The 50,795-nt window shown below is 60.5% G+C and carries 44 protein-coding genes and 1 pseudogene (1 of these 45 only partly in view); 13 read left to right on the forward strand and 32 right to left on the reverse strand.

Features of this window, described 5'->3' with window-relative positions; translation table 11 throughout:
- On the reverse strand, positions 1 to 249 hold the 5' portion of the coding sequence (traA, locus tag ACSF9G_RS22880; RefSeq protein ID WP_185910479.1) for a Ti-type conjugative transfer relaxase TraA. Its footprint begins 3,054 nt before the window's first position; 249 of the gene's 3,303 nt are visible here — the first part of the coding sequence; its start codon is at positions 247 to 249; its stop codon lies beyond the left edge, outside the window.
- A 247-nt stretch (positions 250 to 496) separates the two neighbouring features.
- Here traA and ACSF9G_RS22885 point away from each other — a divergent pair, with 247 nt between their 5' ends.
- From ACSF9G_RS22885 to ACSF9G_RS22900, 4 genes are all read left to right on the forward strand, one after another.
- On the forward strand, positions 497 to 745 hold the full coding sequence (locus tag ACSF9G_RS22885; RefSeq protein ID WP_154386583.1) for a TraC family protein: 249 nt from the start codon (positions 497 to 499) through the stop codon (positions 743 to 745).
- Entirely contained in the window at positions 738 to 1,028 is a 291-nt protein-coding gene (gene traD, locus ACSF9G_RS22890) for a conjugal transfer protein TraD (RefSeq protein WP_154386584.1), read from the forward strand. The genes ACSF9G_RS22885 and traD overlap by 8 nt, the downstream gene beginning before the upstream one ends.
- On the forward strand, positions 949 to 2,880 hold the full coding sequence (traG, locus tag ACSF9G_RS22895; RefSeq protein ID WP_154386585.1) for a Ti-type conjugative transfer system protein TraG: 1,932 nt from the start codon (positions 949 to 951) through the stop codon (positions 2,878 to 2,880). The genes traD and traG overlap by 80 nt, the downstream gene beginning before the upstream one ends.
- 493 nt (positions 2,881 to 3,373) lie before the next feature.
- Positions 3,374 to 5,404, forward strand: coding sequence for a DEAD/DEAH box helicase (locus tag ACSF9G_RS22900; protein WP_154386586.1), 2,031 nt, complete (start codon positions 3,374 to 3,376; stop codon positions 5,402 to 5,404).
- A 571-nt stretch (positions 5,405 to 5,975) separates the two neighbouring features.
- Here ACSF9G_RS22900 and ACSF9G_RS22905 read toward each other — a convergent pair.
- From ACSF9G_RS22905 to ACSF9G_RS22930, 6 genes are all read right to left on the reverse strand, one after another.
- Positions 5,976 to 6,839 (reverse strand): exonuclease domain-containing protein, encoded by an 864-nt coding sequence (locus ACSF9G_RS22905; RefSeq protein WP_154386587.1) that lies wholly within the window; start codon positions 6,837 to 6,839, stop codon positions 5,976 to 5,978.
- A gap of 277 nt (positions 6,840 to 7,116) precedes the next feature.
- Positions 7,117 to 8,502: a Fic family protein gene (locus tag ACSF9G_RS22910; protein WP_154386588.1), complete on the reverse strand. Its 1,386-nt coding sequence runs from the start codon at positions 8,500 to 8,502 to the stop codon at positions 7,117 to 7,119.
- Positions 8,502 to 8,792 (reverse strand): hypothetical protein, encoded by a 291-nt coding sequence (locus ACSF9G_RS22915; RefSeq protein WP_154386589.1) that lies wholly within the window; start codon positions 8,790 to 8,792, stop codon positions 8,502 to 8,504. Before ACSF9G_RS22915 ends, ACSF9G_RS22910 begins: the two co-directional genes overlap by 1 nt.
- A gap of 158 nt (positions 8,793 to 8,950) precedes the next feature.
- A complete protein-coding gene (locus tag ACSF9G_RS22920; RefSeq protein ID WP_185910478.1) occupies positions 8,951 to 9,145 on the reverse strand; it encodes a hypothetical protein in 195 nt (64 codons plus the stop codon).
- An 81-nt stretch (positions 9,146 to 9,226) separates the two neighbouring features.
- Complete coding sequence (locus ACSF9G_RS22925) at positions 9,227 to 9,538, reverse strand: DUF736 domain-containing protein (RefSeq protein WP_154386590.1); 312 nt, start codon at positions 9,536 to 9,538, stop codon at positions 9,227 to 9,229.
- Between the two features lie 419 nt (positions 9,539 to 9,957).
- Positions 9,958 to 10,881: an ArdC family protein gene (locus ACSF9G_RS22930; protein WP_154386610.1), complete on the reverse strand. Its 924-nt coding sequence runs from the start codon at positions 10,879 to 10,881 to the stop codon at positions 9,958 to 9,960.
- Positions 10,882 to 11,268: 387 nt separating this feature from the next.
- Here ACSF9G_RS22930 and ACSF9G_RS22935 point away from each other — a divergent pair, with 387 nt between their 5' ends.
- Positions 11,269 to 11,592, forward strand: a complete 324-nt coding sequence (locus ACSF9G_RS22935) for a WGR domain-containing protein (protein ID WP_154386591.1) — start codon at positions 11,269 to 11,271, stop codon at positions 11,590 to 11,592.
- A gap of 77 nt (positions 11,593 to 11,669) precedes the next feature.
- On the opposite strand, the gene ACSF9G_RS22940 is transcribed toward ACSF9G_RS22935, so the two are convergent.
- The 5 genes from ACSF9G_RS22940 to ACSF9G_RS22960 form a co-directional block, all read right to left on the reverse strand.
- The gene (locus tag ACSF9G_RS22940; RefSeq protein ID WP_154386592.1) at positions 11,670 to 12,257 is read right to left on the reverse strand and encodes a hypothetical protein; all 588 of its coding nucleotides are present in this window, start codon (positions 12,255 to 12,257) and stop codon (positions 11,670 to 11,672) included.
- A 452-nt stretch (positions 12,258 to 12,709) separates the two neighbouring features.
- Entirely contained in the window at positions 12,710 to 13,096 is a 387-nt protein-coding gene (locus tag ACSF9G_RS22945; protein ID WP_185910477.1) for a hypothetical protein, read from the reverse strand.
- Positions 13,093 to 13,725 carry a DUF7007 domain-containing protein gene (locus ACSF9G_RS22950; protein WP_154386593.1) on the reverse strand — a complete coding sequence of 211 codons (633 nt, stop codon included), beginning with the start codon at positions 13,723 to 13,725 and terminating at the stop codon, positions 13,093 to 13,095. The genes ACSF9G_RS22945 and ACSF9G_RS22950 overlap by 4 nt, the downstream gene beginning before the upstream one ends.
- Positions 13,722 to 14,195 carry a UCP036055 family protein gene (locus tag ACSF9G_RS22955; RefSeq protein WP_154386594.1) on the reverse strand — a complete coding sequence of 158 codons (474 nt, stop codon included), beginning with the start codon at positions 14,193 to 14,195 and terminating at the stop codon, positions 13,722 to 13,724. The genes ACSF9G_RS22950 and ACSF9G_RS22955 overlap by 4 nt, the downstream gene beginning before the upstream one ends.
- A gap of 93 nt (positions 14,196 to 14,288) precedes the next feature.
- On the reverse strand, positions 14,289 to 16,010 hold the full coding sequence (locus ACSF9G_RS22960; RefSeq protein ID WP_154386595.1) for a ParB N-terminal domain-containing protein: 1,722 nt from the start codon (positions 16,008 to 16,010) through the stop codon (positions 14,289 to 14,291).
- A 192-nt stretch (positions 16,011 to 16,202) separates the two neighbouring features.
- Between ACSF9G_RS22960 and ACSF9G_RS22965 the strand changes: the two genes are divergently transcribed.
- The 4 genes from ACSF9G_RS22965 to ACSF9G_RS22980 all read left to right on the forward strand — a co-directional run bounded on the left by ACSF9G_RS22965 (position 16,203) and on the right by ACSF9G_RS22980 (position 20,609).
- Complete coding sequence (locus tag ACSF9G_RS22965; RefSeq protein WP_192320719.1) at positions 16,203 to 17,090, forward strand: HEPN family nuclease; 888 nt, start codon at positions 16,203 to 16,205, stop codon at positions 17,088 to 17,090.
- Between the two features lie 340 nt (positions 17,091 to 17,430).
- Entirely contained in the window at positions 17,431 to 19,038 is a 1,608-nt protein-coding gene (locus tag ACSF9G_RS22970; RefSeq protein WP_154386598.1) for a DUF2130 domain-containing protein, read from the forward strand.
- Positions 19,031 to 19,984: a ParB/RepB/Spo0J family partition protein gene (locus tag ACSF9G_RS22975; RefSeq protein WP_185910476.1), complete on the forward strand. Its 954-nt coding sequence runs from the start codon at positions 19,031 to 19,033 to the stop codon at positions 19,982 to 19,984. The genes ACSF9G_RS22970 and ACSF9G_RS22975 overlap by 8 nt, the downstream gene beginning before the upstream one ends.
- A 49-nt stretch (positions 19,985 to 20,033) precedes the next feature.
- A complete protein-coding gene (locus ACSF9G_RS22980; protein WP_154386600.1) occupies positions 20,034 to 20,609 on the forward strand; it encodes a hypothetical protein in 576 nt (191 codons plus the stop codon).
- 27 nt (positions 20,610 to 20,636) lie between these two features.
- On the opposite strand, the gene ACSF9G_RS22985 is transcribed toward ACSF9G_RS22980, so the two are convergent.
- From ACSF9G_RS22985 to ACSF9G_RS23005, 5 genes are all read right to left on the reverse strand, one after another.
- Positions 20,637 to 25,769, reverse strand: coding sequence for a helicase-like domain-containing protein (locus ACSF9G_RS22985; protein ID WP_185910475.1), 5,133 nt, complete (start codon positions 25,767 to 25,769; stop codon positions 20,637 to 20,639).
- An 85-nt stretch (positions 25,770 to 25,854) separates the two neighbouring features.
- Positions 25,855 to 26,253, reverse strand: a complete 399-nt coding sequence (locus ACSF9G_RS22990) for a DUF3085 domain-containing protein (protein WP_154386601.1) — start codon at positions 26,251 to 26,253, stop codon at positions 25,855 to 25,857.
- Between the two features lie 12 nt (positions 26,254 to 26,265).
- On the reverse strand, positions 26,266 to 26,868 hold the full coding sequence (locus ACSF9G_RS22995) for a DUF1419 domain-containing protein (protein WP_185910483.1): 603 nt from the start codon (positions 26,866 to 26,868) through the stop codon (positions 26,266 to 26,268).
- Positions 26,869 to 26,983: 115 nt separating this feature from the next.
- Positions 26,984 to 27,976 carry a DUF3991 and toprim domain-containing protein gene (locus tag ACSF9G_RS23000; RefSeq protein WP_154386603.1) on the reverse strand — a complete coding sequence of 331 codons (993 nt, stop codon included), beginning with the start codon at positions 27,974 to 27,976 and terminating at the stop codon, positions 26,984 to 26,986.
- A gap of 283 nt (positions 27,977 to 28,259) precedes the next feature.
- On the reverse strand, positions 28,260 to 28,445 hold the full coding sequence (locus tag ACSF9G_RS23005; protein ID WP_093037073.1) for a hypothetical protein: 186 nt from the start codon (positions 28,443 to 28,445) through the stop codon (positions 28,260 to 28,262).
- A gap of 751 nt (positions 28,446 to 29,196) precedes the next feature.
- Between ACSF9G_RS23005 and ACSF9G_RS23010 the strand changes: the two genes are divergently transcribed.
- Positions 29,197 to 29,772 (forward strand): SOS response-associated peptidase family protein, encoded by a 576-nt coding sequence (locus ACSF9G_RS23010; RefSeq protein ID WP_093037070.1) that lies wholly within the window; start codon positions 29,197 to 29,199, stop codon positions 29,770 to 29,772.
- Positions 29,773 to 29,843: 71 nt separating this feature from the next.
- Here ACSF9G_RS23010 and panC read toward each other — a convergent pair whose 3' ends face one another.
- The 4 genes from panC to ACSF9G_RS23030 form a co-directional block, all read right to left on the reverse strand.
- Positions 29,844 to 30,710: a pantoate--beta-alanine ligase gene (panC, locus tag ACSF9G_RS23015; protein WP_093037067.1), complete on the reverse strand. Its 867-nt coding sequence runs from the start codon at positions 30,708 to 30,710 to the stop codon at positions 29,844 to 29,846.
- The gene (gene panB, locus ACSF9G_RS23020; RefSeq protein WP_093037064.1) at positions 30,707 to 31,552 is read right to left on the reverse strand and encodes a 3-methyl-2-oxobutanoate hydroxymethyltransferase; all 846 of its coding nucleotides are present in this window, start codon (positions 31,550 to 31,552) and stop codon (positions 30,707 to 30,709) included. Before panB ends, panC begins: the two co-directional genes overlap by 4 nt.
- 441 nt (positions 31,553 to 31,993) lie before the next feature.
- Positions 31,994 to 32,254, reverse strand: coding sequence for an acyl-CoA thioesterase (locus tag ACSF9G_RS23025; RefSeq protein ID WP_334155710.1), 261 nt, complete (start codon positions 32,252 to 32,254; stop codon positions 31,994 to 31,996).
- A gap of 109 nt (positions 32,255 to 32,363) precedes the next feature.
- Positions 32,364 to 33,524 (reverse strand): iron-containing alcohol dehydrogenase, encoded by a 1,161-nt coding sequence (locus tag ACSF9G_RS23030; RefSeq protein WP_093037061.1) that lies wholly within the window; start codon positions 33,522 to 33,524, stop codon positions 32,364 to 32,366.
- 50 nt (positions 33,525 to 33,574) lie between these two features.
- Between ACSF9G_RS23030 and ACSF9G_RS23035 the strand changes: the two are divergent.
- Positions 33,575 to 33,709: pseudogene (locus ACSF9G_RS23035) on the forward strand (NrtR DNA-binding winged helix domain-containing protein); the annotation flags it as partial.
- A 332-nt stretch (positions 33,710 to 34,041) separates the two neighbouring features.
- Here the strand turns inward: ACSF9G_RS23035 and ACSF9G_RS23040 are convergent.
- The 11 genes from ACSF9G_RS23040 to ACSF9G_RS23090 all read right to left on the reverse strand — a co-directional run bounded on the left by ACSF9G_RS23040 (position 34,042) and on the right by ACSF9G_RS23090 (position 48,836).
- Positions 34,042 to 35,478, reverse strand: coding sequence for an aldehyde dehydrogenase family protein (locus tag ACSF9G_RS23040; RefSeq protein WP_093037055.1), 1,437 nt, complete (start codon positions 35,476 to 35,478; stop codon positions 34,042 to 34,044).
- A gap of 125 nt (positions 35,479 to 35,603) precedes the next feature.
- Positions 35,604 to 37,118 (reverse strand): class I adenylate-forming enzyme family protein, encoded by a 1,515-nt coding sequence (locus tag ACSF9G_RS23045; protein WP_093037052.1) that lies wholly within the window; start codon positions 37,116 to 37,118, stop codon positions 35,604 to 35,606.
- A gap of 269 nt (positions 37,119 to 37,387) precedes the next feature.
- Positions 37,388 to 38,077, reverse strand: coding sequence for a glutathione S-transferase N-terminal domain-containing protein (locus ACSF9G_RS23050; RefSeq protein WP_093037049.1), 690 nt, complete (start codon positions 38,075 to 38,077; stop codon positions 37,388 to 37,390).
- A gap of 13 nt (positions 38,078 to 38,090) precedes the next feature.
- Complete coding sequence (locus ACSF9G_RS23055; RefSeq protein WP_093037046.1) at positions 38,091 to 39,743, reverse strand: FAD-binding oxidoreductase; 1,653 nt, start codon at positions 39,741 to 39,743, stop codon at positions 38,091 to 38,093.
- 270 nt (positions 39,744 to 40,013) lie between these two features.
- A complete protein-coding gene (locus ACSF9G_RS23060; RefSeq protein ID WP_139274565.1) occupies positions 40,014 to 40,280 on the reverse strand; it encodes a hypothetical protein in 267 nt (88 codons plus the stop codon).
- Between the two features lie 797 nt (positions 40,281 to 41,077).
- Positions 41,078 to 42,460, reverse strand: coding sequence for a glutathione-disulfide reductase (gorA, locus tag ACSF9G_RS23065; protein WP_093037043.1), 1,383 nt, complete (start codon positions 42,458 to 42,460; stop codon positions 41,078 to 41,080).
- A gap of 88 nt (positions 42,461 to 42,548) precedes the next feature.
- Positions 42,549 to 44,198 carry a GMC family oxidoreductase gene (locus ACSF9G_RS23070; protein ID WP_093037040.1) on the reverse strand — a complete coding sequence of 550 codons (1,650 nt, stop codon included), beginning with the start codon at positions 44,196 to 44,198 and terminating at the stop codon, positions 42,549 to 42,551.
- A 75-nt stretch (positions 44,199 to 44,273) separates the two neighbouring features.
- On the reverse strand, positions 44,274 to 45,224 hold the full coding sequence (locus tag ACSF9G_RS23075) for a carbohydrate ABC transporter permease (protein ID WP_093037037.1): 951 nt from the start codon (positions 45,222 to 45,224) through the stop codon (positions 44,274 to 44,276).
- Between the two features lie 3 nt (positions 45,225 to 45,227).
- Positions 45,228 to 46,100 (reverse strand): carbohydrate ABC transporter permease, encoded by an 873-nt coding sequence (locus ACSF9G_RS23080; protein ID WP_093037034.1) that lies wholly within the window; start codon positions 46,098 to 46,100, stop codon positions 45,228 to 45,230.
- A 58-nt stretch (positions 46,101 to 46,158) separates the two neighbouring features.
- Positions 46,159 to 47,508 (reverse strand): ABC transporter substrate-binding protein, encoded by a 1,350-nt coding sequence (locus tag ACSF9G_RS23085; RefSeq protein ID WP_154386605.1) that lies wholly within the window; start codon positions 47,506 to 47,508, stop codon positions 46,159 to 46,161.
- Between the two features lie 209 nt (positions 47,509 to 47,717).
- Positions 47,718 to 48,836 carry an ABC transporter ATP-binding protein gene (locus tag ACSF9G_RS23090; protein ID WP_093037028.1) on the reverse strand — a complete coding sequence of 373 codons (1,119 nt, stop codon included), beginning with the start codon at positions 48,834 to 48,836 and terminating at the stop codon, positions 47,718 to 47,720.
- Between the two features lie 242 nt (positions 48,837 to 49,078).
- Between ACSF9G_RS23090 and ACSF9G_RS23095 the strand changes: the two genes are divergently transcribed.
- Both ACSF9G_RS23095 and ACSF9G_RS23100 read left to right on the forward strand, forming a co-directional pair.
- Positions 49,079 to 50,296 carry a CaiB/BaiF CoA transferase family protein gene (locus ACSF9G_RS23095; protein ID WP_093037338.1) on the forward strand — a complete coding sequence of 406 codons (1,218 nt, stop codon included), beginning with the start codon at positions 49,079 to 49,081 and terminating at the stop codon, positions 50,294 to 50,296.
- A 250-nt stretch (positions 50,297 to 50,546) separates the two neighbouring features.
- Positions 50,547 to 50,795 (forward strand): hypothetical protein (locus ACSF9G_RS23100; protein WP_436644421.1); only part of this gene is annotated, 249 nt, incomplete at its 3' end.

Here is a 50,795-nt window from a genome sequence, read left to right on the forward strand (position 1 = left end):
CACCTTATTCCAGAAGGCTTCGGACGCGCCGGCAACCGAGCGATCGGCAATAAGCGCCCTTGCCCAGTCCGGCGCATCGCCCGGCAACACAAACTCTTCATGGACCATTCCGGGCTTGCGCGAGAAGTCTGCCACCCTGCCCTCGCGCTCGTTCTCCATGCGGGCGCAATGGCGATACGCAGCCGCCGCAACAGCACTGCGGCCTTCGCCGCGGCTGATCAATTGGGGTGTGAAGTGCGTGATCGCCACAGGGCAGGTGCTCTCTCGATCCGAACGCGAATGCTGTTCGGTCGAGCGCGGCCCATCCAGGGCCGGACGCGGGAACGTTGCTAGCAACGTATTACTGCGCCCTTGGACCGTTCTTCCGAACGGCGGGATTCTTCCCGCAATGCATAGGCTTCGCCTACCTGTGGTTTTTCGCAGGGTGCGCTGCGCGCACGTCAAATGCGATTCTCCGCATCGCAATGACCATCTACGAAACCGGAGAACCCCGCCGATGAGACGACCCTCTTCCCGTATCCGCGAGGAAATCGAACGCCTACAGGAGCAGCTGAAGCTTGCCGAAACCAAGGAGGCCGAACGCATCGGCCGGCTCGCGCTGAAGGCCGGATTAGGCGAAGTGAACGCATCCGACACAGAGCTGGTCACAGGCTTCGAAGAGATGGCAAAGCGATTTCAAGCGGGGACGAAACAGAAGACCTCCGGGCCGGCTGCTCGCTCTCAAACGGGCGCTCCTGATGCATGAGCGCCGCTACCGGGCGTCACAAACGGAAGCCCGGAAGAAGGATGCGCGCGAGAAGATCCAGCTCGGCGGTCTCGTCGTGAAGGCGGGACTTCGCAGTGCGGATCGCGCCGTCATTCTCGGCGCCCTCATCGATGCGGCTGCGCGGCTCAGCGACGCAACCGAGCGCGCTCGATTGGCCGCAATCGGAAAGGCGATATTCGATAATGACAGCGAAGAAACTGATGCTGCTGACCGCACCGGCGATGATGATGTTGGGAGCCGTTCTGGGGCTCCAGGGGATTGAGTCCTGGCTCGCCGCTTTCGGCACTTCGCCGGAAAGCTACCAGACCCTCGGGCGCGGCGGCCTTGTCGTCCCCTACGCCGCCGCGGCCGCGATCGGCGTCATTTTCCTCTTTGCCGCCAAGGGCTCACTTGCCATTCAGTCGGCCGGCCTCGGCGTCCTGATCGGCGGGGTTGCCGCCGCCGCGTTCGCCGCCATTTCGGAGACGCTACGCCTGTCCGATTTCGCCAGCCAGGTGCCGCAAGGAACGCTGTTTTCCTTACTTGACCTTTACACTATCGGCGGCGCGGCGACGGCCTTCGTCGCCGGCATGTTCGGATTGCGGGTTGCGCTGCGCGGCAATGCCGTCTTTGGCGCGACGGGTCCGAAACGGCTCTCCGGCCGTCGCGCCATCCATGGCGATAGCCATTGGATGGACAGCGCCACAATCGCAGGACTCTTTCCCGAAAGCGGTGGCATCGTCATCGGTGAGCGCTATCGCGTCGACGAGGATTCCGTCGCCGGCGTCAACTTCGATCCGCGCCGCAAGGAGACGTGGGGCAAGGGCGGAAAATCACCGCTCGTCTGCTTCGACTGCGGATTTGGCTCGACGCACGGCATCGTCTTTGCTGGTTCCGGCGGTTACAAGACCACCTCCGTGGTCGTGCCGACGGCGCTCAAGTTCAAGGGCTCGATGATCATCCTCGATCCCTCGACCGAGATTGCGCCGATGGTCGCCGCCCATCGCGAAGCGCATGGTCAGGACGTGCTCATTCTCGATCCGAAACGACCCGACATCGGGTTCAACGTGCTCGACTGGATCGGCCGCTTCGGCAATGCGCCGGAGGAAGACATTGCCTCCGTGGCGGCGTGGCTGATGTCGGAAAAACCACGCGTCACCTCCGGCGCCGACGATTTCTTCCGCGTCTCGGCCGAACAGCTCATCACCGGCGTCATCGCCGACGTGATGCTGTCCGATCCGGACGATACCAAGCGCGAACGATCGCTGCGCATCGTCCGCGCGCGACTGGCCGAGCCGGAAGAAACGCTCAAGGAAAAGCTCGCCGATCTTTATCAAAGCTCGACCTCCCGGTTCGTCAAAGAGGTCATCGCCCCCTTCATCAACATGACGCCGCAAACCTTCTCCGGCGTCTATGCGACCGCCGCCAAGGAGACGCACTGGCTCTCCTACGACAGCTACGCGGCCATCGTGTCGGGCAACACTTTCAGGACGGACGACATCGCCAATGGGCGCACGACGGTGTTCATCAATGTCGATCTGTCTACCTTGGAAAATCACCCCGGTATGGCTCGCGTCGTCATCGGAGCGTTCCTCAAGGCGATCTACAATCGCAATGGCGATCTCGAAGAGCGCGCCCTGTTCCTGCTCGATGAGGCCGCCCGCCTCGGCTACATGCGCATCGTCGAAACCGCCCGCGACGCCGGCCGCAAATATGGCATCACACTCCTGATGCTGTTCCAGTCGCTCGGGCAGATGCGGGAGGCCTTTGGTGGGCGCGACGCGACCAGCAAATGGTTCGAGTCCGCTTCCTGGGTGTCGTTCTCGGCGATCAATGATCCGGAAACGGCGAAGTACATTTCCGAGCGCTGCGGGATGACCACGGTAGAGGTGAACCACGTCAGCCGCACCTCGCGCGACATGGGTTCGTCCCGCACCCGCTCCCAACAGCTCTCGCAACGCCCGCTGATCCTGCCGCATGAAGTCACCCAGATGCGCGCCGATGAGCAGATCATCCTCACCGGCGGTAATCCGCCGCTACGTTGCGGTCGCGCCATCTACTTCCGCCGTCCGGAAATGGCGGCGCTCGTCGGCAAGAGCAATTTCCAACCGAAGACGGGAGCAGCTGGATCCTGAAACGGCAGCCGTCCCGCCCCCGTTTACCACAAGCTCGGGGGCTTCTCTTCGGCGCAATGTGGGAAGCGCGTTCAGCCCCCTCGCCTGCTCCGCTTCGCTTCGCCCCGCCTTGGGCGGGGTGGAAAACAGGGACGGCACGGGACTCTGTGCCTTGGCCGCATGACGGGCGGCTGTTCACGCAACTATTCTCGCTGACGAAGGGGGATCATCATTCAAGCATCACGACAAAAACCGACGTGGCTGGGTCCCGGCAAGGACTCGGATTTCGGCATTCGGACAGTTGCTGACCTTTGTCGAACGGCCAGCAACGTGACCCATGATCCAATGCCACTCATCCGGGGGCTCGAAACCAGGCGTTGGGCACAAGTGGCGCTCCTGCCCAGGCTAAAACCCACTGTGGCGCCTTCAAATGCGGGCGACAACTACCACCGCCGATTTCCTTTGCAATTCTATCTGTCGTTTGCTATCGCTAGATATCAGATTGTGAGGATGTATGACGGATACTGACGGTTGGCTCTCTCTTGAAGAGACCGCGATCTACTTAGGAATGGGCAAGACCGCGCTGTATGCGATGGCGCGCGAGAACCGCATCCCGGCGCGGAAGATCGGCAAGAAATGGATCTTCGAAAAGAGCGGGCTCGACCAGTGGGTACGCACCGCCCGCCCCCTGCAGTCGTTCTTCCTGGACGCTGAATTCGTCATCGACGGGAACGACCACCTCCGCGACCCACAGCGCGAAGGCTATCTGCGCACTTATGAATTCTTCCGGGCGGGAAAGAATAAGGCGATCCTCCAGGTTCCGGTCGGATGCGGCAAGACCGGCCTGGCTTCTCTCCTGCCGTTTGGACTCTCCGAGGGCAGGGTCATTGTTATCGCGCCCAACCTCACCATCAAGGACGGGCTTTACGAAGCGATGGACATCACAAACCGGCAGAAATGCTTCTGGCGGAAAGCGGGTGTGCTCAGCGCTGACCAGATGTTGTCTGGTCCGTTGGCATGTACGCTGGATAGCGGCAACATCTCGATAGCAACAAAGTCCCATATCGTCATCACGAACGTCCATCAGCTCGCGACCAACGTCGATAAGTGGCTGACCCAGTTTCCCGATGACTTTTTCGACATGATCATAGTTGATGAGGCGCACCACAGCGCGGCCGCTAGCTGGCAGAAAGTCATCGAGCGTTTTCCAAACGCCAAGGTCATCCTGCTTACGGCGACCCCATTCCGGGGCGATCGCCAGGAACTCGATGGCGAATTGGTGTTCCGGTATCCATTCCGCAACGCCACCCTGAAAGGCTATATCAAGCGCCTCAAGGCAAGTTACGTCGCTCCGTCGACCATTGAGCTCGGATTTTCCGACGCCGGCGGGCGAACGTACACCTTGGACGAGGTGCTGAAGCTCAAGGAGGAAGAATGGTTCAGCCGCGGCGTGGCGCTTGCTAGGCTGTGCAACAAGCACATCGTCGATAGCAGTTTGCAGAAGCTCGATGAGCTTAGACAAAGCGGGACGCAGCACCAGCTCATCGCAGTCGCGTGCTCCATCAATCATGCGCGGGAAATCCGTTCGCTGTATCAGGAGCGCGGCTTCAACGCCGACGTTATCCATAGCAAGCAGACGGAGGATGAGCAGGCGGCCATTCTTGCGGCACTGCGCAACGGCTCACTCGATTGTATCATCCAGGTGCAGATGCTTGGCGAGGGGTTCGACCATCCCAAATTGAGCGTTGCAGCGATCTTCCGCCCGTTCCGGTCATTGGCGCCCTACATCCAGTTTGTCGGGCGCATAATGCGGGTCGTTGTGCAGAACGATCCGGGTCATCCAGACAATGTCGGCCATATCGTCACCCATCTGGGCATGAACCTCGACGCACGCCTGAAGGAATTCAAGGAGTTCGAGAACGACGACCAGGCGTTCTGGGACAAGGTCATTGGCGGCGACGAACCGGAGGTACCGCAAGGGGTGCTCGACGGTAGCGCGCGGCTTCGTGCGGGCGACCAGGTCGTCGTCCACGGTGAGGTCGTCGATTCCTTGTGGGAAGAAGATTTCACGTCGGTCGAGGACACGCAGATCGTCGCGGACCTACGGGAACGTTTGAAGCTCCTCGGCCTCGACGACAGCAAGGCTGAGGAAATGGTTCGGCTCGCGCAGCAGTCTCCAATGCGAAAGAGGTCGGCCACGGCACCTTTCATGGTCCAGCCACAGCGTGAGTGGGAAGAGGCCAGGAAGCGCATGCAGGAGCAGGCTAAACGCCTCGCAAACGTGTTGCTGAATCATGTTGAGCTTAAACAGACCGGCAATGAGATGGTCTACAAATACAAATCCTTGAAGCTCACCGGCAGGAACAACTACATCTGTGCGCTGATGATGGTGAACAAGGAAATGCAAAAACGCCTGGGCAAAGAGAGGCAGCAGGCGACAACAGAAGAATTCCGTTCTGTCCTCGATAACCTGGACGACCTGCTGCAAGTGCTTGTCAGGCGCGTTCGCAAAGCGAAGGCGGAGTATGACAAAATCGAATCCTAGAGGGCCAACGCCTTCGCTGATTGGAGGCACGAACGGCCGCCCCAAGCGGACTCCCGTCAAACGCCTCAGCAAATGCTATCGCTGCCACGACGACCTCGTCATGGGAACAACCTGCATCGAGATTCCAAAGCTTGGGCAGGCCTATTCGACTGAACGGCGTGTGTGCGATGCGTGCTTCCAACTCATTCTGCGCAAGACAGACGATGACCTTGCCGAGATCAGGAAACTCTCATCCGTAGACGCTTCGGGCTAAATGGAGTCAACCGTTGCCGCGGTATTCCCGCCGACGCCGGTCATACTGACACGCTGCGTATGATCAATCGTGTGAAGCAGGCACAGGCCGGCAGATTCTAAGCGCCGACCAAAGGGGGCGGATATCAGTCGGAACCTGAAGGTCAACACCGAACCGGTCAAAGGTCAGCTTCTGGGCCATTAAACCGCCGAGCTCGTACGCTAAATTTTAGCACCAGCGTGACGCTGCACGGCCGCTCGGGGTGGCGTGCGGTCATTGAACCCCGTCGTCCTCTTCCTCGCCCACGCCGATTCAAGACTTGCGGAAGGCGTGTGCCGTTCAATCTGCAATGAGCGCGCGGAAATCGGATTCAGACATGGCCCGAATAGGAATGCCTTGGCCCGCCAATTCCTCGGCCCTTCTCCACTTGCCGGAACGTTCCCCACGCGCGAAACGATCATCACCCACGACGACCAACGTCGTTTTCTTGGTAACGCTATTTTCCACCTCGCAGCCTGCATAGGCGGCCAAATTGGCCTGTTCTTCCTGCCGCAAATCGAAGCCCCCTGTGAGGACGACAACCTCGCCATACAGCGGTCCATCAATGTTGCCGTCCCGACGTAGGTCGGTTTTTGCGCTTGAATTGCCTAAGATTGGTCTTCGGACCCGTTCTGCCCATCCGGCTACATCTAGTGAGCACTCTAGGCTCGCTCGAATGACAATTTCCGCCACAGCCCGCGCATCTTCGCCAGCGTCATGGTGCAGAAATTCAATGCCTAGATCGGCCGCGACATTCTTCAATCCGTACCCCGTCTTCCCGTACTTTTCCGGCCATGCTCGTCGCACGACTTGCGCACTATCAAGCCAAGTAGTCTCTGCGAAGCTGTGCCCGCACGCGTCGCAAGCGCGACCGACCGCGAAACGGTCATAGGGTGTATGACTAAAGACCGCCCCACACATCAGATGCGCAATCGATCGAGCGATCTCAGAAAACGGCGGAGCTCGATCAATGTCCTCTTCGGTGATCGACAAATTGGCTTGTTGCCACCACCCGAACCGATGATGTGTATTTACGGTCTGCGTAAAAGTCTCGACGATGCGCCCTTCGCGAACAATCACGAAGCCCATTTGGCAGATACTTTCTGGAAAGCTGCTATCCGCTGTTTCTACGTCTAGTGCGACAAAATCTAACCCCACCATCATCTTCGTCCTCCCGCCCTCTGGTGAGGTTTAGCTTAGAGTCCGGCGTCATGGAACGGAATTCCGGTAATCCTCCGCTGTCTTGGTCCGCAAACGGTCGACTTCAGCTGCAGCGCAAAGGTTGGGTTGTGGAGAAACGGCGCATGGCGCTGCCTGCTCGTTCAGATCGAGAAAACGTACGACAGATGTCCCCCACAAGGGGAGGTCCAAAGAGGGCTGAACGACCGCGCTCGGCGGGCCGGCCGGCACAGCTGAATGCCACGTTCCAGACGGCATGGGATTATCGGGTGGGGCCGTGCCTATCGAGAGACCGTAATTGTGCCCTGGTGCACTCCTGAGCCTGGGCTCGGTCGAGCGCCTTCAGTACGCCTGTCGCTTCCTCGAGCCGTTTCTCGTCGACGCCGTGCCTGGTGGCAAGTGGACCGAGATTCTTGCCCGAGCGCAATGCGGCCAGATCATCGCCGAAACGGCGCTCGAATGCGCTCGTGGTCTGCCGCAGCTCGACCTTGAGCTCGGGCGACAGCGCATCACCCCTATCAATCGCGCTCAGGAGCTCGCCGCTTGGCCGCCGGACCTCCACGCTGGCCCGCCGCACCTCATCATGACGCTGCTGCTGCATCGTCTGCCGGATTCCGTACACGATCTTGAGGTAACTCTCGGCGATCCCGCGAAGCGTGCGCTTTGCAGCGATCGCTTGCCGGTGTGCCTCCCGCTCCTGCCGGCTCGCAAGAATAGCGTCCCTTCCGGCAAGCGGCCCGAAACGCTCCGGAGCATCCCGCAACTCCGAAATCACCTGCCGATTGCCGATCTCGCCCTCAAGAGCGGCATTCCGGATAATTTCCACCACCGGCCCGTGGTCGGCAAATACCGCCTTTGCCGTGGTGATAAGGCGTTTCATAGCCTCGGTGGCGCTTTCGGAAGCGGCAATCCGTTCTTGCAGCTCGGCCTTGAGAACTTCCGGGGCAAGGGTACGGCCGGGAAGCAGTACAGCCCGCTCCGACTGTCCAATGTCAGTGCGGCTTTGGTTCCCCATGCGCGCCTGGCTCTGCTCGCGCGCATGTTCGCGTTGGCGCGCGTCGGTCAGGATGCGTGTCAGATAATGAGTTTCGCCATGGGTGCCGACCACCAGCGCATGGCGGACATATTCAGCATTGGTACGGATCAACTCACGGTCGAGCGCGAACCCCTTGGCCGCCGCAAACTGGTGCATGAAGGTCATGGTCGTGCGCGTATTGCCTTCCCGGAACGGATGGACCTTCCAGAGGTCGACAACCATGCCTGCAAATGAGGCCATGTCCTCCGGCCGCGACAGGTCCATGAGACCCGACCAGTCGCGGGCATTGAGTTGCTTCAGGCAGTGTTCGGCCTGGAGACGCGCCAGATGGAACGGCGCGTACTCGACACTGCCGCCGCCCAGTTTCTCCTCGGCCTTGACCATATCGATGCGGCGGATTTCGCCGGCGAACGGATACACCGGCGCGAAGACGCGCCGGTGTATTTCCAGCAGGTGCGCGAGGTCGAATTCGCCCTTGACCGGATTGTCGTAGAGACCCTTCAACGTCTTCAGGGTCTCCCGACGCTCCTTGCTGTCGAGTTTGGCCTGATCCCTGATGTTGAAATGATTGATGAGGACTGTTGTGCCCGGGTAAAGATAGGGGTCACTCATCAAGCGGCACGGGCACGCCTCGCTTCGACATAGGCTTCGCCCAGCTGATCGCAATCCGCTTCGCTCAACCGCCCGGCCTCTTCACACAGGACGAGGAACTGTTCGAACAGGTTCGGCTCATCTCGCGACACGGCCATTGCCGAAAGCGCGGCCTTGTGGCCGTCGGTCAGCATCGCTGCGACGATGGGCTCAAGCGGCTTCGGGTCGAGGGTCTTGATGACCTGTTTGGCAAGCCGCAACGCGTGTGCTCGATCCGCGACAACGGGGCTTTCCATTAGCGTTGCGGTCATGTTTCAGGCTCCTGTAACTTGCTCTTTTGTATAGCCGAAATTCGGCTCGAAAGCCAGTCTCGGCAGTCCTTTCGCCGCTAAGGCTGGCCATTCCATTTGACCGTGGCGTCAAGCAGAAGGCCCCGCTCCGGGGCGGCGAGGGCGTGCAGTGGCGCCGGTCACAGCACCTCTCCGTCGATGCCGAGGGCCTTCAGACGGGCATGGTCCTCGAGCGGCACGACCTCGTAGTCGTCGGACATGAAGCCGTATTCGCCGTTCCAGACGTCGCCGAGTTCGGCCCATGTTCCGTCCGGCCAGACGGCGATGTCCTGAGGATGAAGGGCCTTCGCTTCGGCGCGGTTGGTAGTCGTCATGTATGGTTCCTTTCGGTTGTGGCTGCTCGTCGGTGGAAGGCTGAAGGCCCCGCCTTGCGGCGGAGCCCTCTGGCGGGAGCCTCAGTCCCGGTTCGGTCGGGACCAGATCAGCTGAAGGCCTTCCTCGCTTTCCACCTCAACCAGGGTGGCATAGATCGGAGCGGGGAAGCTCGGATCGTCCAGCTTGACCGAAAGGTAGTCGCGGCCCTCGTTGGAGGTCTTCTGCCAGGCGGCGCCCAGTTCGACGTTGGCTGCCGCGAAGATGCGAAAGTGCGGACCTTTGTCGGAAGGGTTCTCGACGCGGACCAGCTTGGCCTTGACGTTGAGGTTGAGGGTCTTGATGACGCCGTTGAAGCCGGTGCCGGTGGAGGTGAAGGTGCCGATGGTAGCCATTTGTCTCATTCCTTTGATTTCTCGGGCCGCGACCGCCGCGACCTCGATGGCGGTCGACAGACCGGAGGCGATCGACCGGCACCCAACGGGCCGGAACGTCAGTGGAGGGCGGCAGGATGAGACTTTCTTGATCCGCGCGGAATGGCGGCGAAGCCGTCAGGGGAAGAAAGTCGAGACCAGCCGTTGCGGGGATGAGAGCGAGACCGAGCGCAGCGAGATCGGCCTTCGGTCAGACCAGCCACATCGAGGACGCAGTTGGGCGTGCCCGTAGCAGAAACAACCGGAATGAAGACGGACGTCCCTACATCGGCATCACCTTGCGGATCCCCGCGCGGCGAGAGGTGCCATCCCCATCCCGACCTCCCGTCATTGACCGGCCAGCGGCAGAGTTCCCGCACGGCAACGGTCGGGCCCTGGCATCAGGCCGCCTCCGCAATCCTGGCCGCCGGCTGAAGATCGTGCAGGTAGGTCGCTGCGCGTTGAGCGTGCGCGGCGGCCGAGAAAATGAAGCGCTTCTCGTTGGAGAGCACCTCGAGCCAGGACGCGAGGTAACTGGCGTGGTCAGGCCGCGGCTCGAGCTCCGGTACGATGCCGAGATCGGCGCAGAGGAAAACCGCCCCCAGTTCGGCGATCAGCTCCTCGCGACTGCGTTCGCTACGATCCTTGTGGTAGCGGCTGAGATCGCGGTTGACCCGGTGGGCCGGAGCTGTCCAGTGGATGGTCTCGTGCGCCCTGACGGCAACGAAGGATTCCGCGTCGCGGAAGCTCTCGAAGACTGGGAGCTGGATGTGGTCGGACGAGGGCGCGTAGAATGCCTTGGCGCCGCCATAGACGACCCTGGCGCCGGTCGCGTCAAAAAACGCATCAGCGTGGGCGATGCGCGTGACGGGATCGGTCACCGGCGGCGGCGCACCGTAATAGTGGTCCGGCAATCCCTCGATCTGGTCGACGTTGAAGACCGAATAGGCCTTAAGGAACGGGATACCGCGCTCGACCTCATCGCCGCGCTCGTCGGTTTCGGTCTTGGTGAATTGGCTGGCATAGACGACGGTCGAGCCGCTCTCGCCCTTGCGGACATGCCCGCCAAGCTCGATCGCTTGCTTGAACGTCATCCAGATGGGCGAAGCGAAGCCGCGTGCGACCGCCTCCGACCAGAGCAGGATGATGTTGATGCCCTGGTAGGGCGTTCCATTATGCCGCAGCGGTCGCGTGATGCGGCCGGCGGTGTTGGCTTCGCTCCAGGGTCTTACCCATGGGCGGACGCCTTTCTCGAGATCCGCGACGATGCGGTCGGTGATCTTCGCGTAGATGTCGACGCGGGGTTTGCTGTCTTTCCTGTTCATCATTCGAACCTCCATTCGAGGCCGCGCCGATCGCGGCCGTCACGAGGTCCGCCCGCGAGAGGACCGCAGGTCCGCGAACCCGGAGGATGAATCGGAAGAATGAGAGAGGTCGCAGCCGGGCCGGAACGGCAGTGGAGGACGGCTTCGCCGTTTCGCGGAACGAGGACCGGAGCAGGACCACCAATCGTGACGGCCGCGATTGCGCCGGCCGCGCCATGCGTCTTCCTGCTTCCCTCCGTCTCCCGGTCCCGCGCAAGCCGGACGCGGGTAAGGCCGCCCTATACCTGCTGAAGTTCCCGCCACCTATCACGGGAATAAATCGATCCCTTCCCAGTGATTCAAACCTGTCATTGGACGACGGATTCCGGCTGCGCGATTCTGCTCAGCATGATCGCGCAGCCATACCATCTCTATGTCGAACGCACAGACCCGGACCGGAGGATGGCGCGGTTCTACGCGCTGTCGATCGAGGAGACCCTGTTCGGCCAGACCCGCCTCGTTCGCCGGTGGGGCCGGATCGGAACACGAGGCCGAACGGTCCAGCATTCGTTCGACAACGAGCTAGATGCGGTCAGCCTATTCCTCGACCTGTTGCGAGCTAAGAGGATGCGAGGCTATCAGCCGAGGCGGGATTCTGTCGAACGGGCCCACACTTCCGGCCGCCATGCCTCGATAAGTCCCTCAACCTCGAGACGATACTCCTCGGGATAGATGGCGTTCGAACGGCGGGCGATCCCAAGGGTGGGAGCCCCCGAGGATGGGCGGAGCCGAAGCTCCGCCCGCGGCCCCTATCCGAGAGCGGCCATCTGCAGGTCGGCGGCCTGCCGGCTGACGGCCTGGCCGGGATTTTCGGCCTGACGCTCGTAGGGCTTCCAGCTCTCGCCGACGATGTGCTCGTAGGCTGCGACCACGCCCTCGGCGGCCATGCGCAGAGCGTGGGCCTGGATACCCATGTCGGCGGCGAACTCACGCTTGCGCTGGGCGGCGCTGTCGAACCCGACCGGGCCGTCGCGATCCTCATCGCGCATGTCGTTGGCGAGCCGGGCGGTCGCGTCCTTGGCCTCGGTGACAGCCTTGGAATAGAACTGCCCCGCCCCGTAGGCAGACCCGACATGGGAACCGACGATCCGCTGGAGATGGATCTGCATGGCCTTCTCGGAAAGGCCGTCGGAGAGGGTGTCGGCGCTTTCGATCAGGGTGCGCTCGTGGAAGTCCCGGATACCGTCGCTGTCGAGGACAGCGAGCCCGAAGCTCTCGGAGATGAGTGCGGCCTGGTTGGCATCCGGGCAGCACAGGCGCACCATTTCGAGGGTGGTGCCCTTGCGGAGTTGGACGACGCGAGCCTTGGTCTTGGTGGAGCGGGTTGAACTGGACATGAAGCAATCCTTTCTAGCGATGCCCTTCGGGCGATCCGGCCCCGTGCCGGTCTTCCCTGCGGGTGCGGTCAAAGAGAACCGGCGGAAACTGGACGCTTCAGGGTCCGGGGCCTGCCAGGCGAGCAAGGTTGGCTTGCGGACAAGCGGGGCTAACAGCCCTGCGCGGAACGCGGGCCAGCCTTGTCGAGACCGGCGGGCTCCGGCCGCATCGCGGCGCAAAGCGGCCTTGAAGGGGTCAGCCGCCGGTTCAGACCGCAGCAAACCCGCCGGGAAGACCGGCACGGGGTCGTTTCCATGAATTGGCTCGCGCGAGGAAGTGCGACAGATCAATCCGCTTCGCCGGCATCACGGCCGGACAGTCGCCGCAGGCCCTACCCGGATATTGCCCCGTTACCCGCACAGCCCGCCACACGGTTTCGGACAGGGCTGCCCTCCTGATCGCAGGTCGGGGCTCACGAAACCGCGCATGGAGACGCGCTGCGAAGGATCAGGCCGCGGAGGACCGCCATATCCAGCTCCGGATCGACCTCCGAGAACCCGTGCCGGCGACGGAAGGCGGCGATCGCCGCATCCTGGCGGGCGAGCTTGCGCGACAGACCATCGACCTCGCGGTGACGGGAAAAGTTCAGCTCCGATAGCGTGGCCCGGTAGAGCTGCTCGTCGGCATGGCTCCATGTCGACCTGGACTTCCGGTAATCGCGTGATCTGGCGCGGAAGGTGGTCATCAGGCGCTCCGCGCGCGCCGCAATCTGCCGCTCGATCAGCCCGAGATGGGCATGCGTCTCCCGGCGGGCAGCTTCCATGCGCGCCATTATGGCGATGTGCTCTGCAATCGTCATGAGGCGGCCTCCCGCAATCGTTTAGGTGTGGACGTGAGGGATCGCGGCCAGGCCTCGGGATACCAGTGCCGGATGGTCTCTTCGGCGCAACGTTTCTCGAAATCGGTGAAAAGATCGGGAAAGGCCTGCGCAACGGCCGCCCAGCAGCAATCCTCCTCGTAGAAGCCGTCGGCGCTTCTCAGAAGGGGATGGATGTGGGCATTGCGGTCGGGGTCGAGATGGAACCCGCCATGGCTCGGGGTCGAATGGCAGACGACGCCTTCGGCATAGTGCGTGGCATGATCCGAGAGCCCCCATGGGGTTGCTTGCCGAGCCGGGATGCTGCGGCGGGCCAGTCTACGCAATTGTGCCTGATGTCGGGCGTTCTCCTCGACACGGGCGCGGAACGCCGCTTTGCCGTCGAGCTGCCCGCCGTGACCATAGAAGCTGGACTGTTTCCATTCGGAGATGGGCAGAGGCAGCTTCCATGCATGGCCGAGATAGCGTCCGCCATTGTAGGCAGGGATCATCGCAAAAGCGTTCTCCCCAACCAGTGCCGCGAAGAGGCCATCGCTCGTTCGCCCGTAATACACCTCCGGGAATCCGGAGGTGTTGTCGATCGTTGCCTCGGTTTGAGCAGTCGCGTTCATGCCGCCCTCCCCTCGACGGCGTCGGCCGCCGCGGTATCGGCCGATACGTCCTCGAGCACCGCGTTAGGATACCGATGAGATTGCAGCCAGGTCTCCGCGTCCTGCCGGTTGGCGGCGAGATAGACGAGTTCGGCACCCTCGCCGGCGCGATCGAAGACCTGGACCGAGCCCGGTGCGGGTCGGGAGATCACCACGAACTTCGAGCCGCAATCGACCGAAAAGCTCTTGTGGACGCGCAGGACGATGACACCGCCGCTGCCATAATCGCCTTCATGCAGCGTGAAATGCGCGGGCGACGAATACTGCCCGGTCTGCCGGGCTGGCGTCTTGCGGATCAGGCGGCCGCCGCTATTGGCGCTCTCCCATGCCGAGAGTTTCTTGCGATGACGCTCGGGCGGGCGCGGTGTGCCGTCGGAGTAGCGGATGATGGAACCGAGCGGCACGAGATCGTAGATCAATTGAGCGGACATATTGTTTCTCCAGTGGTGCTGTTGATGAAAACAGAACCGCCGCCGGCGCGATTGCCGGCGGCGGGGTGGGTTGGGAGGAAGTGGATTGGCGGCCTATTCGGCGGCGACGCGCCAGGCTTCAGTTTCTTCGACGGTGTGGCCGTCATCGACCGGATGCTCGTTTGCCGTCGCCCCGGTCTGATCACCGTCGAGCTCATCGACTTCCCGCGCGGTGTCGTCGTCAGCCTCGTCCGGCGCGGCGTACCGGGCCGTCCAGCTCGTCAGCTCGGCGACGTCGGGCGCGAACAGGGCCGAGGGATGGACGAAGTGGCCTTCCTTGAAGTGCTCGACGAGGGCTGCGCGCGTGTCCTTGACGCGGGCACGCGGCAGGACTGGCGTGTCCTTGCAGGACGCCTCCAGCGCCGGCCGCGACAGGCACGACATGAACTCGTCCGTGCCCATGTTCGGCAGGAAGCCGTCGGCGCCGACGGTATCGCCGGCGACCCGAGCGACGATGCCGCTGTTGGTCCTGTTCTCCCGGCATGAGAGGACGTCGATCAGGACCTTACGCGCGACCTGGTTGAGCGTCTCACGATCGTATACGGGCCTGCCGTCTTCCCCGAAAAGAAGGGCTGCATGACGCTCCAGCCGCGCGTGGCCGTAGACCGTGCCCGAGGAACCGGAATCGACGGAGACGTTCCTGCCCGCGAAGGCGAGAACGAGCAGCGCCATCAGCATGTCCTCCTCGATTGGCGCGCGGGCGAGCGCCTCGTGCAGCGCATCGGTGCGGAAGTCCCCGATCATCTCGATCCCCTTGCGCGTCACGTCCGGACGGGCCTTGGGAGCGACCAGCCCCGTGTCTGTACCTGCGGCGTCGGTTGCATCACCCTTGCCCTTCGGCTTCTTTGCCTCGGGCATGCGATAGGCGACCGTCTGCACCTTGCCCTCGCGGTCGAGATACATCGCGGTATGATCGGACTTGCCGGCCTTGCCATAAACTCGCTCGGCCTTCGGTGGCAGCTTGGCGTCGCCCCATTGGCCCGCGTCGACGATGACGCCGCGCTTGGGAAGGTTGTTGGCCATCCATTCCTGCTGGGCGCCAAGATAGGCGTCGACGTCGGTCGTATAACGGCTGTCCTCGTCTGCCGGGGCGAACAGATCCTCGACCCAGGCGATTCCGTAGGCATGTGCCAGATCATCCCCGAAACTGGCATGTTTTGCGAACATGCGGGTCTTGGTCAGACCCTGCGCGACAGCCCACCATGAGACCTGCGGGTCGGCCTTGGATGGCTTGTGCTTCTTCCAGATCTCTTTCTGATCCTCGAGTGCGGCGGAAGCGATGGTGCGAAGCTGGCGCTCATCGGGCATGTCGCCCTTGGCCATCTGATCGAGCATTGATGGCAGGACGTTCGCCAGAAGCCGCAGCTTCTTGATCTGGCGAACCGGCAATGCCAGCGCGATGGCGATCGCCTCCTCGGTCCAGTTGAGCGCAACCAGGCGCTCGATCGCCCGCCACTGGTCGACGGGATTGAGCTGCTCATGGGCGAGCGTCTCGGCCAGCGATCGCATGGCGCCACCGTCCTCCGCGCGCTCGATCACCAGCACGGCGATTTCCTCGAGGCCCGCCGCGATTGCCTGCTTCACGCGACGATGCCCGGCATCGATGACAAAGCCGTTGCCGCCTTCGGTCTCGGGGGCGACGACAGGCGGCTGCACGATGCCGACAACCTTGATCGTGGCCAGCAACAGGGCGTCCGCCTGCGGGCTCGATTTGGAGCGCCGCGCCTTGTCGGGATTCTCCTTGAGCGCGCGCGGATCGACAAACTTCAGTTCCATTGGGATGCTCCGTTTCGGGTTGCGGACACCGCCGATCGCGGGTCCTTCTCCGTCTTCTTTTCTGAAGACATCCCCCGGCCCGCGGAGCGGACGGGCCGGTGCAACTGCCTGTCGAGCATCCCTGCCCGGCAAGCCAAGCGGGGCTAATCAGCCCTGCGAAGGACGACGCGGCCGGGATCGCGAGCCAGGCGGTTGAGCGCAGGCGTCAGCGGTGCGGCCGATCCGCGAGGAGGGTTTCTTTCCCTCCCTATTTTGCCAATTGGTTGCGGCTGCTTGCTGATCGTCTCGCAAGAACCGAGAATGTCGCCGTTCCTGTCGCTTTCTGGAATGAGCAGGACGCTAGAAGCGATCATCAGATCCCTGGAACGGAACGGCTGCTTTAGCGAATTTCCGCGGCTACGATCGCAAGCCATTTGGCTAGGAGGACACATGGGCGTACCGGACAGATTTGCCATCGAATATCCGCAACGCGCATTACAATTGATCGAATTGCTGGAAGAACCTGCGCGCAAGCACGATTTGCTCGGCTCGTTCGGTCTGCTGGCGGCAGCGGCGATCCTTACAATTCCCTACGAACGTATGCGGGCATCGCATGTCCTGGTTGATGGAGAGCGCGACGTCGATCTGGTGAAAAGCCTCAAGACGCTCGAAAAAACCAAATTCTTTGAGGCGCCGTTCTGGCAGTCTGCGCCGGACGTAGGAGCATGGCGGCAATCGCGCATCGTCAATTCCGTTGATGAAGTGCATGGCTGGCACGATCAGGAAGGAAGGCATCCACTTTCCGATGATGCGAACACCATCGAGAATCGCAAGGCCGGCGAGGTTCTTCGCGTGCTTCGCAACGCCTTGGCGCACGGCAATATCATCTATCTCGACAAGAACGGTCAGGAGATTGCTGGAAACCGGATGGTCTATATGGCCTTCCTGTCCCGTTACGAGGAAACACCTGAACAACGCGAGCAGGCTGAAACCTATCGCGTTCTGGTGACGACTGAGGAAGCCTTCCTCCATTTCGCAAAATCATGGGCGAACTGGGTTTGCGGTCTCGACCTCGACCCGCGCGTGGCGAAGGCAGCATGAACGGCGACCAAAGAAGGTCGCCGTTCTTTTCGGATCACGGGCGACCGCTCTTGTTCCGGGTCGCATCGACCAACTTGTAGGTCTGGCCGGACTTCGGCGTCGGCGGCATCGGCTCGCCGCGCGTAACGGTGCGCTCTTTGCCGGTGTCTCCACCACGGGGCCCGAGAATCCCGTATTGTCCAGAACGCGGGGCAGCATGCCCCGGCTTGAAAGTCTTTGTCATGATTGCCTTTCCGGAGCGCGCCTGATGCGAGCCCACATCCAACAAAATATCAGTACTTGACTTCAGGATCAAGTAGGAGAAAATAGGTCCCAGTTTCTAGCAACCCCGGAGGTCAATGTGGCCGCGTCAGCATCACCCCTTCTAAAGGCGACTCCTGTTCCCTCGTCGTCGTTCCTGCACGATCACGACGAGGTTTGCCCGCTGTGTGAACAGCAGATCCCGCACGACCAGATGGATGAGATTAAAGCGCGGATCGAGACGCGGCAGAAGAAAACTGCGGAGGAACTCTCGGCTCGCCTTCAGGAGCAGTTTTCCCGCGAGAAGGCCGATGCCGTTGACAAGGCCAACAAGGACGGCGCCGCCAAAGCCGTCCTCGCCCGCGAAGAGGGCCGCAAGGCCGCCGAGGCCGCAGCCCAGGAGGCGATCGCGGCGACGGTACTCGCAAGCAAAGAGGCTCAGGATCTCCTGTTGAGCCGCGTGACGCAAGCGGAGGCCGAAAAGCAGAATGCCGAACAGATGCGGGTCGCTCTCGAGGAGCGGCTTGCCCAGCAACAGCAGGAGCGCGGCGCCGCTATCGAGGCGGTCCGGCAGGAGGCCCTTGCGAAGCAGGACAGTATTCGGGCAGAGGCCAAGGTCGCCGCTGAAGCGGCGGCCAACGAGCGGGTCGCGTCTGCGGAGGCCGCCAGGCTGAAGGCTGAAGAGGCCGGGACGAGCCTCAAGGCACAGCTCGACACCATTACAGCTGAAACGGAAGCGAAGATCACGGCGCTGACAGAGTCCGCAGCGGCGCGCGAGATCGAAATCCGTTCGGAAGCTTCTGAGGCTGCCGCTGTGGCCGCCCAAAGCAGGCTCACTGAGCTTGAAGAGGCGAGGAAGAACGCGGAAGCCAAAGCGGCTACGGTCGAGAAGCAGCTCGCCGATCATCAAGCCCTGCTGGATCAGCGCCTCCAAGAACAGCGCGAGGCGCTCGAGCTCGCTCAGACTGCGGCCGTCAATGCCGAGAAGGCTCTCGCGTTTGAGGAAAAGCTCAAGCTGTCCGCGAAGGTGGCGGAGCTGACTCGGGCTCTCGACAAGAAGACCAACGAGGAGCTTGGCGAGGGCGCCGAGGTCGATCTGTTCGAAGCTCTGAAGGCTGAGTTCGAGGGCGACAGGATCGACCGCGTCAACAAAGGGCAGCCCGGTGCCGACATTATCCATGTCGTCATTCACAACGGCAAGGAGTGCGGCACCATCATCTACGACTCGAAGAACCATGGCGCATGGCGCAACGACTTCGTCAGCAAGCTTGCAACCGACCAAATGGCAGCCAAGGCGGAACATGCCATTCTTTCGACGAGCAAGTTTCCCGCCGGCGCGCGGCAGCTGCACCATCAGGATGGCGTTCTGCTAGCCAATCCTGCCCGCGTTGTCGCTCTGGTTCAGCTGATCCGCCACCACATCGTGCAGACCCATATTCTGCGCATGAGCGGTGAGGAGAAGACCCAGAAGACGGCTGCGCTCTATGACTTCATTACCTCGGAGCGCTGTACCGATCTGATTGCCCGGATCGACACTCACACGGACGACCTGCTCGACATCCAGGTAAAGGAAAAGAAGGCGCACGAATCTGTCTGGAAGCGTCAGGGCGAGCTCATTCGGTCGGTGCAGAAAGTGCGCGCTGAGCTGAGTAATGAGATCGATACGATCATCGGCACGGCGGGGGTGTGGGAGCAGGATAATGAATAACCCCGTCCCGATGGCGGGTCGCGAACGCGACAACGTCGTTAACCTCCAGGAGCGCCGGCTCGATCGTACCGTTCTTCGGACGTACCGCACGAAGGCTGACATCGACTCCATCCTTCCCAATGACAAGCAGCCGAGGCTCGGGCCTAAGGTTGACGAAGAACTGCAACGGCAGATCGAAGCCAATGGCGGTTTGTTCGAGCCACTACTCGTCGAACCCCATCCCGATTTCCCCGGAAAGTTTCGCATCATCGATGGCGATCGCCGGTGGACGAATTCGCGGGCCTTGGTAGAACAGGGGAAAGAAGAATTCCGCCAGCTTCCCATCGAGGTTACCGACCGCACACTGAGTGACGAGGATCGGCTTCGCGCGTGGATCTATATCCATCGGCAGCGCAAGGAATGGGACGCCAAAGAGAAGGAAATGGTGGCCTACCGCCTTGTCGACCTGATGGGACGCGCCAGCGCCGCGAACATACTCGGAATCACCGTTCGGGAACTGGACAAACTGGTCGATATTTTCGAGCTGTCGGAGAAGTTCACCAGCCTTCGCGACCCAAGCGCCGCCATCACCTGGGCGCGTGAGATGATGGGCGTCAGCAAGAAGCTGTTCACTCCCAGCATCGTCGACGCCGTCGTCAAGAAGGTGAACGACAAGCGCATAACCAACTCCAAGGACCTGCGCAAACTACGATCGATCCTCCCCGATCCGGTGGCACGCGCGCATTTCCTCAGCGACGCGGGGGATCTCGATTCTGCAATGTTGCGTCTGGGACCCACCGAGAAGAAGCCAAAGGGCGGATTGTCCGGGGATCTGGAGGCCGCGGTTGAAGCGATGAAGGGGGTACCCTGGACCACGTTGCAGGATCTCAAGGGCGACCCCGACATCCTGAAAAAGATCGATGACGCCGAGGCGCTCCTTCGATCATTGCGCAAGGCGCTTTCGTGAGTCCCGATCAATCTGCAACACGCGTTACGCGGCGCCTATAGGAGGTCCGATGATCATCGGCAACGTACTGTTTCTCGAAGAGTCGCTCGACCGGTACCTGCGCGCACAGGAGGGCGCAGTCGGCAACCACGTCCGCCAGAAAGTCAGCAGGGTGGACTTGATCAAGTCTGACGCGGAGATCGTGCACGCCCTTTTGCCCGAGGCTCGTGTCGCCCCGCTAAAGGTGGACTTCGACAATCCACAAAAGGACGCGCAGGAGGCACGCGTGCGGGTCCACGACATGTTTGACGGGATGGTGGAGATCGACGGAGTTCGTGCAACTCGTAGCTTCGCGTTCTCCGGCGACCCTGGCCTGTTTAGGTTGCGGACCAATCCATACTCAACCACCCTGCCTCATGGCGAAATCAGCAACCGGCGGGTCATTATCGGCATGTCAGGTCGGAACGACGCCGAGACGTTGAAGCGGGAGATCGATCGCCAGGAGCAGCTCTTGCGCGAATATGTGGAAACCTCGACAAAGCAGATCGAGGCGTACAACGACAAGCTTGGGGCGCTGCTTGGCGAAGCCGTCGCCAGCAGGCGCCAGCAGCTTGCCAGCCTCGAAGATCTCAAGAACCGCATTTAGGTTTAGGGCGGGAAAGCGGGTTTCCATTCATGCCGCCTGGCGGGTCGCATGATCAGCCGCCCCTACCACAACGCCGGGACCGTCATCCGTGCTGGCGGCGAGATCGGCTTCGAGATCGGCCAACTGCTCCCGCTTCAGTTCAAGCTCGGCCTCGAAGGCGAAAGTTTCGCCAATACGTGGCTGATAGGAGGCTACACGCCGGCGGGCATCCTCCAGCCGACAGCGATAATTATCCTGCTCGCCCTCGAAGTTCGACAGAGCATGCTCGAGGCGAGCAATCGCGCCGAGCGGCGTGACCGTGACGGCAAGGTCGATCTCGTAGTCGGCGCCGGAGCGCATCAGCACCGTGGTGTAGCGATACCCGTCCCGGCCGAAGCGCTCGCCTGAGAACTCCAGGTCGAAGCCGCCAATCGCGGCTATGACGACCTCGCCCTCTTGGCTGAGCTGAACAAGGGTGAGGATCTCCTTCATCAAGGCGCGGCCGGCGAGCTTGCGTTCGGTGAAGGAGGTTCCGGTGACGGTCATTGTGAAGGCATCGCCAGCGGTCGACACCAGACGCGCGATGTCCGTTCCGATTTCGGCGATGCGCCGGCTCGAAAGCTCGATCTCGCGCTCCGCGTCGCGGACCTGGCGGCGGATGGCGTGCTGGTCGTCGATATGGGCGGCATGGAGCCGGTCGAGACGGGCGATCTCGGCCTCAAGCCCTGCCTTTTGCATCAGGCGCTGATCGCCCGATGCGATGGCCTTGGCCATGGCGAACTGGTTGGCCTGCCCCTCGCCCATATCCTCGAGGCGGCGAATGGACGTGTCGCCCGATAGAGCCGCCGCGATGAACCGGGCCTTGCGCTCATTGTTCTGCCACATGGTGGCGTCGAGTGAACCGAGCGTCGCATAGGCATAGAGTCCGATTTCGTCGTGCTGATTGCCCTGGCGGATGATGCGGCCTTCGCGCTGCTCGATCTGGGAGGGGAGCCAGGGAACGTCGAGATGGTGCAGCGCCTTCAGCCGCGCCTGCACATTGACGCCGGTGCCCATGGTTTCGGACGACCCGATCAGGATGCGGACCTTGCCGGCATTGAACTCGTTGAACAGCCGCTGCTTGGCCTCCGACTTCTTGAAGTCCTGCATGAAGGCGATTTCCGACGGCGGCACACCGAGGCGGACGAGCTCGTCGCGGATCCAGCGATAGGCCGAGAAGCCGCGGGAGGCTTCGACATTGATGGTGCCGAGATCGGAGAAGATGAGCTGGCCGGCGCCGGACTTGTCGAAGGGCTTGCCGTCCTTGCGGACATATTCGTTCTCGGCCGTCTCCTGCCAGATGCGGAAGGTGTTTCGGACAAGCGCGTTGAGCTTGTTGTCATCCTCATTGTCCATGGCCGGCATGACCAGGCGCAGGTCGATCGCGGCATGGCGGCCATCGGTGATGACCGAGAGCAGGATATCGTCGCCGGGCTGCGCCGGACCCTCGCGCTCTTCGATGGCCTTGATACGATCATCGAGGTGACGCTGATAGGCCTTGAAGGCAGTGGTCGGCTCCGCCGTGATGATCTGCCGCTTGCCGCCGGCGATCTCCGGAACTTTCACATATTTCCGCAGGTCGGCGGGCTGCACCACGTCCGCGAAGGACCGGAACATGGCGATCAGCTCGGGGACGTTGACGAACTGGGCAAAGCGCGTGACCGGCTTGTATTTGCCGGACGGCTGCAGCTCGAGTTCCGTCGAGGTGTCGCCGAAGGTGGACGCCCAGGCGTCGAACTCGTGCAGTCCGCGCGCTGCGAGAGCAGCATTGTCCATCAGCCGCTGCACGGTGAACATTTCGCCGAGCGTGTTGGTAATCGGCGTGCCGGAAGCGAGCACGAGCGTCCTGCCCGGATTTCTCGTCTCGACGAATCGGGATTTCACGTAGAGGTCCCAGGCCCGCTGCGAGCCGCTGGGATCGACGCCCTTCAGCGTCGACATGTTGGTGGCGAAGCTGAGCTTCCTGAACTCCTGCGCCTCATCGACGATGATCTGGTCGATGCCGATCTCGGAGATGGTGAGCAGATCGTCCTTGCGGCTCGACAGCGCCTCCAGCCGCTCCTTGTGCCCCTCCTTCATGCGCTCGATGCGCTTTCGGGAAAGCCGGTCCTCGCGGTCGACCTTGGTCAGCAACTCCTCGTAAGCCTCGAGCTCGTCCTGAATCATTTGCTGCTCGAAAGCCGAGGGAATCGAAATGAAGCGGAACGCCGAATGGGTGATGATGATCGCGTCCCAATTTGCGGTTGCCGCCCGCGACAGAAAGCGATGGCGCTTCTCCTTGACGAAATTGGTCTCGTCGGCGACCAGAATCCGGGCATTTGGATAGAGCGCCAGAAACTCGCGGGCCGCCTGCGCCAGGCAGTGGCCGGGAACGACCAGCATGGCTTTGTTGATCAGCCCGAGGCGGCGTTGCTCCATGATCGCCGCCGCGATCGAGAGCGTTTTGCCGGCGCCAACGGCGTGGGCGACATAGGTCGAGCCAGCCGAGATGATGCGCCAGATCGCCCGTTTCTGGTGCCCATAAAGAGAAAAGGCGCCGGAGGCGCCTGGAAGCAGGAGATGGTCGCCGTTGAATTTTCGCGGCGCGATGTTGTTGAAGGTGTCGTTGTAGAGCCGCGCCAATCGGTCAGTGCGATCCGGATCGCTCCAGATCCATTTCTGGAACGCCGTCTTGATCTTCTGCAGCTTTTCCTTGGCCGCTTCGGTCTCGACGGTATTGAGGACGCGCCGTTCGGTGTCGCCGTCCTTCACCGTGTCGAAGATCTGCGGGATGGAGGAATTGAGCGCGTCGGACAGCAGCTGCCCGGCATCGCGACGATGCGTGCCCCATTCGGTCGTGCCGGCGGCGCTCCAGCCGAGTTGGCGCGCACTGACCGTCCAGCATGCAAGTTCGGGCGTGTGATGGATGCTGATGTCGGCATCCATCGTCTGTTTGACAAATGTGACAATGTCGGTCGCCGGAATCCAGGGTGCGCCGAGGCGGGCGGTGATGTCGGAGGGCCTGAGATCGGCGGGCTGGACGCCCTTGAGCGCTTCGACATTGCGGGCAAAGGCTGGATCGAGCGCAGCGGCGGCCTCGGCGGCAGCGAGCTTGGAGCGAACGGCGCCGGAGAGATACGCATCGGCGGTTTGCCAGGAACCGGACGTCGGATCCCGGAAGATCGCCTGCCCCAACTCGTCAACGACATCGGCGACATCGCGATGCAGCAATTCCGCGATGTGATCGGCGTCGACATGGCCACGTTCGTTGAGCACGACGGCGAGGGCATCGGCGGCCGACGTGATGATCGGCGGCGGCGGCGGCGCGATGACGCGCTCGGTGAAGATCGGGCCGGACCGGGCGGTATTGGTCTCGAGGTCGTAGTCCTCGATGGATGCTACCAGCCAGCAGTCGGGGTCGTCGAGGAAGGGCTGGAGATTGGGACGGCGATGCGTCTCCCGCACTTCGCCGGTTTCTGAGTCTTCGGTGGTCGAGACGGTGGTGAAGTTGATCGGCCCGAATTCACGCACGAAGTTCGACCAGGCAATGCGCAGCTTGACCTGCGCCGGCTTCCACTGCCGGTCGAATTCCTGGAGTTTCAGCACCTCGCGCACGGCGTCGCGGATCGGGATCAGCTTGCGAATGATGCGGGCCTGCTTGTCGGAGACGCCGTCCCCTCCCCGTCCCTTCCTGACGGTGATGGTCACGGCCTCGCCGTCGACCATTTGCATCAGGGCGGCGTTCTTGCCTATGAAATAGCTGCCTTCACGAGCGGTCGCGCCGTTCGGCATAGTCGCAGTTGATGCCGGGTCGTCGCCACTGTCGTCTACGTCGGGACCGCAGTCTTCCGGCTTGCCGTCATAGATGGCTTCTGGAAGCGCCTGGATCGCGGTCGCGAGCGCGGCGTCGAGATCGACGTCCGGGCGCGGTAGGCAGGTATAGGTCTCGTCGGTACCGTAGATGCCGCGCCGCAGCGCATGTTCGCCAAGAACCATATCGGGGTGCTCGGCGAACCAGCGATTGACCCGGATACCCCCGTCGTCCTCGCTCAGTGGTCGCACCTCCGCCAGATCGAGCCAGCCTTGATCGCCCGCCACCTCTCCGTCCTTGCGCTTGCGGAAGAAGAGGACGTCGACGATGACATCGGTTCCGGCATCGGCACGGAAGCTGCCCCCTGGCAAACGTATGGCGCCGACAAGATCGGCCGCAGCCGCGATCGTCCCGCGTGCACGGCCATCGGCCTTGTCCATGGTGCCGCTCGAGGTCACGAAGGCGGCCAGCCCGCCGGGCTTCAACGCCCGAACCGCCTTCACGATGAAATAGTCATGCAGGCGCAGGCCGAGCGCGCGCAACGCGCGGTCGCTGCGCACGGTGCGGTCGGAGAAGGGAGGATTGCCGATCGCCAGGTCGAAATGCGCCGGCAGATCGACCCGCGCGAAATCCTGATTGAGTATTTTGGCGCGCGGCTGCAGCAGACGGGCGATCCGGGAGGTAACCGGATCGATCTCGACGCCCGTGAGATGGGTGACGGGATGTAGCGCCGCCGGCATCAGCGCCGGAAACAGTCCGGTGCCGACACCGGGCTCGAGCACACGGCCGCCGCGAAAGCCGAGCCGCTGCAGGCCCGACCAGATGGCCCGGACGATATATTCGGGGGTGAAGTGCGCATACTGGGTGCAGCGGGCGAGCGACGCGTAGTCGCCGCCGTCGATCGCGTCCTCGAGGTCGGCGCCGATGTCCGCCCAGCCCTCGCGAAACTCAAGCTCGCCTGGGAGACGAAACACGCCGTTGGCGAGCTCGGAAGCGCCGAAGCCGGTGAACCGGATCAGCGCGGCCTGCTCGTCGACCGAGGCCGGACGCTGCTCATCGACGATCGAGGCGGCGAGCCGGATCGCCGCGATGTTGTCGCGGGCGCGCTCCCGCCAGGATTTGGCGAGACCGCGCGTGCCGGCGAGATGGAAGTTCTCGCCATTGGGCGCCCGGCGCAAGAGTTGAGCATCCGCCGTGGCGGGCACGGCAGGCGTGGGAGAATGCGGGGCCGGGTCGTCATCGTCCGGATCGTTGGCCGCACTGTCGGAAAAGGCGGTCACGCCAAGGCCGAGACCTGAGGAAAGTGCGGTATTGCCGAACAGGTCGAGCGTGAAGGGGTCGTCGTGGGACACGGGATATCTCCTGGGATTATGGCGAGCGCGATCACGCGACCCGCGTGTGCGGCCGCGCGAAACGCTGACGGGGTTGTGGGATGGGCTAGCGGGCGATCAGCGACAGCGAGACGTCCGTCTCGGTCAGTTGCACGCGCAGATGCGTGCAGCGCGTGTTCCGGTCGAACAGCGGGATCAGTCTTTCAGCGTCGAGGAACTCGATGCCGTCGTCACCACCAAAATGCCGGTTCTTGTAGTGCCACCAGTCGGGATTGCCGACCGGGTGGCATTCATCCGAATAGATCACGAGGGCGCGCTCACCCTCGGCGAGCTTGCCGTTGGAGAGGAGATAGACGCCCTGATCGCCGACCAGCCAAAGTCCCGGCTTTTCATCCTTACCGGGCTTGATGCCGTAGTAGGGATTGCGAAATCCCCCATTGACGGCGGCATCGGCGATGCCGCGCTCGATGACCTTGCGAACGCCGAGAATAGGAAATGTGAACATGACAGCCTCCGATCAGGCTGCAATCGCGGCGGGCAGGTAGCGGAGATGGACCGGCAGCTTGGCGCTGATCTCGGGGGCGGTCAGATCGTCCAGAAGCTTCAGGACCGTCCCTTGGCCGCCGCCATAGACCAGCACGGTTCGCTTGTCCTGGTCGGCCTCGGGCCACCGCTCACCCGCATAACCGCGATAGTCGGCATGGGTCGTGCTCCAGATATGGTCGAGCCGCTCCGCGCGCGTCATGGCACGGACGGGGCGGGATTCCCGCTCGATGATCACATCGCGCATGCGCTCGGCCGAACCCTTGGCCGACATATCGCAATAGGCGTGGAAGTAGCGTGGCCGCCCATCGATCGAGAGTGCGAAGAAGACGCTGGTGATCGAGCCGGTCATGAACTCGCGCATTGCGAACATGTCGCCGCGAATCCAGAGCGGCGGCAGGATCTCGAACATGTAGTCGTGCTCGGCCCGGCCGATCTCGAACCACTCGCCGTCATAGAGGCGGCCGGTGAGGCGTGCCTTGCTCATCGGCGCCGGGCCATGGCGATCGAACATATGGAACATCTGTTGGCGCGTGGCGACGCCCTCGAAGACCTTGCGGAAGGAAGTTTGGGTGATCATGGCGGCTCCTGTCGTCCGTCGGCATCAAGCGCGATCCTGTCCATCCGACCGGATCATCACCTTCATGCCTTCTCATCACCCATTCCCGCGGCCGCCTCTCCGGTCCGGCGGGTCAAGGGCCGGCGCCAGCCGGGCGCAGCTTCCCTTGACGCGACGGCCGGGCATGCGGCAGCGATTCCGCTCTGATATCCCCTTCCACTCCCGGGTTTCCTTTCCCCTGTCCTTTCAGATCGCTGTTCCAGTCCTGCGTGGATGGCCGCAGCCGCTCGTACCGGCACCCAGTCTCACGCACGATCTCCTGCAAACGACGGGCATAGATCTCGCCCTGCCGATCGTTGTCGGTGGCTGCGGCCATCAATATGTCGGGGTTCGAGGCGATCGACCGGATCGCGTTATCGCTGACGGGCGACCACCCGCCCCCGGTGCTGACGTAGAGGGTGTCGGCACGCATGCCCTCGAGTGCGGCAAGGCTCATGGCGTCGATCGCCGCCTCGGTGACGCAGAGCCGAAGCGCAGCCTCGTTGCCGAGACGGAACAGTTGCTTGCTGCCGCCGGTGGAGAAGCCGCGCCACTGGGGGCCGCGTTCTTCCCAACCGATCAGTTGCCTGGTTTGGTCGACATGCGCCGTCCAGATGCTGCCGCTCGGCCCCTCGCGCAGCAGGCCTTGTGCGATAGCGGCCTGCAGAATGGATACTGGGATCGCACGCTCATCTGCCAGATATCGCCAGGCGCGAGACCCGATGGTTGGAGGTCGTCGGCGCCGCCATCGGTCGGTGATCGAAAGTGGAATGCCTGTGCGCTTCGGGCAATTCCAGGACGGCGTGGCCGGAACATAGCCGACGAGACTGCGAACCGCCTCGACGGCCGCCGGAAAGGCGATACCGGCCAGGTGACCGGCGAGGGTGAAGACGTCGCCCTTGGCATCCGAGAGTGGATCGAACCAGCCCCTGCCATTGTGGATGACGATGATGATCTCGCCTGCCCCGCGCCGGTACTTCACGGCGCGTGTGGTGCTCTCCTTGACGTCCACCGTCCAGCCCTCGCGCTCGAGCACGGCGGCGCAGGGCACCTTGTCTCGCAATGTCTCGATTTCATGCTGCTCCATGGGTCAATCCCGCCGGCGCCGCGGGGCGTCCGGCCCTTTCCTTGTCCAGATCTGTTTGTCTACCTTTCCGGCAGGCCTCGAGGTCGGCCGCGAAGCCGGAAGGCCGCAGGGGCGCACCGGCTTGCCGGGGCGGCGCAGCCTCCCTTGCGGGCTTCCCGGCGCAAGCGGCAAAACCTCGTCCCAATAAGGGCTCGTGGCGTCCCGCCACCAGCAGGGAAAGGACGATGCGACGCGCAACCCGGCCTTCAGACGGCCGGGCGCTTGGCGCGCGAGGAAGGCCGGCTCAATGAGCCGGCCGACCGCCCTGGTAGGGATCGTATTCGAAGAGCGGCTCGATTTCGGCGTCGTCGAGTTCGTCGGCGGGCATGACGCCGTATTCGTCGTCGACCTTGAAGAGAATAACCGGCACCATCAGGGTGCGGGCGAGGTTCCAGGCATGGTTCTGTGCGAGTGAAAGATCGTGCGACATTGAAGGGCTCCGTCCATGGGCGGGGCCGATCCCCGCTCTGGTGCCCGTCGGGTCCGGGGCCCGGCCGCAATCACCGCGCAGGCGAAGCCGCAGCGGCCGCACGCTCGCGTAGCGGACCCCTTGTGGGTTGATTGGAGGAGGACGGACCTGGACCAGGAAGCCAGCACAGCAAGCGGGGGCGGACCTGCGCGTGGATGGATCCGCACCCAGTCGCATCCTTCCCGGTAGCAGAGAGCCATTGCAGAGACCGGGCTTGACGTGCCCTCAGTATTGTCGCGGCGACCCGCCTCTTCGTGTCATGGCTCAGGATCCGAATGAACTCGATGACGAAGTTCGTGATCGACAATCGACCGGACGACGTCGATATCCATCTCGGCCGACGGTTCTATCCGCGCCACCTCGGCAGCTACCTTTGCCCAGTGGAGGAACTGGCCGTCTTCGATCGCGCGGGATGTTGCGGCAAGCCGTTGTGCCTCATAATAGGCAGTCGGGCCGTGGAGACGGACGAGGCGCCTGGCGTCTTCCCGCCATCGGCGACGGATCGCACGCCGCCTCTCTACCCACGCCAAAATCGCCCTCAGCATCTCAGAAGCACTCCCCCCAACTGCACGAATGCCCCTGCCCGCGTCAGGGATGGACGCCCGGAGGGTGAAGACCCGCACCGCGGGGCTTCAGCTTCGCCGACAGTCCGGTTCCGGAGGAAGACGCCCCACCCCTCGAAAGATTTTGAAGTTCACGCTATCCTTACCGGATGTGCAATGCCTATGAGCAACACGTTCGCTGGGTTGAATACTGCCAGATGATGCAGGCGTTGGAGCTGGAGATACCAACGCAACAGACAGAACTCGATCTGCCCCAGGCGGACGATATCAGGATCAACGATATGGGACCGGTCATGCGTGCGGCCGGCGACATGATCGAACTCGTCCAGATGAACTTCAGCTTCCCGCCATCGGGGCCCAGGGGTGGGCCGGTCTTCAATTTTAGATCGGAAGGGCGAGACTTCGCCGACAGCAAGCGCTGCCTGATCCCGGCATCGGGATTCTACGAATTCACCGGCAAGAAGTACCCCAAAACCAAACATCGCTTCAGCCTGATCGGAGCCCCCTTCATGGCCATCGCCGGGCTATGGCGTGAGGCCCAGGGCAATCACCCAGCCTCCTTCACGATGCTGACGACGAGTCCAGGGCCGGACGTCGCGCCCTACCATGATCGTCAGGTGGTCGTGCTCCAGCCAGATAACTGGGCGGACTGGCTCCGTTTAACCAAGCCGCAGGGCGAACTGCTCAAGCCCACCGGCCGAGGCCTTCCCTGCAATTGCAGTTAATTTGAGAATCCCGCAGCCCATATTCTCATGATTAAATGGTCAACCCGAACCAAACCGGCGCATTCTTTCGGTTAACTGCTAAGCGACAGCAGGGGAACAACTTCGACATTGTCGATCAGTCGTGTGTTGCCGAGCCAGGCGGCCACCAGCAGACGCGCGGGACAGTAAAGTGCGTTCAAAGGCCGAAGATCGGCGTCTGCTCGCAATTCCAGATATTCCACCTCCCGGTAGCCTGCCGAAAGGATGGCAGCGCGCGCCTCAGCCAGTGTCAGGCTGACCGGCGCTCCGTTGGCGATCTGTCCGGCTGCTGTGTGCAGAATCGACGCGAGCTTCGGTGCAGCCAGTCGCTCCGCCAGTGAGAGCCGGACGTTGCGCGAAGAGAGCGCCAGCCCGTCTTCTTCGCGGACTGTCGGACAGCCGATGACGGTGATCGGAATGTCCAGATCCCGCGCCATGCGGCGAACCACATGAAGCTGCTGGAAATCCTTCTCGCCGAAAAACGCGAGATCGGCTCCGGTCTGCAGGAACAGTTTGGCGACGACGGTGGCGACGCCATCGAAATGACCCGGCCGAAACGCGCCGCACAGGCCCTCGCTGACGCCGCCGACCGAAACCGCGGTGGCAAAACCCTCCGGATAGATTTCAGCAGCGTCCGGCGCGTAAAGCAGATGCGCACCCAGTGGCGCCAGCTTTGCAGCGTCCTCCACCTCGGTACGCGGATAGGCGGCAAGATCGGCTGCGCTGTTGAACTGCTTTGGATTGACGAACAGCGTCACGATCACCCGGTCGGCCTTTTCGAGCGCGGCACGCACCAGGCTGAGATGCCCTTCATGCAAGGCACCCATAGTGGGCACCACAGCAATGCTGGCTGCTTCGCGACGCCATCCCGCAACGATCGTGCGAAGATCCGCCACGGCCCTGACAATCGGAACATTCATGCCGCTTCTCCACCCTTGATCGTTTTGGGCTGATCGCGAAAGACATGCTCTGCACCTGGAAAGCGCCGCTCGCGCACTTCGTTTGCGTAGGCTGCGATCGCGGCTTGTGCCCGCTCCCCGAGTTCAGCGTAGCGCTTGACGAATTTCGGCCGGAAGTCCGTGAACATGCCAAGCATGTCGTCGACCACCAGGATTTGGCCGTCACAGGCTGACGAGGCGCCGATACCGATGGTGGGGATGGCAATGTCGGCGGTAATCCTGCGAGCGAGCGCTTCCGGCACCTTCTCCAGCACAACGGCAAACGCGCCGGCTTTTGAAACCGCGTCGGCATCGCGCAAGATGCGTTCCGCATCGTTGCCACGCCCCTGCACCTTGTAGCCGCCAAAAGTATTGACTGCCTGTGGTGTCAGGCCGACATGCGCCATCACCGGAATGCCGCGCGCGACCAGGAACTGGATCGTCTCCGCCATACTCTCGCCGCCCTCGAGCTTGACGGCGGCGCAGCCGGTCTCGGCCATCAGCCGGGCGGCATTGCGAAAGGCCTGTTCGGGCCCTTCCTCATAGGACCCGAACGGCATGTCCACAACCATCAGTGCCCGCTCGATGCCACGGCGCACCGCTTGTGCGTGCATGATCATCATGTCGAGCGTGACGCCCAGCGTGGACGGCAAGCCGTGCAGCACCATGCCAACGCTGTCACCGACAAGCACGATATCGCAGGTGGTATCGACAAGCCTCGCCATCGGTGTCGTGTAGGCAGTGAGACAAACCAGCGGCGTCCCACCCTTGTGTGACACGATATCGGGGGGCGTCAGGGCCTTCACTTCACCTGTCGCGCTCATGGCATTCCTTCCCTTACGTTAACCGCCTGAGGGCGTTTGGCACAATTTTGTGCAGATGCGAAGAACAAAAACTTCATGTCGCCGGAGACGTTGACGGCTGGTCGGGGGCAGTCCACGTTCGTCGGAAGTTGAACCAATCAGCCTCGACGGAGGCTTCGGACACAAGCCGTACGCAATGGAAGATACTCCCTCCAAAAACACTGAGGAGAACCAGAAAACGGGACCAGGGCCACGAAGTGAACGTGGATCTGATTGCGGTGCTTGTTCTGACCCCTACAACAGCGCCATTCCGGGTAAACTGGAGCGTGGGGTAGCTTCTGCGATTGCTGGGCCCGGGGACGGCAAGCAGACTGATTGCTGACAAGCTGACGGCGTCTTGGAGATGTCTCCCTGGTGCCGGTATTCTGACCGCACAGTGAGGAGCGTTGCCGACCTCCTTCCCTAGCTAGACGTGGACGAAGAAGCCTTCAGCGCGGCGATCTCTTCTTCATTCCGAAACAGGGCAACCTCATAGCGAACGGAGGACGTTCCGAGCCTGGCGACGCGGATACCGGCCGTTACCTTATCGGGGAAAGCAAGTTCAGAAAAATAGCGGCACCCGGTTTCGACGACGAGCCCAATCTGGTCGCCGCCATGGATGTCCAGCAGGCCCTCGCCGATCAGCCAGCCATTCACCGCAGTGTCGAACAGCGAATAATGCACCGCATTTGTTCATGTCACCATAGATGTCGTTATCCATCCAGCCGTGGTGATTGTGCGAAACGCGTTGTAGGCATTGCGCGACGTGGGTGAAGACCGCTCGCTCATCGTCTCACCATGCCGCGCGATAGATGGCGAGCGCATCCGGCTCCGAGACATTGCGCGGATTGTTGACCAACAACCGCTGCTGCTTCATCGCATCCGCCGCCATCTTTTTCAGATGCTCTTCGCCGATGCCGACATCCCGCAGGCGCGGCTGCAGGCCAAGTCTTTTCGATAGCGAGGCCAGTTCCTCAATGAACGCCGCGCAGCGCCCCTGCACACCTTCCTCTTGTGCGAGACGTGGGAAAGCGTCCGTGGCGATCTCGGCGTAGAGATGGGCGGCGTCGGGCGCGTTGAAGCACAGGACATGCGGCAGGACAAGTGCGTTCGAGAGGCCGTGCGGGACATGGAACGTCCCCCCGATCGGATAGGCAAGCGCGTGGACGGCGGCCACCGGCGAATTGGCGAAGGCTTGACCGGCGAGCATGGAGCCGAGCAACATCGCCCCCCTCGCCTCGACATCCTTACCGTCAAGCACCGCTTTTTCGATGCTGGCGCCGATGAGTTGCAGGGCCTGTCTGGCCAGCATCTTCGACAGCGGATTGTTGTTGGCGTTCTTCGAGGCATAGGCTTCGATTGCGTGCACCATCGCGTCGACGCCGGTGGCTGCGGTGATTGCCGGCGGCAGGCCCAGCGTTAGTTCCGGATCGAGCACCGCAATGTCCGGCAGGATGATAGCGCTGGACACGCCGCGCTTCTCCTCGTCACCGACGGTAATGATTGAAACCGGGGTGACTTCCGAGCCTGTTCCTGCCGTGGTGGGCGCCAGCACCAGAGGCAGGCGCGGTCCCTTCGCCTGCGCCACGCCCCAGGCGCCGTCGATGTCTTCGCCGGAGCCGAGAAGAAGTGCGGCCACTTTCGCCACGTCGAGCGACGAGCCGCCGCCGAAGCCTGCGACGCCGGTCGCGCCGGCTGAACGACCATTTTCCACCGCCTTCATCACGGTCGCCAGCGAAGGATCGGCTTCAACGGAATCGAAAATCGCAACCGACGCTCCGACGCTTTCCAGTGAGGCGATGGCTGCGTCGCACAGGCCGAGTTTGCGCAGGCCGGGATCGGTCACGAACAGCACCGTCGGGCCCAGCCGTTTGCCTGCGATCGCGCCGAAGCGCTTGGCCGAACCGGCTTCGAAGACGATCGAGGGGGTCGTATTGAAGGTGAAGGCTTGCATCGGGCGAATTCCTCTAGAGTCAGACGGCCGGAACGACTGGCTTTTCGACCAGATCACGCGTGTTCAAACTGATGCCGCCGCAGTTTACGCTGCTGCAGTTGCAGCAGCGCGCGGTGGAGGCGCATGCCGGCCGTCTGGTCCACAAGCAGAATTTTCGCCGGCTGATCGAACAGCAGGAACTGGTGGTTGATCCGCTATCACGGCTTCCTAGGAGGCCCGTGGGAACATCTCTTGCTCTAGTTCAGGCGCCGACCTCGTAGTATCGCAGAGTGCATTATTTGGCAGATCCCGAGCATGCTTCGACCTCACGAAGCGTTCCGGCTGCACGAGCTGCTTCTTCCCTGAGTAATTGGCGCCGCCAGTACCTGCCTGGCAATCGCGGCAGGTGTTATTCGACTCTCGCGCGGCCGAGCGAGGCAAGGTCGCCCCGGCGGGATCGTTCCAGCGGCCTGCGCCATGGGCGAAGCCGTCACGGCGCGGGCACCTCGGGGCTGGTAAGCGGACCGGCATTAGCCCGTCAGGCCAGCGTATAGGCCGTTTTGACGGTCGTGTAGAACTCGGCGGCGTAGCGGCCCTGTTCGCGAGGGCCGAAGCTCGATGCCTTGCGGCCGCCGAACGGCACATGGAAGTCGACGCCGCCAGTGGGCAGATTGACAAAAATCATGCCGGCGTCGGCATTGCGCTTATAGTGCGTCGCATGTTTCAGGCTGGCCGTGCAGATCCCCGAGGACAGGCCGAATGCCGTATCGTTCGCGGTCTCCAGCGCCTCTTCATAATTCTTGACACGAATTACCGCCGCGACGGGACCAAAAATCTCTTCGCGGCTGATGCGCATATTATTGGTTGCCTCGGTGAACAAGGCAGGCTGCAAGAAGAAGCCGGGCGTCTCACGGTTCAGCCTTTCGCCTCCACACACCAGCTTAGCGCCCTCCTCACGGCCAATGGCGATATACTTCTCGTCCTGACTGAGTTGGTTCTCGTCCACCACCGGACCGATCTGCGTTCCCGGCTTGAGCGCGTCGTCGACGACGAGGCTCCTAAGCTTTTCGGTAACTGCCGAGACAAAACGATCGTGGATGCCTTCGGTGACGATCAGCCGTGAGGAAGCCGTGCAGCGCTGGCCAGTTAAGAAGTATGCACCGTTGACGGCGCAGTCGACCGCCACGTTGAGGTCCGCATCATCGAGCACGACCAGCGGATTCTTACCGCCCATCTCGAGTTGGAACTTCCTGCCGTGTTCGACGCAGGAGGCCGCCACACGCCGGCCGGTCTCCACTGAGCCTGTGAAGCTTATCGCATCTACGTCGGGGCTATCGAGCATGGTCTGGCCGACGACCGAACCACGGCCCATTACGAGATTGAGTACGCCCTTTGGCAGCCCGGCGCGGTGGAGAATGTCAACCAGCTCCCAAGCGCAGCCAGGGGTGAGATCAGCCGGCTTGAATACCACAGTGTTGCCGTAGCAGAGCGCCGGCGCAATTTTCCACGCCGGAATGGCGATTGGGAAGTTCCACGGCGTGATGATAGCGATCACGCCGACCGGCTCACGCGTCACATCCACCACGACACCCCGACGCACAGAGGGCAACGTTTCGCCGGCCAGCCGTAGCGTTTCGCCCGCGAAGTAATCGAAAACCTGGGCCGCACGAATCGTTTCGCCGACTGCTTCGGCCAACGATTTGCCTTCCTCGCGCGACAAAAGTCGGCCGAGTTCGTCCTTGCGGGCGAGAATTTCGTCTGCCGCCTTGCGCAACACCGCGTGACGCTCCAAAGGGCTCGTGCGCGACCATGTCGGGAACGTACGTTTAGCGGCGGCGATCGCGGCTTGGGAGTCAGCTCGAGTAGCACGCGCATAGGTGCCGACGACTTCGTTGGTGTTGGAGGGGTTAATGTTCGGCGCGGCTTCGCCTTCGACCCAAGCTCCATCGATCAGGTTAGCATGCAAGGTTGTCATGGCGAGGCGGGTTCTCCATATCGAGTTTTTTGCGGGATTGCGGACCTTGTCGGAGATACTATATGGGTCGGACTCATGGTCCAGAGCGCTTCGGAAGGAAGTGTCGAACCGACAGCTCAAACTATCTAGAGATATTTCTTCAAGTCGTTCTTCTTTATCTTTCCATTCGGAGCGACCGGCAAATCGTGCATAACGATAATCTGTTGCGGCAGCTTATACTGGGCAAGGCGGCTCTTCAGAAAGGACTTAATCTCATCCACCTCGCACTGCCGTTCAGGCAACATTTCAACGAAGGCAATAATTTCCTCATTTCCCTCAACAGGACGTCCGAGCACGGCGGAATTTAGAATGCTGGGATGTGCATTCAGGGCGGCTTCGACTTCCGGAGGATAGACATTGAAGCCGGAGCGAATGATCAATTCCTTTGATCGGCCTTGAATAACCAGTTCGCCGCGTTCGTTGCGACTGACGATATCGCCTGTGTGAAGATAGCCATCCTCGTCGATAACTTCGGCGGTCGCTTTCGGCTGGCGATAGTATCCCAACATCACATTGGGGCCCCGGACCAGCAATTCTCCCGGCTTTCCCTCTGGGACATCGAGACCGTCAGGCCCGACGATCCGGATCTCGACCCCTTCTATCGGTGGACCAATATGGATGTCGTCGGTGCCAATCGAATAGTGAGACCGGCTGATCGTCGGCGACGTTTCAGTCAATCCGTATCCGTTCTGTAAGACCACGCCGAACAGCCGTTCGACATTTTTACGCAGTGACAGGTCGAGCGGCGCGGTGCCCGTGTAGACGTACCGGAGGTTATTTGGCGTGAGCTTTTCGCCCGTCTGTTCAACATGTGCCACCACCCGTGTCAGCATGGCTGGAACGGCGTTGAAAACCGTCAACTCTCCGCTGCGAACAGCATCTAGGGCCTCCTGTAGTGAAAATCGTGGCATAATTTTCATACGCGCGCCAGCGTACAACATGCCTTGCATCAACACGAGCCCGTACGAATGAGATATCGGCATGACACACAGGGCGACATCATCGGGAGCGAGAGACTGTGTTCGTCTTCCCCTGCTTGAGACGAAAATCAAATTGCGATGGCTAAGCATGACGCCCTTAGGGCGCCCCGTGGTCCCGGTAGTATAGATCAGAACGGCGACTTGCTCTGCGGATCCTTCGTGAACTTCTTCCGGCTGGCTGTTCTCATTTAACGGACCAACCGTTACGGCGCCGATATCAGTAAAGAGCCGAACATCAGCATTGCCGTCGTCCGCATTTTGTGCAGACAAGTTGGAATCGGTGCGAAATATACGCCGCGGCTGGCAATCCTCTTCAATAAGGGCAAGTTCATGCTTGCTGAGCCGGGCATTCGCTAGCACCGCCCATGCATCCAACCGGCTTGCTGCATACATTAGAACCACAGCCCTGATCGAGTTTTCGCAGATGATCATCACCCGATCACCCTGCCGAACCCCGAGTTGTCGCATTTCATCAGAGACAGCTGCGACCGTGTCGATCAGCCGGCGGAAGGACCAATCAATCCCGTTTTCATCTGTAAAGGCGATACGGGAGTCGCCGAACGTTGCCCCTTCCTCCAAGATCATATGAATGCGACGAGGCAGCTCGGCCAAAAAATCCATCTCAATTTCCCCAAATCCTGATAGCCTGCGCGGCAATTGGTATATCCAATTTGGTCATCCAATTTACTGGCTGTCAAGTAGATAGTGGATCCATCAGCCGAGTTCGTGGTCACGTATTGGGCGATTTCAAACGGCATTTCGGCCGCGCAAAATTTCCAAGATCCTGCGCCAGCCCCATAGGGACCGCCCTGCATCAACTGCCCCTACGCGGCCTCAGGCGCGACGAATAGACCGCCGCGCCTGAGGCCTGGGAGGATTTTGTGTGATTGTTACGAACTGCCGTTCTTTCCGAACATATTCTTCCAAGCGTCGGTGCCCGGCTTCGCTTCCCACTGCTTGCTGTCGGACAATGTGTCTATGCCCGCACGAACCCCCGGACGGTCTTTGATCGCCTGGTACCAACGATCAATGTTCGGGTACTCCGACAGGTCGCGTCGATGCAATTTCCGCGTGCGAACCCAAGGGAATGTGCTGATGTCAGCGATAGAATACTCGCCGGCGAGATATTCATATTCGGCAAGGCGCTTCTCGAGAATGTTGTATATTCGACCAACTTCCCGGTCGTAACGTTCGATGGCGTAATCGATCTTCTCAGTCGCATACACCATGAAATGATGTGCTTGGCCCAGCATTGGGCCCATCGTGGTATTCTGAAACACAAGCCACTTTAGCGTATCGTATCGTTTTTCCGGGTCCTGAGAAAGGAACTTTCCGGACTTTTCCGCAAGATAGAGTAGAACAACCGCCGATTCAAAAACAGCGTAAGGCTTGTTGTGCGGGCCATCGTGGTCAACGATGGCCGGCACTTTGTTGTTTGGATTGATCTTCAGGAATTCCGGCTCAAATTGCTTTCCTGCGGTTATATCAACCGGAATAACACGGTACTCCAAGTCCAGCTCTGCAAGCATTATAGCGGCTTTATACCCGTTGGGGGTTGGCCAGAAGTATAGATCAATCATCGCTGAAGAACCCCTATCCGACGATCTTGAGCCCTGTGGGCTTGTCGACGATCAGCCCAGGATTCAACATCCACTTCGGGTCCAGCTCGGTCTTGGCGGCTGCCAGCACACGGCGGAACAACGGATCGACTTCTTTGTCGTACCAAGGACGGAACGATTTGCCGACAGCATGATGGTGCGTGATGGTGGCGCCGAGCTCTATTAGGGCGTCCGACGCCACGTCGTGGAGCATCGAATAGGCTTCGAGGCTGTTGGCATGTGTCGAAGGAGCCATGATCGAGTAGTATGGAGCCGGACCGTCCGGATACAGGAAGGAGAACCTGCGGCAGACGATGCCACCGCCAAGATGTTCCTTCTGGGCCGTTCGCACGCGACGCATGATCTCGGTATCGACTTCTTCGAACCGATCCCAAGTATAGGCGGTTTCGAACGTGAAGCTCACGATTCCCATCGCAGCGCGCGTATGCATCAGCCGGGGCAGATACCTGAACTGGTGCCGCCAGTTACCCTGCGGCCCGCTGCGGCTGGTTTCCAGCGCGTTGTCTGCTGTTCCCGCGCGCTGCTTCACGACGCCACCGAAGTCCTTGCAGATTTCGAGACCACGCTCCAGCCATGCGTCCACCGGATGGTCGGCGGATTCGAAGCCCAGCAGCAAGACGGAATCGGTGCCGTCTCCAGCGCCGTAGAATTTGGCGTCCTGCTCGTCGAGATAGCGAGCGTTCGCCGGGAACAGTCCCGCTTGGGTGATTTGACGGACGGCCTTGGCACCCTCATAGAACGACTTGAAGGAGATCGATGCATTCGCACGGAATTTCACACGCCCCTGCAGACGCATCCATGCATCAGTGATGATGCCCATCGTGCCTTCAGACCCGATGAACATGCGATCCGGATTTGGTCCCGCACCTGAGGCAGGCAGCCGGCGATTCTGGATCGTCCCCGCTGGCGTGACGACGCGCAGGCTTTCCACCATGTCGTCGATATGCGTGAGATGGGTCGCATAGTGACCGGACGACCGGGTTGCGATCCAGCCGCCCAGCGATGAGAATTCCCACGATTGCGGAATATGGCGCAGGGTGAGGCCGTGCGGCTTCAGTTGTTCTTCCAGAGCCGGCCCGAGAATGCCTGCCTGGATCCGCGCGCAGCGTGACACAGGGTCGATTTCGAGAATCTGGTTGAGGTTGCCCAGGTCAATAACGACCACGCCGGGAAAGGCGTCGCGCTCGGGACCCCAGAAGCCTCCTGTGACGCTCGATCCACCGCCATACGGTATGCATGCATAGCCGTTTTCGCCACACCAGTCGAAGATGGCGGCAATATCTTCTTCGTCGCGCGGATAGGCCACGACGTCCGGAGCCTTCTTGAAATCGCGCCGGTAGATAAGGGTCATGTCCTTAAAACCCTTACCGTAGGTATGGACAACTCTGTCCCACTTTTCCGTGGTGCAGAAATCTTCCAGCGTTCGCGGGATCTTTATGCGCGACGGATAAAGTTCAATCTCATCAAGGGTCGGGTCCGAGAGAACTTCGATATCCTTAATCCCAAGCCGCTGCTCCACGCGGTCTCGCATGGTACGGATTTCGTCCTGGGAGTTATCTTCACCTTCATATCCCCACGACCAGAATTTCCTTCGCGTGCCATAGTAGCCGCTCTTTTCCTTCGCCACGGCGCTTCCTCCTTCGAGATTTTCGACGTCCAACCATCCAGGTGCGCATCGTTTGGGAAAACATCGCGATCTGGTTTGACCAATTTGGCATATCCAGTTTTCTCAGTCAATGGCTCTCGGAGCAGATCACGCTCCGAACTGCGCCACCGCTATAGTCGCGACCTCGCTTAAGGTCGCCATTGGGGGCGCACACGCTTCCACCGCCATGGCCGTGATCGGGCCAATTCCCGGCGTGGTCCGAAGGTGGGTGTATCCTCCCCGCGTGGGGCTTCACGGCGAAGGATTTCTCCAGCTCTCCAATCTTCGCGGCTCAACCGGTCGACCTGCTCGAGGTACGCGACCAAGGTCGAGGACCAGTTGGGGCATCGCTGGTTCGGCGGCATCAATCGCGGCAGCTAAGGTTTTCAGGTGAGCCGGACCTTGTGGTGCGATGATGCCGCGTTCGGCAAGATGCCCGCGCAAAGCGTCGATCAGCTGCGTCCGCTGGCGCACCTGCACCGACCAGACCAGATACGCCAGCTGAACGTACTCAAGCATCCCTTCGGGCGTGACGGTTTATGTTGCGAGCACGCCGGTCGACTTCCGCAAAGGGGCCGCGCTGTCGGTGAAGGCGGCCTGAATAGAAGCGGCCAATAACTAAAGGAGGTCCCACCCCGCCAATTGCAGCCAATGGCAGGAGATGGCGAAACGGTCACCCCGTCGCTTCCAGAACCTGATGTGTGGACCGGCATGGCGTTAACCAATGTCATCGGGGCTTTGAGGTGGAAGCGGCGAAAACCCATCAACCCATCGAGGCTCGCGGCGAAGACGTTGTCCAGCCGCATCACGCAGCCGGATATACATCAGCAGTTGTGACCATCGATCCTGATCCAGCCGACTGTTGCAATTGGGCGGGGTCCATATACATCCGCACATGGAGCCTCCGAGATCCTGTGGCTATTCAGAGTGCTGCGGTTGACTCAGAGCACTTCGATTAGGAAATGCGTGGCTCGACAGAGGCATGTGCTAATATGTCCTCGTGAATGCTGATCGACATAAATTGCTGATAAATCGACGAATTGTTCTCACGAGTGAAAATGGATGAGTTGAAGGCTGCTGGAAGTTGCCAGCAGCTGAGACGTCCAAATAGCTTATCGCAACGCCTTCGAATCCATCGTTGACTATTATCCACACGCGGTTAGAGGGGCTGTTCATGTGATTAGCCGTTATTAGCTTTCATGGTAGCAAAGATGAGAGCTGCGAGCACCCCTAAGACCGAAGTTCGACCGCCTCAGCATGGTCTTCCCAGCGCATTGAGGTGAAGCAAGAAGAGTCCGACTGACTACACAAATGCATTATCGAACGCAGCGCTTGGTCGGTGTCCGCATCGTGACAAGTTCTTCCGCCGCTGTTGGATGAAGAGCCATTGTTGCATCAAAGTCCTCCTTTACGGCTTTCATTCTTATCGCAATCGCAACTGCCTGGATGATCTCCGCCGCGCCTGATCCGACAATATGGCAGCCGACAACCCTCCCGGAATCTGCATCTACGACGAGCTTCATCATCATTCGTTCGGAGCTGTGGGAGAGGGCGACCTTCATGGGCCGAAAATCCGTTTTGTAGATGTCCACCCTTTCAAACAGGGCACAGGCTTGTGCCTCTGATAGCCCAACGGATCCGACTTCCGGACGCGAGAAAACCGCAGTCGGGATATCCGCATAGTCGACCTGCGTGGGACGCTCGCCAAATACCGAATCTGCAAAGGCCTGGCCCTCGCGCACCGCTACAGGGGTAAGGTTTACGCGGTTTGTCACGTCGCCGACCGCGTAGATATGGGGCACATTGGTCTGCGAGTTCTCGTTGACCGCGACGCCGCCGCTGTCAGGGCTTAGCGCAACGCCAGAATTCTGGAGATTTAGGTCCTGCGTGTTGGGCTTTCGTCCAATCGCAAACATGACTTGGTCTGCGACGAGCTGTTCAGCGTTTGAAAGACTAGCTTTCAATAGCCCGCTGCTTTCGTCAATCCTGTCAACCCTGTTGATCCAGCAGGAGGTGACGACCAGAATTCCCTGCTCCTCCAGAGCACGACGAACATGTGCCCTTACGTCTTCATCAAAACCGCGCAGGATGTTGTCGCTGCGACAAACCAAGGTCACTTTCGAACCGAGACCGGCGAATATGCATGCGAACTCAACCGCAATGTAGCCCCCTCCTTGAATTAGGATCCGCTGCGGCAGTTCACGAAGCTCAAAGACCTTGTCGGACGAGATGACATGCTCGATGCCAGGTATTGCCTCCCCGTGGTTCGGCGTGCTGCCAGTGGCAATAAGTATATTTCGAGCGCGCACCGTCTCCCCATTGGCAAGACGCAAGGTGCGTGCGTCTTGGAACGTTGCGCGCTCTTTCACTAGGCGCGCTCCCGAACGTTCGATCGTCGACGTATATGCCATCTCGAGACGGGCGACTTCCCTGTTTCTGTTTGCCGTCAATACTCCCCAATCGAATTTTGCTGGGGGGACCGACCATCCGAAGCCAGCCGCGTTCCCGATCTCTTTCTGGAGATCTGAAGCGTAGACCATAAGCTTTTTTGGTACGCAGCCACGGATAACGCAGGTGCCGCCGACCCGATCTCCTTCAGCAACGATGACCTTGGCTCCATAGCTAGCAGCGACCCGTGCGGCGCGGACCCCGCCTGAACCACCACCAATTACTGCCAAGTCAACATCAAAATCGGCCATCGTACCCTGCGAGTTCAAAAAATTTGCGAAAACAGCCTGGGCGCTTTTCGCACCGCTACAGCGTTCCTCGGACGATAAACGGAGGCTTTCAGGAGGAGGGCGCGTGGCGCCCGTGCGCAAGCATCTCCCCAGCGATCGGGTGATCACGCGAAACGCTTTCGCCGTGGATGAGTTCGTCAGCGATTTTTTCGGCGATCGCCATAATCGGCAGGTTCGTATTGCCGCTTAGAAGCGTTGGCATCACCGAACCGTCGATCACCCGTACACCATCAACACCGCGGACTTTCATGCTCGGGTCCACGACCGATGCATCGTCAGCGCCCATGCGACAGGTCCCTACGGGGTGATACACCGTCTCGGCCCGCGCTCGCAGGAAAGCCTCCTGCTCGGAGAGATTGCCGAACACTTCCGCATCCAACGGACGTTTTATGAAGTTCTTGAGTGGTCCGCGCATCATCATATCGCACATATCGCGCGTGCCATCTCTCAGGCTCTCGAGGTCTGCACGTTCGGAAGCAAGACGCGGGTCGATCGCCGGTGGAACGGCGGGGTCTCCGCTTCGCAATCTTACCGTACCGCGACTTTGTGGCCTGAGCTGACATACGCGAACAGCGAAACCGTGAGCGATACGCTCGCCGGCCGGCGGATTGCGGAGGACGTTGGCAAAGTGTGCCTGCCACTCCGGCAACGGAGATGATCGGTCAGGGCCCCAAAACGCTCCCGCCTCCACGGCCTGCGAAGCGGCCGGACCATCGCCTTTGAGAATATACCGAGCGCCGGCCATGCCGCCCCTCAGGAGGCCCATATAGGGGGTCAACGTCGTCGGTTGCGATGACTCGAAGCGAACCGCGAGGTCCAGGTGGTCCTGAAGATTCTCGCCCACGCCCGGAAGATCGTGAACGGGTTTGATGCCGAAAGACTTCATATGATCAGCAGGCCCAATACCAGACAGCATCAAAAGCTGCGGCGATCCGATCGCGCCTGCCGTCAGCAGAACCTCTCGATCGCAGTTGATCGTCTTCTCGCGGCCGTTCTGGACCAGGACGATGCCACGGGCACCACCTCTTTCAACGTTAATGCGACGAACATGACTATTGGAGAGGATGGTGAGGTTCGGGCGTCCCTTGGCGCGTTCCAGGTACTTGAATGAGCCGGACCGCTTTCCATTTGCTATCGTAAGTTCGTAGAAACCTGCGCCTATCTGCGAGGGTCCATTGAATCCATGGTTCTCTGGTAAACCGGCGGCGAGGAGGCTGTCGACAAACGCCTGGGCGGTCGGGCGCCGTGGCCCGTAGGAAAGCTTAATGGGCCCGGTGTGCCCACGCGTTCCATTATCAGGTTCAGCGACCAGGCTCGCATCCTCAATCCTGCGCAAATAGGGGAGCATCGCGGCAAAGCTCCACTGAGGCATGCCCCGAGACGCCCACGAATCGTAGTCCCACGGGTTGCAGCGCATAGCGATCATGGAATTGATCGATGACGACCCTCCTATGACCTTCCCTCTGGGGATATAGATCCGGCGATTGTCTAGATGTTGCTGCGGCTCAGTCCAAAACCGCCAGTTGTATCGACCGCTCGTATAGAGAACCTTGATTCCGGCGGGCATATCGACAAACATCGACTTCCCCCCGCCCGCCTCAATCAGCAATACGCTCACATTAGCGTCTTCACTCAGGCGAGTTGCCAGAACACATCCGGCCGAACCTGCACCAACGATAATATAGTCGTAGCTCGCCATAAACCTTCTCCCGATGGTGATGCTTTTGGAATCCAGATCAAAACGCGACCGATCTTCCGCCGCTTTTTGACGGGATCATCCCTTCACCGCACCCGCTGACAGCCCGGCGACGAAGTACCGATAGCAAAAGATAAATATTACAAACAAAGGCAGAGCTATCAGCGAAGCGCCGGCCAAGACTTCACCCCAACGCAAATCATGCGCGCCGAGCAACGACTGCAGAGCAACGGGGAGCGTCTTTCTTTGGTCGCTCATAATAAGTATCAGCGCGAACACATAGTCGGCCCAAGAGAGAAGGAACGAGAAGATGGCGACAGTGATGAGCCCGGGAGCGGACAATGGCAAGACGACCTTGATGAACGCTTCGAACTGAGAACAGCCGTCAACCATCGCAGCCTCCTCAAGGTCAAACGGCATTGACTTGAAGAAACCCCAGAGCAACCACACCGCCAGCGGCAGCGAAATTGCGAGATGGGCGATCAACAGCCCCCACAGTGTGTCGGTGAGGCCGATCGTTCGGAAAGCTGCCGCCATTGGGATGGCCAGCATGAGGGGTGGGAACATGTAGGCAAAAAGCATCGATGCAACGAGCATAGTCTTGCCCCGAAAGCGCAGCCGGGTGGCGCCGTAAGCGACAAATGCCGACAGCACGAGGGAGACGGTAATCGTCGCAACCGCCATCAGAGCGCTGTTCAGAAAATTGACGATATAATTCGTCTGCCGGAAGAGGGAGACGTAAGACGTCAGGTCCGGCGGCCAGAAAACGAGAGATGTATCGAGAAAAAGGCGTTCCGCGGGCCTTAGGCTCGAAATGATCATCCAGTATATCGGAAAGAGTGAATAAAGACAGATAACGAGTACGGTTGCATAAAGGGCAATTTTTGCCGATAGCTTTTTGAATGGTTTCCAGAAAGTGCTTTCCTGAACCTTGCTCCCGTGTTGCAGCGACGATCTCGGACGAATCGGTTCGCGCTCAGGTATCTGGCGACTGGAATCAACGGGCAATCGCTCTACATGGCTCTTCATTTCTTATCGCCCTTGCTTTGCATCATCGATGGGGAACAGGCGCAGATAGATGAGAATGACGCCTGAGAGCAGGAGGAAGGAGATCGTTGCCACAGCGGCGCCCCCGCCCAGGTTGTACTCAATAAACGACTTCCGATAGGCTAAGGTAGGCAAGGTCTCTGTCTGGTTGAGCGGCCCGCCTTTTGTCAAAAGCCATATCAGATCGAACTTGTTGAACATCCAGATGCCACGCAGAAGGATGACCACGATCAGAACCGAGCGTAAGCCTGGTATCGTGATGTGCCAGAATTGCGTCCAAGCACCGGCGCCATCGACGCGAGCAGCTTCGTAAAGTTGCGTTGGGATCGTCTGCAAACCAGCTAGAACGCAGGTTACGACAAAAGGTGTCCACAACCACACACTGACGAGTATGATTGTGCCTTTGGCCGTGAAGGCATGAGAACTCCAATCGAGCATTCCAACACCGATGGATGCCAGAGCGGTCTTTACCAATCCGTAGTTTGGCTCGAGAATCCATTGGGCCACTAGGCAGGCGACAACTGTCGGCAGGAAGTAGGGAAGAATAGCGATCGAACGTGCAATGGTCTGGCCAACAAAGCGCTTGTTAAGCACCATCGCTATTCCAACGCCCAGAACTACCTGCAGGACAATCGACGAAAGCGCGATTGTGAGGCCGTTCGTCAACGAATTCCAGAAAAGAGGATCTTGCAATACCTTGATGTAGTTGCTCAGGCCGACCCACTCGGGTTCGCTCATAAACGAACGGGCCGAATAGAATGATAGCATAACCGCGTAAATCAACGGGCCGCCAATAATAAATGCGAGCAAGGAGATACTGCCAATAAACAATGCAACAATTCGCCGGTCCTGAACCATAAGAATCATCCCTTGAACGAACGATCGGGGCGGCAGCGGAGGCCGCCCCGATCTGCAGTTAGATGACGGAGCGAATGCGTTGCGCAGTCGCGGCGACGCAATCAGCCGACGAGGCGTTGCCGAGGACTTTCTGCTGGAGCATTTCCGGCATGACATTCGCGATGAATACGTTACAAGCACGCATGTCGATCGAAGGACCGCTGGTGTCGATTGCCATGATCTTGATGTTGTCGCCTTCAATGTAGGACTTCATCGTCATCATCGTATTCCAATGCTTCTTGATCATGGGATGGCTCTTCCAACGCTCGTTCTCATAGATGTCCAGGCGCGCCGGATGGTTGTTCATCCATGCTGAAAGCAGCCAATCGACGTAATGCTCTTCTGCAAACCACTGAAGGAACTTAATCGCCTCCTCGCTTTGGTTCGACTTCCCTACGCAGAAGCCGTCAAAAGCATATGAAAGTGCCTTTTGACCGGTACTACCAGGCGAGGGGAATATTCCGTACTTATCGGCGAGTTCTGGGTTAGTCGCTTCAAGCGCTTCGACCAACCGACCAGAATAGACACTGTGTGCCGCCTTTCCGGTGGCGAAGAGACTCATTAGTTGAGCATAACTCACGGCGTTCATGCCGGGCGGCATCGTCTTGTACAACTCGCCGTAGAAATCCAAGAAGCGCGTGGCACGATCAGCGTTCTCGCCCTGGTCGAAAACGACATTCCAGTCTTTGTCAAAGAGCTCCGCGCCTTCGGCGAACATATTGCCGAAGCTCGCCCAGTTGGTCGAGCTGTCGCTTGCAAGAGGTATGACACAGCCGCCGACGTCAACATTTCCACCATTAACGACTGTAAGCGCTTGGCAGTTCTTCAAGAAGTCGTCCCACGTCTCCGGTATCTTCAGACCTTTCTGGGCATAGAGGTCTTTCCGGTAATAATTTACGACGAGGTTGTAATCGAACGGATAGTACCAGTTCTCACCTTGATACTCCCATGCGGCCTTCTTGCCCCAGTCATACTTTTTGACCAGGTCGGTCACCGGGACGATGGCGCCGGCGTGAATATACTCCAAGATTCCAGCGATGAACCCGGAAGTCATGATGTCATAGGGCTGGCCGGCAGCGACCGCCGCCATCACTTTTTGCATCGTGCCGCTAATGGGGCTCGAATCGACGATTATCTTGACGCCGAATTTGCTTTCGTAGTCGTCGCACGCTTTTTTCAGGGCTGCCTGACTAGCGACCGAAGTTTCGTTGTTGAGAAACCGAAGCGTGACGCCGGACTGGGCCCGCACCACCGCAGGCGCCGCGAGGCTTGCTGCTCCGACGGCGGCAGCGGATTTAAGAAAGTTGCGGCGGGTCATGCCGGACAAGCCTACCGCCATTCTCACTCTACCTGGAATGTAAATGCTCATTTCCTGCTCCTCCCTTGTTAACTTGTCAGTTCAAGCCAAATGCCAAGAATTAACGTCGCCGGTATCGAGTATAGCGTTGACCCTCCTTTATGACGCTCCAGAGGTGCTATCGTTAGGACGCGACACAGAGCTCCTACTGAAGTCCGGTGACGCCCTCCACGGTCCAGGGGCGCAGTATCAGCCTGACCCGCCGCTCTCGCAGGGGGCCATTACGCATTTTCCATTACGCCGATTTTGCCGCCCGTTTGCGCCATCCGCAGCGACGCACCGCTAATGGAGTCGAACAGGTGAAGCCGCTCACTCGGGAAGGCGATAGGGAGTTTGTCACCGGCGCGGATTTCATCACGACGCTGGAGGACGGCACGCATCTTATGGCCGGCCAGCGTGCCCATGAGATAAGTCTGCGCTCCGATCTGCTCGACCAAGTTCACGGTCATCTCAAGCGGCGAGCCGTTAGAGATGACGAGGTGCTCGGGCCGGATTCCAAGCGTCACGTTCTGTCCGCTCCTGGCGAAGGTCTTTTCTGGTATGCCTACCGAAAGGTCTCCCGATCGCACCTCGAGCCGCCCGCTTGCGTCGGACAACTGCCCGTCGATCAGGTTCATTTCGGGCGAACCGATAAACCCGGCTACGAACGTGTTTGCAGGCCGATCGTAGAGTTCGAGAGGCTTCCCAGCCTGTTGGATCAGGCCATCGCGCATGATCACGATACGGTCTCCAAGCGTCATTGCTTCGACCTGGTCATGTGTCACGAAGATCATCGTTGCCCCGAGACGGGCATGGAGCGTCGCGATTTCTTCCCGCATCTTGACGCGCAGCTTCGCATCCAGATTGGAAAGCGGCTCGTCCAGAAGGAAAACATCGGGGTCCCGCACGAGCGCACGCCCGAGTGCCACACGCTGCATCTGCCCGCCCGACAGCTGTCGCGGTTTGCGGTGGAGCAGGGATTCGAGGTCTAGGCTGGCCGCTGCAGCCCTCACGCGCCGGTCGATCTCCTGCTTCGCTTCACCGCGCACCCGTAGGCCGAACGCCATGTTGTCGTAGACCGACTTCTGCGGATACAGCGCATAGTTCTGAAAGACCATCGCAACATTGCGATCTTTCGGTGGCAGACCGGTGACATCCCGCCCGCCGATCGTGATGGTGCCCGACGTGGTGTCGTCGAGGCCAGCGATCATCCGCAGTGTCGTCGATTTTCCGCATCCCGAAGGACCGACAAAAACAACGAGCTCGCCGTCTTCTACCTCTAGGGAGAATTTATTAACGGCCCAAGGGCCCTGGTCGCCACCAAACGACTTGGAGACATTTTGGAGCGATATTCGCGCCATGCAGCAAAACCTCCCTAAACGTGATCCCCAGTGCGGGCATCGCAGGCCGCCCTCCCGGCGGCCTTGTTGTAGACCAATTTGGATAGACCAGATTCGCAGTTTCGTCAATGTCTGCGACGTGGATTTGATATTGCCCCGGATGGGTGGGCGCCAAAATTGGATTGACCAATCTGGTAACTCCAGTTACGCATTACCCACAGCTTCTGTAAAGAAGCTATTAATCTCGAATGTGGGTTGTTGATATGGCAGGACCGTTAAGCGGATACCAAATTCTCGATTTATCGAGGATTCTTGCGGGCCCTTGGCTCGGGCAGCTCTTGGCCGATCTAGGGGCGACGGTTTGGAAAATCGAACGCCCGTTCACCGGCGACGACACTCGCCACTGGGGGCCACCGCATCTTGATGGAACAACCGAGAGTGCCTACTTCCTGAGCGCCAATCGCGGCAAGCACTCGATTTGCGTGGACATCGCCACGCAAGCAGGCGCGGACATCGTTCGATCTCTGGTCAGGAAGACCGACGTTCTCATAGAGAACTATAAAGTCGGCGACATGAAACGGTATGGGCTAGACTATGAAGCGCTCCGGCTCATAAAGCCGGACATCGTGTACTGCTCCATTACGGGATACGGCCAGACCGGCCCGATGAAAAACGTAGCCGGATACGACATGGCCATCCAAGCCATATCCGGGCTGATGAGCATCACGGGCGAGGCGGACGACAAGCCCGGCGGCGGCCCTCAGAAGGTCGGCGTCCCGATTTCCGATCTCCTCACTGGAATGTATAGCGCAACAGGTGTGCTGTCGGCGTTGTTGCATCGCGAGCGGACGGGCGAGGGCCAGCATATCGACATGGCGCTTCTTGATGTCCAGCTTGCCGCTCTGGCCAACCAGAACTTGAACTATCTGACCACGGGGAAGCCGCCGCGCCGATATGGAAACGCCCATCCGAACATCGTGCCCTATCAGGTGTTCAAATCGAGCAACGGATCATTCGTGCTTGCGGTGGGGAACGACCAGCAGTTCAGGAAGTTCTGCACGGCGTCCCGGCTGCAAGTGCTCTGCGACGACCCCCGTTTCACCACAAACACGGATCGCTTGGAAAACCGCGACGCTCTGATCCCGATCGTGGCCGAACGCCTTGCCCAGGAACCAACCGAGCACTGGATCGCGCTTCTCGAACCCATCGGCGTACCATGCGCATCGATCAACCGACTCGACCAGGCATTCGTGCATCCGCAGGTCGTCCATCGCGAATTGCAGATCAATCTTCCCCACACCACGGGCAAGACCGTGCCGCTCGTGGCCAATCCGATCAAATTCTCTCAGACAGAAATTGAGTACACCATCAGCCCCCCCATGCTTGGGGAGCATACGAAGCACATCCTCAATTCAATCCTCAACATCGGCGACGATGAAATATCGCGACTTGAGAAGGACAAGATTATCTATTGCGGATGATTCAGGGCCGGCTGCGTGCGCTCCGGATTCGGTCTCAGCCGTTCGACGCGCCAAGGTCATCGCGGGCGAGCCGCCGCAGCGAATATCGCGCTTCCCCTTCGCTCCGGATTCTCGCGCGGCGCGCGGGAAATAGCTGTGATGCTCGTGAGTCTGCTTGTCGCGAGCCTGCGCATCTCGTGTGCCTTCGATGAAGGCGAGCGCGAAGGAGCGTCCGGTTATTCACTGCTTTCGGTCAGACGGAATTGAGCCAATGTCCAGCATCGCCATGCCCGTTCCCGACGCCGCGATCATCGCCCATAAGCCCGAGATCGTCGCCGCGTTGAGTACCGTCCTGCCCGCGGACGCGATCGTCTCGGACCCGGAGGAAACCCAGGCATATGAATGCGACGCGTTTGACGGCGTACCGATGTCCGCTGCTCGCCGTGGTTCTGCCTCGCACCACCGAGGAGGTAGCGGCGGCGATGAGAATTTGCCACAATCTGCGGGTTCCGGTTATCCC

It is taken from the genome of Microbaculum mangrovi (assembly GCF_051390635.1).
Lineage (GTDB): Bacteria > Pseudomonadota > Alphaproteobacteria > Rhizobiales > Tepidamorphaceae > Microbaculum.

Bases quoted from the DNA above. Each gene is read 5' to 3' on its own strand.
- ACSF9G_RS22885 (WP_154386583.1), top strand. From the start codon at position 497: ATGAGACGACCCTCTTCCCGTATCCGCGAGGAAATCGAACGCCTACAG.
- traD (WP_154386584.1), top strand. From the start codon at position 738: ATGCATGAGCGCCGCTACCGGGCGTCACAAACGGAAGCCCGGAAGAAG.
- traG (WP_154386585.1), top strand. From the start codon at position 949: ATGACAGCGAAGAAACTGATGCTGCTGACCGCACCGGCGATGATGATG.
- ACSF9G_RS22900 (WP_154386586.1), top strand. From the start codon at position 3,374: ATGACGGATACTGACGGTTGGCTCTCTCTTGAAGAGACCGCGATCTAC.
- ACSF9G_RS22905 (WP_154386587.1), bottom strand. From the start codon at position 6,839: ATGATGGTGGGGTTAGATTTTGTCGCACTAGACGTAGAAACAGCGGAT.
- ACSF9G_RS22910 (WP_154386588.1), bottom strand. From the start codon at position 8,502: ATGAGTGACCCCTATCTTTACCCGGGCACAACAGTCCTCATCAATCAT.
- ACSF9G_RS22915 (WP_154386589.1), bottom strand. From the start codon at position 8,792: ATGACCGCAACGCTAATGGAAAGCCCCGTTGTCGCGGATCGAGCACAC.
- ACSF9G_RS22920 (WP_185910478.1), bottom strand. From the start codon at position 9,145: ATGACGACTACCAACCGCGCCGAAGCGAAGGCCCTTCATCCTCAGGAC.
- ACSF9G_RS22925 (WP_154386590.1), bottom strand. From the start codon at position 9,538: ATGGCTACCATCGGCACCTTCACCTCCACCGGCACCGGCTTCAACGGC.
- ACSF9G_RS22930 (WP_154386610.1), bottom strand. From the start codon at position 10,881: ATGAACAGGAAAGACAGCAAACCCCGCGTCGACATCTACGCGAAGATC.
- ACSF9G_RS22935 (WP_154386591.1), top strand. From the start codon at position 11,269: ATGATCGCGCAGCCATACCATCTCTATGTCGAACGCACAGACCCGGAC.
- ACSF9G_RS22940 (WP_154386592.1), bottom strand. From the start codon at position 12,257: ATGTCCAGTTCAACCCGCTCCACCAAGACCAAGGCTCGCGTCGTCCAA.
- ACSF9G_RS22945 (WP_185910477.1), bottom strand. From the start codon at position 13,096: ATGACGATTGCAGAGCACATCGCCATAATGGCGCGCATGGAAGCTGCC.
- ACSF9G_RS22950 (WP_154386593.1), bottom strand. From the start codon at position 13,725: ATGAACGCGACTGCTCAAACCGAGGCAACGATCGACAACACCTCCGGA.
- ACSF9G_RS22955 (WP_154386594.1), bottom strand. From the start codon at position 14,195: ATGTCCGCTCAATTGATCTACGATCTCGTGCCGCTCGGTTCCATCATC.
- ACSF9G_RS22960 (WP_154386595.1), bottom strand. From the start codon at position 16,010: ATGGAACTGAAGTTTGTCGATCCGCGCGCGCTCAAGGAGAATCCCGAC.
- ACSF9G_RS22975 (WP_185910476.1), top strand. From the start codon at position 19,031: ATGAATAACCCCGTCCCGATGGCGGGTCGCGAACGCGACAACGTCGTT.
- ACSF9G_RS22980 (WP_154386600.1), top strand. From the start codon at position 20,034: ATGATCATCGGCAACGTACTGTTTCTCGAAGAGTCGCTCGACCGGTAC.
- ACSF9G_RS22990 (WP_154386601.1), bottom strand. From the start codon at position 26,253: ATGTTCACATTTCCTATTCTCGGCGTTCGCAAGGTCATCGAGCGCGGC.
- ACSF9G_RS23000 (WP_154386603.1), bottom strand. From the start codon at position 27,976: ATGGAGCAGCATGAAATCGAGACATTGCGAGACAAGGTGCCCTGCGCC.
- ACSF9G_RS23005 (WP_093037073.1), bottom strand. From the start codon at position 28,445: ATGTCGCACGATCTTTCACTCGCACAGAACCATGCCTGGAACCTCGCC.
- ACSF9G_RS23010 (WP_093037070.1), top strand. From the start codon at position 29,197: ATGTGCAATGCCTATGAGCAACACGTTCGCTGGGTTGAATACTGCCAG.
- panC (WP_093037067.1), bottom strand. From the start codon at position 30,710: ATGAATGTTCCGATTGTCAGGGCCGTGGCGGATCTTCGCACGATCGTT.
- panB (WP_093037064.1), bottom strand. From the start codon at position 31,552: ATGAGCGCGACAGGTGAAGTGAAGGCCCTGACGCCCCCCGATATCGTG.
- ACSF9G_RS23030 (WP_093037061.1), bottom strand. From the start codon at position 33,524: ATGCAAGCCTTCACCTTCAATACGACCCCCTCGATCGTCTTCGAAGCC.
- ACSF9G_RS23040 (WP_093037055.1), bottom strand. From the start codon at position 35,478: ATGACAACCTTGCATGCTAACCTGATCGATGGAGCTTGGGTCGAAGGC.
- ACSF9G_RS23045 (WP_093037052.1), bottom strand. From the start codon at position 37,118: ATGGATTTTTTGGCCGAGCTGCCTCGTCGCATTCATATGATCTTGGAG.
- ACSF9G_RS23050 (WP_093037049.1), bottom strand. From the start codon at position 38,077: ATGATTGATCTATACTTCTGGCCAACCCCCAACGGGTATAAAGCCGCT.
- ACSF9G_RS23060 (WP_139274565.1), bottom strand. From the start codon at position 40,280: ATGCTTGAGTACGTTCAGCTGGCGTATCTGGTCTGGTCGGTGCAGGTG.
- gorA (WP_093037043.1), bottom strand. From the start codon at position 42,460: ATGGCCGATTTTGATGTTGACTTGGCAGTAATTGGTGGTGGTTCAGGC.
- ACSF9G_RS23070 (WP_093037040.1), bottom strand. From the start codon at position 44,198: ATGGCGAGCTACGACTATATTATCGTTGGTGCAGGTTCGGCCGGATGT.
- ACSF9G_RS23075 (WP_093037037.1), bottom strand. From the start codon at position 45,224: ATGAAGAGCCATGTAGAGCGATTGCCCGTTGATTCCAGTCGCCAGATA.
- ACSF9G_RS23080 (WP_093037034.1), bottom strand. From the start codon at position 46,100: ATGGTTCAGGACCGGCGAATTGTTGCATTGTTTATTGGCAGTATCTCC.
- ACSF9G_RS23085 (WP_154386605.1), bottom strand. From the start codon at position 47,508: ATGAGCATTTACATTCCAGGTAGAGTGAGAATGGCGGTAGGCTTGTCC.
- ACSF9G_RS23090 (WP_093037028.1), bottom strand. From the start codon at position 48,836: ATGGCGCGAATATCGCTCCAAAATGTCTCCAAGTCGTTTGGTGGCGAC.
- ACSF9G_RS23095 (WP_093037338.1), top strand. From the start codon at position 49,079: ATGGCAGGACCGTTAAGCGGATACCAAATTCTCGATTTATCGAGGATT.